Annotated in this window: 59 protein-coding genes (2 of these 59 cut by a window edge); 29 read left to right on the top strand and 30 right to left on the bottom strand. The window is 43.1% G+C overall.

Annotated elements, in window-relative coordinates; genetic code table 11:
* On the bottom strand, nt 1-205 hold the 5' portion of the coding sequence (locus AC19MV_RS07850; protein WP_498306814.1) for a hypothetical protein. 200 nt of this gene lie to the left of the window's left edge; the window shows 205 of its 405 coding nt (coding positions 1-205); it begins with the start codon at nt 203-205; the stop codon falls past the left edge of the window.
* Between the two features lie 358 nt (nt 206-563).
* Between AC19MV_RS07850 and AC19MV_RS07845 the strand changes: the two genes are divergently transcribed.
* Nucleotides 564-1,127, top strand: a complete 564-nt coding sequence (locus tag AC19MV_RS07845; RefSeq protein ID WP_432400606.1) for a NapC/NirT family cytochrome c — start codon at nt 564-566, stop codon at nt 1,125-1,127.
* A gap of 72 nt (nt 1,128-1,199) precedes the next feature.
* On the opposite strand, the gene AC19MV_RS07840 is transcribed toward AC19MV_RS07845, so the two are convergent.
* Entirely contained in the window at nt 1,200-1,496 is a 297-nt protein-coding gene (locus AC19MV_RS07840; RefSeq protein ID WP_498306812.1) for a hypothetical protein, read from the bottom strand.
* Nucleotides 1,497-1,498: 2 nt separating this feature from the next.
* A complete protein-coding gene (gene rsmD / locus AC19MV_RS07835) occupies nt 1,499-2,092 on the bottom strand; it encodes a 16S rRNA (guanine(966)-N(2))-methyltransferase RsmD (protein WP_498306810.1) in 594 nt (197 codons plus the stop codon).
* A 181-nt stretch (nt 2,093-2,273) separates the two neighbouring features.
* Between rsmD and ftsY the strand changes: the two genes are divergently transcribed.
* The 4 genes from ftsY to rpoH all read left to right on the top strand — a co-directional run bounded on the left by ftsY (nt 2,274) and on the right by rpoH (nt 6,796).
* Complete coding sequence (gene ftsY / locus AC19MV_RS07830; protein WP_498306808.1) at nt 2,274-4,061, top strand: signal recognition particle-docking protein FtsY; 1,788 nt, start codon at nt 2,274-2,276, stop codon at nt 4,059-4,061.
* A 3-nt stretch (nt 4,062-4,064) separates the two neighbouring features.
* Complete coding sequence (ftsE, locus tag AC19MV_RS07825) at nt 4,065-4,748, top strand: cell division ATP-binding protein FtsE (RefSeq protein ID WP_188957593.1); 684 nt, start codon at nt 4,065-4,067, stop codon at nt 4,746-4,748.
* Entirely contained in the window at nt 4,745-5,710 is a 966-nt protein-coding gene (ftsX, locus tag AC19MV_RS07820) for a permease-like cell division protein FtsX (RefSeq protein WP_432400598.1), read from the top strand. Before ftsE ends, ftsX begins: the two co-directional genes overlap by 4 nt.
* Before the next feature lie 228 nt (nt 5,711-5,938).
* The gene (rpoH, locus tag AC19MV_RS07815; RefSeq protein ID WP_432400596.1) at nt 5,939-6,796 is read left to right on the top strand and encodes an RNA polymerase sigma factor RpoH; all 858 of its coding nucleotides are present in this window, start codon (nt 5,939-5,941) and stop codon (nt 6,794-6,796) included.
* 92 nt (nt 6,797-6,888) lie between these two features.
* Here rpoH and menE read toward each other — a convergent pair whose 3' ends face one another.
* The 4 genes from menE to menD are packed head-to-tail and all read right to left on the bottom strand — an operon-like array spanning nt 6,889 to nt 11,934.
* On the bottom strand, nt 6,889-8,295 hold the full coding sequence (menE, locus tag AC19MV_RS07810; RefSeq protein WP_498306806.1) for an o-succinylbenzoate--CoA ligase: 1,407 nt from the start codon (nt 8,293-8,295) through the stop codon (nt 6,889-6,891).
* Nucleotides 8,295-9,395, bottom strand: a complete 1,101-nt coding sequence (gene menC / locus AC19MV_RS07805; protein ID WP_498306804.1) for an o-succinylbenzoate synthase — start codon at nt 9,393-9,395, stop codon at nt 8,295-8,297. The genes menE and menC overlap by 1 nt, the downstream gene beginning before the upstream one ends.
* A gap of 8 nt (nt 9,396-9,403) precedes the next feature.
* Nucleotides 9,404-10,195 carry a 2-succinyl-6-hydroxy-2,4-cyclohexadiene-1-carboxylate synthase gene (gene menH / locus AC19MV_RS07800; protein WP_498306802.1) on the bottom strand — a complete coding sequence of 264 codons (792 nt, stop codon included), beginning with the start codon at nt 10,193-10,195 and terminating at the stop codon, nt 9,404-9,406.
* Nucleotides 10,195-11,934: a 2-succinyl-5-enolpyruvyl-6-hydroxy-3-cyclohexene-1-carboxylic-acid synthase gene (gene menD / locus AC19MV_RS07795; protein ID WP_498306800.1), complete on the bottom strand. Its 1,740-nt coding sequence runs from the start codon at nt 11,932-11,934 to the stop codon at nt 10,195-10,197. The genes menH and menD overlap by 1 nt, the downstream gene beginning before the upstream one ends.
* Nucleotides 11,935-12,347: 413 nt before the next feature.
* Here menD and AC19MV_RS07790 point away from each other — a divergent pair, with 413 nt between their 5' ends.
* Complete coding sequence (locus AC19MV_RS07790) at nt 12,348-13,181, top strand: HDOD domain-containing protein (protein WP_498306798.1); 834 nt, start codon at nt 12,348-12,350, stop codon at nt 13,179-13,181.
* Nucleotides 13,182-13,238: 57 nt separating this feature from the next.
* On the opposite strand, the gene AC19MV_RS07785 is transcribed toward AC19MV_RS07790, so the two are convergent.
* Nucleotides 13,239-13,667 (bottom strand): Lrp/AsnC family transcriptional regulator, encoded by a 429-nt coding sequence (locus tag AC19MV_RS07785; RefSeq protein WP_498298128.1) that lies wholly within the window; start codon nt 13,665-13,667, stop codon nt 13,239-13,241.
* Nucleotides 13,668-13,837: 170 nt separating this feature from the next.
* On the opposite strand from AC19MV_RS07785, the gene yjeH reads away from it, so the two are divergent.
* The gene (gene yjeH, locus AC19MV_RS07780) at nt 13,838-15,112 is read left to right on the top strand and encodes an L-methionine/branched-chain amino acid transporter (protein ID WP_432400582.1); all 1,275 of its coding nucleotides are present in this window, start codon (nt 13,838-13,840) and stop codon (nt 15,110-15,112) included.
* Nucleotides 15,113-15,123: 11 nt separating this feature from the next.
* Here yjeH and AC19MV_RS07775 read toward each other — a convergent pair whose 3' ends face one another.
* Entirely contained in the window at nt 15,124-15,576 is a 453-nt protein-coding gene (locus AC19MV_RS07775; RefSeq protein ID WP_432400580.1) for a tellurite resistance TerB family protein, read from the bottom strand.
* Nucleotides 15,577-15,683: 107 nt separating this feature from the next.
* Nucleotides 15,684-16,235, bottom strand: a complete 552-nt coding sequence (locus AC19MV_RS07770; RefSeq protein WP_498306796.1) for a DUF2780 domain-containing protein — start codon at nt 16,233-16,235, stop codon at nt 15,684-15,686.
* 170 nt (nt 16,236-16,405) lie between these two features.
* Between AC19MV_RS07770 and AC19MV_RS07765 the strand changes: the two genes are divergently transcribed.
* Complete coding sequence (locus tag AC19MV_RS07765) at nt 16,406-17,122, top strand: hypothetical protein (RefSeq protein ID WP_160051977.1); 717 nt, start codon at nt 16,406-16,408, stop codon at nt 17,120-17,122.
* 24 nt (nt 17,123-17,146) lie between these two features.
* On the top strand, nt 17,147-18,601 hold the full coding sequence (locus AC19MV_RS07760; protein WP_498306794.1) for a DUF4145 domain-containing protein: 1,455 nt from the start codon (nt 17,147-17,149) through the stop codon (nt 18,599-18,601).
* A 253-nt stretch (nt 18,602-18,854) separates the two neighbouring features.
* Here the strand turns inward: AC19MV_RS07760 and AC19MV_RS07755 are convergent, their stop codons facing one another.
* The 3 genes from AC19MV_RS07755 to AC19MV_RS07745 all read right to left on the bottom strand — a co-directional run bounded on the left by AC19MV_RS07755 (nt 18,855) and on the right by AC19MV_RS07745 (nt 20,851).
* A complete protein-coding gene (locus AC19MV_RS07755; RefSeq protein WP_498298138.1) occupies nt 18,855-19,187 on the bottom strand; it encodes a hypothetical protein in 333 nt (110 codons plus the stop codon).
* 270 nt (nt 19,188-19,457) lie between these two features.
* Complete coding sequence (locus AC19MV_RS07750; protein ID WP_432400570.1) at nt 19,458-19,766, bottom strand: hypothetical protein; 309 nt, start codon at nt 19,764-19,766, stop codon at nt 19,458-19,460.
* A gap of 95 nt (nt 19,767-19,861) precedes the next feature.
* Complete coding sequence (locus AC19MV_RS07745) at nt 19,862-20,851, bottom strand: LysR family transcriptional regulator (RefSeq protein WP_498306792.1); 990 nt, start codon at nt 20,849-20,851, stop codon at nt 19,862-19,864.
* 125 nt (nt 20,852-20,976) lie between these two features.
* On the opposite strand from AC19MV_RS07745, the gene AC19MV_RS07740 reads away from it, so the two are divergent.
* Nucleotides 20,977-22,182, top strand: a complete 1,206-nt coding sequence (locus AC19MV_RS07740) for a multidrug effflux MFS transporter (protein WP_432400566.1) — start codon at nt 20,977-20,979, stop codon at nt 22,180-22,182.
* A gap of 100 nt (nt 22,183-22,282) precedes the next feature.
* Here the strand turns inward: AC19MV_RS07740 and AC19MV_RS07735 are convergent, their stop codons facing one another.
* Nucleotides 22,283-23,257, bottom strand: a complete 975-nt coding sequence (locus tag AC19MV_RS07735) for a hypothetical protein (protein ID WP_498306790.1) — start codon at nt 23,255-23,257, stop codon at nt 22,283-22,285.
* A gap of 123 nt (nt 23,258-23,380) precedes the next feature.
* On the opposite strand from AC19MV_RS07735, the gene AC19MV_RS07730 reads away from it, so the two are divergent.
* The 7 genes from AC19MV_RS07730 (at nt 23,381) to AC19MV_RS07700 (ending at nt 29,983) form a co-directional block, all read left to right on the top strand.
* Nucleotides 23,381-23,992, top strand: a complete 612-nt coding sequence (locus AC19MV_RS07730) for a tRNA-uridine aminocarboxypropyltransferase (RefSeq protein ID WP_498306789.1) — start codon at nt 23,381-23,383, stop codon at nt 23,990-23,992.
* A 19-nt stretch (nt 23,993-24,011) separates the two neighbouring features.
* Complete coding sequence (locus tag AC19MV_RS07725; protein WP_498306787.1) at nt 24,012-24,392, top strand: hypothetical protein; 381 nt, start codon at nt 24,012-24,014, stop codon at nt 24,390-24,392.
* Nucleotides 24,393-24,425: 33 nt separating this feature from the next.
* Nucleotides 24,426-25,064, top strand: a complete 639-nt coding sequence (locus AC19MV_RS07720; RefSeq protein ID WP_498306965.1) for a class I SAM-dependent methyltransferase — start codon at nt 24,426-24,428, stop codon at nt 25,062-25,064.
* A 152-nt stretch (nt 25,065-25,216) separates the two neighbouring features.
* Nucleotides 25,217-26,500 (top strand): amidohydrolase, encoded by a 1,284-nt coding sequence (locus tag AC19MV_RS07715; RefSeq protein WP_498306964.1) that lies wholly within the window; start codon nt 25,217-25,219, stop codon nt 26,498-26,500.
* Between the two features lie 43 nt (nt 26,501-26,543).
* A complete protein-coding gene (locus AC19MV_RS07710; RefSeq protein ID WP_432400552.1) occupies nt 26,544-27,872 on the top strand; it encodes a M16 family metallopeptidase in 1,329 nt (442 codons plus the stop codon).
* Entirely contained in the window at nt 27,869-29,317 is a 1,449-nt protein-coding gene (locus tag AC19MV_RS07705) for a M16 family metallopeptidase (RefSeq protein WP_498306785.1), read from the top strand. Before AC19MV_RS07710 ends, AC19MV_RS07705 begins: the two co-directional genes overlap by 4 nt.
* A 135-nt stretch (nt 29,318-29,452) precedes the next feature.
* Nucleotides 29,453-29,983, top strand: a complete 531-nt coding sequence (locus tag AC19MV_RS07700; protein ID WP_498306783.1) for a hypothetical protein — start codon at nt 29,453-29,455, stop codon at nt 29,981-29,983.
* 25 nt (nt 29,984-30,008) lie between these two features.
* Here the strand turns inward: AC19MV_RS07700 and AC19MV_RS07695 are convergent, their stop codons facing one another.
* From AC19MV_RS07695 to AC19MV_RS07665, 7 genes are all read right to left on the bottom strand, one after another.
* Entirely contained in the window at nt 30,009-30,344 is a 336-nt protein-coding gene (locus AC19MV_RS07695) for a DUF2956 domain-containing protein (protein ID WP_498306781.1), read from the bottom strand.
* A complete protein-coding gene (trmL, locus tag AC19MV_RS07690) occupies nt 30,344-30,808 on the bottom strand; it encodes a tRNA (uridine(34)/cytosine(34)/5-carboxymethylaminomethyluridine(34)-2'-O)-methyltransferase TrmL (RefSeq protein WP_498306779.1) in 465 nt (154 codons plus the stop codon). Before trmL ends, AC19MV_RS07695 begins: the two co-directional genes overlap by 1 nt.
* 258 nt (nt 30,809-31,066) lie before the next feature.
* Nucleotides 31,067-31,225, bottom strand: a complete 159-nt coding sequence (locus AC19MV_RS07685) for a YqaE/Pmp3 family membrane protein (protein WP_011635799.1) — start codon at nt 31,223-31,225, stop codon at nt 31,067-31,069.
* A gap of 270 nt (nt 31,226-31,495) precedes the next feature.
* Nucleotides 31,496-32,179 carry a hypothetical protein gene (locus AC19MV_RS07680; RefSeq protein WP_498306777.1) on the bottom strand — a complete coding sequence of 228 codons (684 nt, stop codon included), beginning with the start codon at nt 32,177-32,179 and terminating at the stop codon, nt 31,496-31,498.
* 339 nt (nt 32,180-32,518) lie between these two features.
* Nucleotides 32,519-33,898 carry an ATP-binding protein gene (locus tag AC19MV_RS07675; protein ID WP_498306775.1) on the bottom strand — a complete coding sequence of 460 codons (1,380 nt, stop codon included), beginning with the start codon at nt 33,896-33,898 and terminating at the stop codon, nt 32,519-32,521.
* Nucleotides 33,898-34,584: a response regulator gene (locus tag AC19MV_RS07670; protein ID WP_160051961.1), complete on the bottom strand. Its 687-nt coding sequence runs from the start codon at nt 34,582-34,584 to the stop codon at nt 33,898-33,900. The genes AC19MV_RS07675 and AC19MV_RS07670 overlap by 1 nt, the downstream gene beginning before the upstream one ends.
* A 107-nt stretch (nt 34,585-34,691) precedes the next feature.
* On the bottom strand, nt 34,692-36,122 hold the full coding sequence (locus AC19MV_RS07665) for a cytochrome C biosynthesis protein (protein WP_498306773.1): 1,431 nt from the start codon (nt 36,120-36,122) through the stop codon (nt 34,692-34,694).
* A gap of 276 nt (nt 36,123-36,398) precedes the next feature.
* On the opposite strand from AC19MV_RS07665, the gene AC19MV_RS07660 reads away from it, so the two are divergent.
* Nucleotides 36,399-36,890: a Spy/CpxP family protein refolding chaperone gene (locus tag AC19MV_RS07660; protein ID WP_432400536.1), complete on the top strand. Its 492-nt coding sequence runs from the start codon at nt 36,399-36,401 to the stop codon at nt 36,888-36,890.
* Nucleotides 36,891-37,079: 189 nt separating this feature from the next.
* Complete coding sequence (gene fieF / locus AC19MV_RS07655) at nt 37,080-37,949, top strand: cation efflux pump FieF (RefSeq protein ID WP_432400534.1); 870 nt, start codon at nt 37,080-37,082, stop codon at nt 37,947-37,949.
* Between the two features lie 62 nt (nt 37,950-38,011).
* On the opposite strand, the gene AC19MV_RS07650 is transcribed toward fieF, so the two are convergent.
* The 6 genes from AC19MV_RS07650 to typA all read right to left on the bottom strand — a co-directional run bounded on the left by AC19MV_RS07650 (nt 38,012) and on the right by typA (nt 44,961).
* Complete coding sequence (locus AC19MV_RS07650) at nt 38,012-39,241, bottom strand: sensor domain-containing diguanylate cyclase (protein ID WP_498306771.1); 1,230 nt, start codon at nt 39,239-39,241, stop codon at nt 38,012-38,014.
* A gap of 203 nt (nt 39,242-39,444) precedes the next feature.
* On the bottom strand, nt 39,445-40,857 hold the full coding sequence (gene glnG / locus AC19MV_RS07645; RefSeq protein ID WP_498306769.1) for a nitrogen regulation protein NR(I): 1,413 nt from the start codon (nt 40,855-40,857) through the stop codon (nt 39,445-39,447).
* Between the two features lie 36 nt (nt 40,858-40,893).
* On the bottom strand, nt 40,894-41,931 hold the full coding sequence (gene glnL, locus AC19MV_RS07640) for a nitrogen regulation protein NR(II) (RefSeq protein WP_498306768.1): 1,038 nt from the start codon (nt 41,929-41,931) through the stop codon (nt 40,894-40,896).
* Nucleotides 41,932-42,070: 139 nt separating this feature from the next.
* Nucleotides 42,071-42,595, bottom strand: a complete 525-nt coding sequence (locus tag AC19MV_RS07635; RefSeq protein ID WP_498306766.1) for a DUF4124 domain-containing protein — start codon at nt 42,593-42,595, stop codon at nt 42,071-42,073.
* A gap of 107 nt (nt 42,596-42,702) precedes the next feature.
* The gene (ppnP, locus tag AC19MV_RS07630; RefSeq protein ID WP_188957524.1) at nt 42,703-43,014 is read right to left on the bottom strand and encodes a pyrimidine/purine nucleoside phosphorylase; all 312 of its coding nucleotides are present in this window, start codon (nt 43,012-43,014) and stop codon (nt 42,703-42,705) included.
* Nucleotides 43,015-43,149: 135 nt separating this feature from the next.
* Nucleotides 43,150-44,961 carry a translational GTPase TypA gene (typA, locus tag AC19MV_RS07625; protein ID WP_432400524.1) on the bottom strand — a complete coding sequence of 604 codons (1,812 nt, stop codon included), beginning with the start codon at nt 44,959-44,961 and terminating at the stop codon, nt 43,150-43,152.
* A 487-nt stretch (nt 44,962-45,448) separates the two neighbouring features.
* Here typA and glnA point away from each other — a divergent pair, with 487 nt between their 5' ends.
* From glnA to AC19MV_RS07605, 4 genes are all read left to right on the top strand, one after another.
* On the top strand, nt 45,449-46,858 hold the full coding sequence (gene glnA / locus AC19MV_RS07620; RefSeq protein ID WP_498306764.1) for a glutamate--ammonia ligase: 1,410 nt from the start codon (nt 45,449-45,451) through the stop codon (nt 46,856-46,858).
* 190 nt (nt 46,859-47,048) lie between these two features.
* Complete coding sequence (locus tag AC19MV_RS07615) at nt 47,049-48,632, top strand: PDC sensor domain-containing protein (RefSeq protein WP_498306762.1); 1,584 nt, start codon at nt 47,049-47,051, stop codon at nt 48,630-48,632.
* Nucleotides 48,633-48,721: 89 nt separating this feature from the next.
* The gene (locus AC19MV_RS07610) at nt 48,722-49,267 is read left to right on the top strand and encodes a type II secretion system protein (RefSeq protein WP_498306760.1); all 546 of its coding nucleotides are present in this window, start codon (nt 48,722-48,724) and stop codon (nt 49,265-49,267) included.
* 206 nt (nt 49,268-49,473) lie between these two features.
* The gene (locus tag AC19MV_RS07605; protein ID WP_432400516.1) at nt 49,474-49,944 is read left to right on the top strand and encodes an Lrp/AsnC family transcriptional regulator; all 471 of its coding nucleotides are present in this window, start codon (nt 49,474-49,476) and stop codon (nt 49,942-49,944) included.
* Between the two features lie 95 nt (nt 49,945-50,039).
* Here the strand turns inward: AC19MV_RS07605 and AC19MV_RS07600 are convergent, their stop codons facing one another.
* On the bottom strand, nt 50,040-50,687 hold the full coding sequence (locus tag AC19MV_RS07600) for a DUF2959 domain-containing protein (RefSeq protein WP_432400514.1): 648 nt from the start codon (nt 50,685-50,687) through the stop codon (nt 50,040-50,042).
* Between the two features lie 64 nt (nt 50,688-50,751).
* On the bottom strand, nt 50,752-50,976 hold the full coding sequence (locus AC19MV_RS07595) for a hypothetical protein (protein WP_011635820.1): 225 nt from the start codon (nt 50,974-50,976) through the stop codon (nt 50,752-50,754).
* Nucleotides 50,977-51,081: 105 nt separating this feature from the next.
* Between AC19MV_RS07595 and AC19MV_RS07590 the strand changes: the two genes are divergently transcribed.
* The 6 genes from AC19MV_RS07590 to AC19MV_RS07565 all read left to right on the top strand — a co-directional run bounded on the left by AC19MV_RS07590 (nt 51,082) and on the right by AC19MV_RS07565 (nt 56,285).
* Entirely contained in the window at nt 51,082-52,086 is a 1,005-nt protein-coding gene (locus AC19MV_RS07590; protein WP_498306758.1) for a virulence factor BrkB family protein, read from the top strand.
* A 114-nt stretch (nt 52,087-52,200) separates the two neighbouring features.
* Entirely contained in the window at nt 52,201-52,638 is a 438-nt protein-coding gene (dtd, locus tag AC19MV_RS07585; protein ID WP_432400510.1) for a D-aminoacyl-tRNA deacylase, read from the top strand.
* A 34-nt stretch (nt 52,639-52,672) separates the two neighbouring features.
* Entirely contained in the window at nt 52,673-53,155 is a 483-nt protein-coding gene (locus AC19MV_RS07580; RefSeq protein WP_498306756.1) for a thioesterase domain-containing protein, read from the top strand.
* 135 nt (nt 53,156-53,290) lie between these two features.
* Nucleotides 53,291-53,884 carry an FMN-dependent NADH-azoreductase gene (locus AC19MV_RS07575; RefSeq protein ID WP_498306754.1) on the top strand — a complete coding sequence of 198 codons (594 nt, stop codon included), beginning with the start codon at nt 53,291-53,293 and terminating at the stop codon, nt 53,882-53,884.
* A gap of 278 nt (nt 53,885-54,162) precedes the next feature.
* Nucleotides 54,163-54,774: an SCO family protein gene (locus AC19MV_RS07570; protein ID WP_498306753.1), complete on the top strand. Its 612-nt coding sequence runs from the start codon at nt 54,163-54,165 to the stop codon at nt 54,772-54,774.
* 8 nt (nt 54,775-54,782) lie between these two features.
* Nucleotides 54,783-56,285 carry a methyl-accepting chemotaxis protein gene (locus tag AC19MV_RS07565; RefSeq protein ID WP_498298195.1) on the top strand — a complete coding sequence of 501 codons (1,503 nt, stop codon included), beginning with the start codon at nt 54,783-54,785 and terminating at the stop codon, nt 56,283-56,285.
* A 105-nt stretch (nt 56,286-56,390) separates the two neighbouring features.
* Here the strand turns inward: AC19MV_RS07565 and AC19MV_RS07560 are convergent, their stop codons facing one another.
* A protein-coding gene (locus tag AC19MV_RS07560) for a hypothetical protein (RefSeq protein ID WP_498306751.1) crosses the window boundary here: on the bottom strand, nt 56,391-57,035 show its 3' portion. It continues 126 nt past the right edge of the window; the window shows 645 of its 771 coding nt (coding positions 127-771); its start codon lies beyond the right edge, outside the window; it ends in the stop codon at nt 56,391-56,393.

The raw sequence follows: 57,035 nt of genomic DNA, 5'->3' as shown, positions 1-57,035 counted from the left end.
TGGCAATGTTTGTTTCATCTTGCATCATGCTGTGGCAATCACTGCCACTTTTCATGTCGTTTGGCATCACTTTCGTGATCATCTGTTCATTCATCTTCATATCGCTGGGCATAATCATGGTATAGCCATTAGCTAACACACCTTGTCCGATTAAAGACAACAAAGTGCAAATAGCAATCAGGTAATGGCGAATAGATTTACGCATGACATCCTAAAAGTGAACCAACATGTAAGCTTTATCGATCAATCATAGTGAAGACTAATCACAATACTTAAGACCCGTAACAATATAATCGCATACGGAGTAGCAAACAATGCGCCAGTACACATTTTTAACCTTAATTAAATCAATAAGACCGCTAAAAACACTAAACCATTTCAGCATTCGGAACGTTTTTAAGCTGTTCAGTGACAATGAGTAGCGATCTATCTCTCATTTTAGATATTTTCTGATAAGGAATCATAAAAACAGCGACTAGAATCAATTTTATAATGTTAAAAAATCCTAAACTAGATAAACAAATATTAGAAATGTAGTTTTAGCAAATTATGGAGATTGAACAATGAACTGGCGTGCACTATTTAAACCAAGCGCGAAGTACTCAATTATTGCACTTATTGTGGTTGGTGTAATTGTGGGTGTCGTAGGCTATTTCGCAACACAACAGACATTACATGCAACAAGTAGCGATGCTTTTTGTATGACGTGTCACCGAGATCACTCGTTAAGAGATGAAGTTATGGCGTCAGCTCACGGTGGCGGTAAAGCCGGTGTGACTGTGCAATGTCAAGACTGTCACTTACCGCATGGTCCAGTTGATTACTTGATTAAGAAAATCATCGTGTCAAAAGACATTATTGGCTTAATGACTATCGATGGCTTTATGACGCAAGAATGGTTAGACGAAAACCGTAAAGAACAAGCCGACTTAGCGTTAGAATATTTCCGTAGTAATGATTCTGCTAATTGTCAGCACTGCCATACACGTATTTATGAAGACCAGCCAGAAACGATGAAGAAAATGGCTGTTAGAATGCACAGCAATAACTTCAAGAAAGCACCTGAAGACAGAAAAACCTGTGTAGATTGCCACAAAGGTGTTGCTCACCCTTACCCTAAAAAGTAATAGCGTATCGACTTTAAAAAAGCCTCGTTAAATTAACGAGGCTTTTTTGTATCAGGTACAAAGTGAATCGCGCTAAACGGTTACCGATTGAGGCTTAAGGTGACCTAAGGCAAATATGCCCCACAGTAAAATGGCTGCGTATTTTAGGGTGGGTTGATGTTTACTCCTAGGGCTTAGGCATACGGCTAAAAGTAATAACAGGTGTATCACCGCAGACAATGTAGCGATAAGAGTCAGTATGGCTATGACATCTTGGCTAAACACAAAAAATCCATAGGTGAATAAGGCCCACATCGACAATGTGGCGGTTTTACCGATTAATATCAGATCATTTCGCACCGTATTGTTTAATGTCAGATTGCTGAGCATAACTACTGCGCCGATGTGTCAGTTGTTTGATATTGATAAAGTCGGTAAGTCACCTGGCCAGCCTGCTTCTCTTTAAGTGGAATCCATGAGGCGGGTACGGGTAACGTTGCAATTTCGGACTCGGTTTCAACGTAAATAAAGGCATTGTTGTTGAGCCATTGGTGAGCCATTAATAGATCAATGGCTTTGGCTGCGAGTTCTTTACGAAATGGTGGGTCAATAAAAACCAGGTCAACACCGTTTTTAGTGCCTTTAGCCAGCACTTGTAAGCTGTCACCATTGATGACTTCGGCATTTTGGCATTGTAGAGTAGTAAGGTTTTGTTTTAATTGATTGGCGGCATCTCGCTGCAACTCAATCATGGTGGCAAATTCTGCGTAACGCGACAGAGCCTCCAGCGATAATGCACCGCTGCCAGCAAAACAGTCGAGCACTCGAGCGCCGCGAATATCGTTGGCTATCCAGTTAAATAAGGTCTCGCGAACCCGATCGGTTGTTGGACGTAAACCTTCAAGATCATGGATCGGAAGCTTACGTGAGCGCCATTGACCTGAAATAATTCGCACCTGACCGCTACTGGTGTTTTTTTTAGCCATCTCACCCTCGTGATTTTGCCTGAACAAAGAAAAAAGAAAGTGGTAGACTATGCCACAATCTGAACCGTCGTTATTTTATATCAAACTCGTGATTAAATGTGAGTATTCATCATTTTACTGCACAGAGATGCAACAAACGGCTTCAACCGAATTTTTAAACCTATAAATACTGGTAGCAAACATGGCAAAGAAAGGTTTTTTTTCCTGGTTTCGTAAAGATAAGCCCGCCCCTGAAGTTGAAGAACAGCAACAACCTGATGCAGAAATTTCGCATGATGTTGCCACTGACGCAGCAGAACAAACTCAACAAGCTGAGCAACAAAAGCAAGCAGCAGAATCTGCCCAGGTAGAAGCGGCTCGTATCGAGGCTTTAGAACTTGAAAAACAGCAGCTTGAACAACAACGTGTTGATAATGAACGTGCTGAGCAAGCACGCCTTGAAGCTGAGCGAATAACTGCTGAAACTAAAGCATTAGCCGCCGAGAAACTCGCTGCGGAGCAATTAGCCGCACAGCAAGCCGAACAAGAAGCTGCCCGTTTAGCAGCTGAACGCCTAGAACAACAACGCATTGAGAATGAGCGTGCAGAACAAGCACGACTTGACGTTGAGCGTATGGCCGCCGAAGCAGAGGCATTAGCTGCCGAAAAGCTTGCCGCGGAGCAATTAGCCGCACAGCAAGCCGAACAAGAAGCTGCTCGTATAGAAGCTGAACGCCTAGAACAATTGCGCATTGAGAATGAACTTGCTCAGCAAACACATCTCGAAGCTGAGCGTCTTGCGGCTGAAACAGAAGCATTGGCGGCCGAAAAACTTGCAGCTGAGCAATTGGCCGCTCAAACATTAGCAGCACAAGAACTCGTTGCACAAGAGTTGGCCGAGCAGCAAGCGACTGAAAAAGCACGCCTAGAGCAAGAGCGTCTTGATTCAGAGGCTATCGCAGCAGAAGCTTTGGCCGCTGAAAAGTTGGCACTCGAACAAGCGCCTATTGAATCCATTGAGCTCGAACGTCAAGACGAGCCACAAGAAAAACCTAAAAAAGAAGGCATGTTCGCCCGCTTAAAGCGCGGCTTAATGCGTACCAGCGAAAATATCGGTTCTGGTTTTATTGGCTTATTCAGTGGTAAAAAAATCGATGATGAGTTGTTTGAAGAGCTAGAAGAGCAATTATTGATTGCCGATGTGGGTGTTGAAACAACCACTAAATTGATTAAAAGCTTAACGGAACATGCGTCGCGCAAGCAGCTTAAAAATGCAGAAGCGTTATACGACTTAATGCGTGAAGAAATGCAAAAAATGCTAGAGCCGGTCGCGATTCCATTAGTCCCTGATAACGCCAATGGTCCATTTGTTATTTTGATGGTCGGCGTTAATGGCGTGGGTAAAACCACCACTATCGGTAAATTAGCAAAACAGTATCAAAATCAAGGTAAATCTGTCATGTTAGCGGCAGGTGATACCTTCCGTGCTGCGGCGGTTGAACAGCTTCAGGTATGGGGCCAGCGCAACAATATCCCTGTGATCGCTCAGCATACTGGCGCCGATAGTGCATCGGTATTATTTGATGCATTACAAGCGGCCAAAGCGCGTAAAGTTGACGTATTAATTGCCGATACCGCCGGGCGTTTGCAAAACAAAAGTCACTTAATGGAAGAGCTGAAAAAAGTGGTTCGAGTGATGAAAAAACTTGACCCAGATACTCCGCATGAAGTGATGCTTACCCTCGATGCGAGCACAGGCCAAAATGCTATTAGTCAGGCGCAGTTATTCCAAGAAGCCGTAGGGGTTACGGGGTTAACGATCAGTAAGCTTGATGGCACAGCTAAAGGTGGGGTGATATTCGCCATTGCCGACAAATTTAATATCCCTATTCGCCACATTGGCGTAGGCGAACAAATTGACGATTTACGTACGTTTAACGCCAACGACTTTATTGAAGCGTTATTCAGTCAGGAAAAAACGGACCAATAATTTATGATCCAATTTGAGCAGGTCAGTAAAATTTATCCAGGCGGTCAAAAAGCGCTGATGGATGTCAATTTTCATCTTAGACAAGGTGAAATGGCTTTTTTAACCGGCCATTCAGGTGCGGGTAAAAGTACCTTGCTCAAATTGATCACGGTTATCGAACGTGCAACTGCAGGTAAAGTATCGATTAATGGTCACAACATTGCCAATGTTGGCCCTAAGCATGTGCCTTATTTGCGTCGCAATATCGGAATGATTTTCCAAAACCATCATCTACTGATGGATAAGAGCGTGTTTGACAATATTGCTCTGCCTTTGGTTATCGAAGGTTTTTCTCATGGTGAAATTCGTAAGCGTGTTGCGGGTGCCCTCGATATGGTGGGTCTATACGGCAAAGAGCGTCACTTACCGATTATGTTATCGGGTGGTGAGCAGCAACGCGTCGGTATCGCTCGAGCGATTGTTAACAAGCCTCCATTACTGCTAGCCGATGAGCCCACCGGTAACTTAGATCCTAAATTGTCGATGGACATCTTGCGCCTGTTTGAGACCTTTAACGACTCAGGCACAAGCGTATTAATTGCCACCCATGACCTTGGCCTTATTGCACGCATGAAATACCGCACATTTACCTTGCGCCAAGGCAGAATGCTCGGCGGCGAAAGCAGTGATAGGGAGGCGATGCGATGAGCAAGAAACCCAATATTACGCAAAGTAAATTACCGTTAAGCGGCCGCATAGTGATGTTCTTTATTCGACATGTGCAACAAGGCATGTCGAGTATGGGAGAGCTGTGGCGCAGCCCGGTATCATCGATTATGACCATGGCCGTGCTCGGCGTGAGCTTAAGCTTGCCCGCAGCATTACAGGTGCTGGTTAAAAATGCCGAAAATATTACTCAGTCGTGGAACAGTGCGGCTGAAATATCACTATTTATTAATAAAGGCCGCAGTGAGCAATCGATTCAAAGTTTATTATCGCGGATTAAAGCGTTTAGAGAAGTCGAAACCGTGAGCTATATCAGTCGAGATCAAGCGCTTGAAGAGTTTCAGCGCTTATCTGGATTTGGTGAGGCACTGTCGTACCTTGACGAAAACCCGCTGCCCGCCGTGGTGACAGTGACTCCATCGGTTAAGTATTCAAGCCCAACCGGTGCGCGTGAGTTATTGGCAAAATTGGAGCGTGAGCCTGAAGTTAACTTTGGTCGGCTCGACATTGAGTGGCTAGAACGCTTGCAAGCACTGCTTAAATTACTTGAGAAAACCGTGCTGGCCATCGCCGCGTTATTAGTATTAGCTGTCGTGTTGGTGATTGGTAACACTATTCGATTAGCCATTATGAACCGACGTACTGAAATTGAAGTGATGAAGCTGGTGGGTGCAACCGAAGCATTTATTCAAAGGCCTTTTTTGTATACTGGCATTTGGTATGGGGTGATAGGCGGTATTTTAGCCTGGCTTATCATTAACATATTAGTGTGGTATCTCGACAGTGCATTAGCGGAATTACTGGGTTTGTATGGTAGCCAGTTGACTATTCAATCGTTGACCTTTGCTGAGTTGATCAAGCTTGTTTTGTTAGCGTCATTTTTAGGTTGGCTAGGCTCGTATTTATCGGTACGACAGCACTTGCGTAATATTGAGCCTTCATAATTAAAGGCATATAATAGTGTTAACAAGACTATTAATGAACGATTGTTCACTTGCATTGTGATTGGCCAGCGGTGAAAATATTAATTGAGCTGAAGCTGATTTGACATATGATGTCATTTAGTTGATAGTTCATCAGCTAAATCGAGTGTAGAAATAGATGAACCGTTGGGTTTCATAAAGCGTATTTAGTTAACTGAAGTAAATTTTTTGAATGTAGTAGGAGAGCGAATGACTTATCAAACGCAATCAATGGCACTGACTGTCCCTAGAGGCAGTAGTAGTTTAGAAGCGTATATCCAGTCTGTGACCAGCATTAATATGTTGGACGCGGATACCGAGTACGATATTGCCAAGCGTTTACAAGAAACAGGCGATCTACAGGCTGCAAAGCAATTAATTATGTCGCACCTTCGTTTCGTGGTTCACGTTGCTAAAGGTTACTCAGGTTATGGTTTACCTCAGGCTGACCTCATTCAAGAAGGCAACATTGGTTTGATGAAAGCGGTAAAACGCTTTGATCCAGACGTTGGTGTTCGTTTAGTCTCATTTGCAGTGCATTGGATTAAAGCCGAAATTCATGAATACGTGCTTAAAAACTGGCGTATCGTAAAAGTTGCGACCACTAAAGCTCAGCGTAAGCTGTTCTTTAATATTCGTAAATCTAAAAAGCGTTTAGGTTGGTTCAGCGACGCTGAAGTCACTATGGTGGCAGAAAATCTGGGTGTGTCGAAAGCTGATGTGACTGAAATGGAGTCACGCATGGCCGCGCAAGATCCTGCGTTTGATCTTGCCAACGACAGCGATGATGATAACCATGATTTTGCTCCCGCATTGTATTTAGAAGACCATTCTTCAGATTTAGCCGAACAGGTTGAAAACGACAATTGGGAAGCTGACTCGCAAGCGCGTTTATTATCAGCAATCAAAACCTTAGATGACCGCAGCCAACATATTCTTCGCGCCCGTTGGTTAGATGATAATAAAACCACGCTACAAGAACTTGCTTCAGCTTATCAAGTGTCAGCAGAACGTATCAGGCAGTTAGAAAAAAATGCCATGAACAAGCTTAAAGCGTGTATGGAATAAGCTTTATTCCCTACACTTTTTAAACTAAAAAAACCTGCCGCGGCAGGTTTTTTTGTTTTTAGCATTTAAGTTATTTAAGCGTTAATGTCTCTTCACACCACCGACTGTTGAATGGCAGCAATAATCAATTTTCTGGGCGCTTTAATGCCGCTCGATATGACCTGTTTAGGCCAGCCAAAATACTGTCTTGGACGCATAAAGCGCGCTACCTTTTGCTCTATTAACTCACTCAGTTGTGCATTGACTTGCTCTGTATCGTATTCATCGACATAGTCGATAATCGCTGCAGGTAAGTAGCCAAAAATGGGGTCTGGCATAGCAAATACAATCGCTTGAGCCACGTTAGGGTGTGTCATTAACACCGCTTCAAGTTGTTCTGGATGAACATTTTCACCGCCACAAATAAACATATTGTCTACTCTTCCTGAAATCATCAACTGGCCTTTATCATTAAGCTGACCTTTATCTTGAGTACAAAACCAACCTTGGTCGTCAACTGGCAGTGAAATACCTTGGGGGGTTAAATACCCTAAAAATAAGCATTCTCCTTTAACCCAAATTATCCCGTCGACTAGCTTTAGCTGCCGTGCAGGTAAGGGGCGGCCATGATGGCCAGCGAGATTGGCTTTTGCCGTGGTGATTTGCGAGCTCATCTCTGTCATGCCATAACTGGTGTAAGCTTTGATATTGTGCGCGTTGAGGGTGCTAATGAGTTGCGGTTCTATCATGCCACCGCCTAATAATAAGGCTTTTACATGGGTTAAAGCGTGGGGCTGCTGCGCTAATATTTGTAATGCCTGAGTTGGCACTAACGACACATGGGTAATATCGCTTTGTTGCAGTTGTTCGGCTAATGACATAGCCGAGTTACGAAGTGCTATGCAGGCACCGGCTAGGGTGCATCGATGCAATATCGCTAAGCCGCCAATATGAAACAATGGTAAAGACAATAACCAGCTATCATTCATTTTTAGTGGAATATAGCTAGCCGAGCCTTGTGCGCTTGCGATGTGGTTGAGCAAGCAATGTATGGCCGCTTTGGGGGTGCCGCTAGAGCCCGATGTCAGGATGATATTAGAGGCAATGTGAGGTGATATTTTAACGGTAGTTGGCGATGGATTGGTTTGTATACACAGTGATACGTTTAACCAATGGGCGACCTCAATGTCTATTTGTCTACTGGGGCTGTCTGTCCATAGCCATTGTATTTGATAAGTATCAATTAGCTGAGTAATTTGCTGGTTAGATAACCGAGGTGATAAAGGTAAAAATACCCAGCCAGCATCAATACAAGCCCAGTACAGGCAAATCATCTCTAAATTGTTTTGTGACAAGCACGCCACAATGTCGCAACGCCCAATATGTTGTGCCTGTAATGATTGCGTTAAATTACTCACCATTGCGCTTAAGGTGGCATAAGTATAAGTGTCATGGCCATCTTCAATTGCGATGGCATTTGGTGTCTTTAGCGCGGTTTGATGTAGTGGCGATATCATCATTATGAATCAACTTCCTCGTTTGATTCACCAGCATGATGGATTAGCTGTAAAGCGTTAATATTAAGCTTCTGCACTATTGCTGGTGCAAGTAATAATGACTGACTAAATGCGTTTAAGGTGTCTAACCCGGGTGTTTCGTTGGGTGTTAACGCCTGGCTTACGAGGTGTAAGTCATTAATGCCAATATCGGACTCTAAGCTCGAACTTATAATGCAGCGCACGCCATAACTATGGGCGGTGTCTATCATGTTTTGTAATTTAGCGAGTGAGCCGAGTAACATAGGTTTGATAATAAGCGCGCCAATACCAGGTTGTTTTTTTATCGCATTAACAACATCAAACGTGGATGAGTTAAGCGATTCATCCAGGGCGTAGCTAACGCCAAGGTGCCGAAAAACATGTGGGTTGTCAGCTGGATTGATGCAGGGCTCTTCAATGTATTCTATTTTATCTTTGGGCAAACAAGCTAAAAAGTCGATGGCTTGTTCGAGGCTAAAACCGCGATTACCATCTAAGCGCAAACTGACCTGTGGCGCGATCTCTAACACTCGATAAATAAAGGCTATTTCATCCTCCATCGTCGTTTGTGCCACTTTGACTTTAACGCTATTTACGGTGCCATTTTGCAGCAGTTTGGCTTGCAGTTGTTGTTCAGTCATACCGGCATAAACCAGCGGAACCGTGGCCGATTGAGTGTGTGGGTTGTCAATTCTACAAGGCAGTTGTTGCGTTATTTTAGCATGCAATAAACTCAGTCCAAACGCGCAACACGGCAATAATGCATTATCTACTAACGCCATTATGGCATTGGCAGATTGGCCAATCAGTTGATTTGCGCATTGCGATAAATACGACATCACATCATCGAGTGACTCTTGGCTAAAGCCTTCAATGGGCAAGCCTTCAGTATCAATTCCCGACAGCGGTGCTATTTCAACCCAGGCTTGTTGTGTGTGGTGCTCATTGGTCAAGTTTACGACTAACACCACACCTTTACGGTGATCAATGCGTTGCTTCGCCACAGGTAAGGTTGGGTTGAGTGCAATATGATATCGATATAATGAAGCACTGCTAATGGTTGGCGCGTCGACAGCTTGCATAGCAACTCCTAAGCAGAGGTGATGGGATTAAGTAAAGCCAATAAAGTGTCACTGAATAACCTTGGATGTAGGCTATGAATATTGTGTCCGGCCGCCGCTAAAGGCTGCAGTGTTAATTTGGCGTTACGGTACTGAGCTTGCCAGTCTTTAGCCACTTGCGCAAACTTACTGTCGTCTTCACCATAAAGGTAAAAACAGGGGCAAGAGAGTTGGTTTAGCACCGCTCTACAGTCTTGCTGCAGGCTGAGAGAAGTGGCGAGATAGCAATTATTAAGGCGTTGCGGATTATTGTTACTGCGTAGTGCAATTAATTGCTGTTTGTGTATTTTACTCAGGTCATTAAATACAGTTTGTTGATACCACAGTGCCAAAAAGGCGGTTATCGTTAACTGCTGTAACTTTTTGGCCCACAGCAAATCGCTTTTAGCTCGAGCGTCGCGCTGTATATCGTCTATTAACCCTGGGTGAGCCGACTCTAAGGTTAAACTGAGTAGTGCGTTAGGAAAGTCTTGAGCAATATGTAAGGCAATTCTGCCGCCTAATGAGTAGCCCAATAAGTGGAACTGGTTTATTCCAAGTTCACTGACTTTGGCGACAATATGCGCAGCTACTTGACTAAACCCTGGAGATGCTAATGCCAATGTATTTGCACCATGGCCGGGTAAATCGATGCAAATACAATGAAAGTGTTGGCTTAAACTTGGCATTAAAGTAGACCAGTCGTCTTTACTGCCCAAAAAGCCATGCAACATGACTAATGCGGGTAAGCTCGGGTGGCCAAAACGACGGATGATGAGCATTAGTGCTGTTTCACCCATTGGTTAATTTGTGCAATTTGATCGCTGGCTTGATTGGGCGCCACATTAACTTCAATCACTGATGCACAGTTAAATTCAAAGGCCTCTTGATACGCTTGCTTAAACGATTCAATGTCGTCTACCTGGCGATATGCTAAGCCAAACATTGCCGCACCATAACCAAACTCTAAACCATGGCTTAAGCGATAAAAATCATTACGTAAGCTTTCATCGGGTACTGGCAATAAGTTAAAAATATTGCCGCCATCATTATTAATAATCACTAGCACAAAGGCGCGGGTCATTTGTTTTAGCAATGCCATCGAGTTGAAGTCATGCAAGCAAGATAAGTCACCAATGAGTAAGGTAGTGGGGGCTTTTTTGTCTGCTGCGACACCGCATGCAGTGGCAATTAGGCCGTCAATGCCAGATGCGCCACGGTTGGTGTAAATTGCGGGGGTATTGGTGGCTATTGGGGCATACATATCATAAAGGCGAATGGGTAAGCTATTGCCAATAAATAAGATGTGTTCATCAGTTTGATTCGCTGCAACGGTACGTATGACTTGTGCTTCGCCAAAACTCGTATTATCAATTTGCTGCTTAAGTACCGACTCTAACGATTCATTATAGGGTAATAGTTGCAGTGCCCAATTCGCGTCTGAAGATCGTGGCCAGGGTAATTGACACACCGCTTGCACACTGGCTTGCCATATGTGTTTATTTTGATGTGTTGGGTCTAAGCGATCGCAATGATTTAATATTTGCCAGTAGCTGTGCCAGGCCTGTTGAGCCAAATATTGAATAAGACGTTTGGAGACAAAACGTCCACCAAAAACTAATACCCGCTCAGCTTGTTCAAGCAGTTTGCTGGCTTTAGCATTAAGCAATAATTGGTCTGTATGACCAATGACCCCCGGGTGTTGGCGTAATTGTGATTGTGCGTCGACTAATAACGGCCAGCCGAGTTTTTGTGCTAATGCCACAATCAAGTGTGGATTATCAGCCGGTGACAATGTCCCGACTACAATTACCCCTTTACCATGCACAAAGCGCATTAGGGTGTCTGTAGAGGGTAATTCAGCACTGTTTAATCCAGCATACCGAGTCAGCGGTTTGTTATTGTCAAACCATGTATTGAGTGGCGCAAGATAAGTGCTGGTAGTCACACTGGCGGTTTTTTTTACATGGGCTAATGTGACCAGTTCAGCAGGGTATAACGGTTCTCGATACATACAGTTGATGTGCACCGGTTGGTGTTGGTTAGTGACTGCATGGTCAATGGCACTTAATAGTGCATTAGCCGGATAGCCAATATCTGGTGTCGGTAAATTTAATTGCTTGGCATAGCCGGCAAAAATAGCCGGTTGGATAATGGCTTGATTGGCACCGCAATCAATTAATTCACTTGGGCGATCACCTGACAATACAATTAATGGCACATGAGTAAGCCATGCCTCAACAATCGCCGGATATAAGTTTGCTACCGCAGTACCCGAGGTGGTGATAATGGCAACAGGGGCGTTACTGGCTTTAGCAAGGCCAAGCGCCATAAAGCCTAACCCTCGTTCATCAAAATGAATGTGGCGAGTGATTTGAGTTTGGCTAGCAGCAGCTAATGTCAATGGCGTTGAACGAGAACCCGGCGCCATGCACACATGTTTAACGCCTAAACGCGCAAGTTCCTCGAGGATCAATTGTCCCCATAATAAATTCATATCTGCGCTAGTCTGTTGTTGCATATTGGCTCATGTAGAAGATAAATAACGAATATTAGTGTAACGCCAAGTGTGCTTGATATCTAAGGTTTAACGCAGACTTTTTAAAGCCGACGCATAAATAACCTCAACTCGGAATAATAAACGCCTTTCAAGCAGTCCTTTGCCCTGCTAACTGCGTGGAATCGACTTGCAATAGGCTAGCTATTGATGTGTCAATTCGCCTTGTTAGCATAACAAATGACAAGCTTGAAAGAGAGAGGGGTTAACGTGCTGTTTTAAATAATATAAGTTCATTCCTTATCCCAAGTTCAGGTTAAATAATAAAGTGCCAATAGCAATAATCATTCACTGTATTAGCAATTGTTTTATTTATGTTGTGCTAAAGTTGTAAAAGTGATTTATATACGTATCCGTTAATGTAAGGACCTAAACATATGCCGTCAGCAGCACTATTAAAAAGAGTCGATGAATTACCGCGTTTACCCAAAGCCGTCAGCGAGTTACTTGATGCCGTTAATAATGAAGATACCTCTATAAAAAGTATTTCTGCAAAAGTCGCGCAAGACCCGTTAATTAGCGCAAGAGTATTGCGCCTCGCAAACTCGGCTCATTTTGGTCGCAGCCGTGAAGTCGGTTCTATTGAAGATGCCGTGGTCCGTTTGGGAATGCAAACGTTACGAACCTTAGTGATAGCATCGGCTGTTGTTGGCGCGATTCCAAATGCAGAAGGTATCGATTTAGCTGAGTTTTGGGGCGAGACTTTTGAGATTGCACTGTATTCTCAAGAAATAGCTAAAGTCTGTGGTGTGGTGCCAGATGAAGCATTTACCTGTGCCATTTTACATAAAATTGGTGATTTATTAATTGCCGTCGTTGAGCCTGTTGTGGCTGCACAAATTCGAGCCGCTGTGGCAGAAGGTGCAGATAAACAGCAGCTTGAGAACAGTTTACTCGGGTTCGACTCTCCATCTGTTGGTGCGTTATTGGCAACAAACTGGAAATTTGCTCCGTCGTTAGTGCAGGGGATTGAATTTCAACGTGCGCCGCTTAAGGCCAAACCGGCTTCAAAACTGGCCGCAGTGATTTATTTGTCTCATGAAGTTTTTGCTTACTGGGATGATGAACGTGATGATGAGTCATTTACTGCATGGTTAGCAGGTAAGGCGAATAATGAAGCCGGTATCATTAAAATGGACATGTCTGGCTTGGGCGACAAATTGATGATGTTAAGAGGCAAAGGATTAGAAATCGGTAACCAACTGGCGTAACTAATCGCTATTTTTAGCAATTAGCGCCACCATAAGCTCTGTTTTTACAGAGCTTTTTTATGCCTGGTTATTAATCCATTCGCTTAACACGACATGAGTTTTAATTTTAACAATATCGGCTTGGGCATCAATAAACTCTCGGATTTCATGCAGACGTTGCATCGAGTTAGCATGCACATAAACCAGTAAGTCCATGTCGCCAGTGATCCCCTGGCAAGTAATGACTTCAGGAATAGTGGTAAAAATATGGATCACTTCCGCGCAACGTGCACAGCGGTGCTGAATTTCAAAGTAAGCAGACACACCTTGCTTTTGAGATTCGCTGAGTAACACCTGATACCCACGAATAACACCACTTTGTTCTAATTTTTTAATTCGCTCCGTCACAGCACTGCGTGACAAATTCACTTGTTCGGCAATAAACGAAATACTCTGTCGAGCATTGAGGCGTAATGCGCTTATAATCGCTTTATCAAATTTATCCAATGCAGTATTCCTGAGTTGTCATTAATATCTGTTCTCCGTCATATTGGCGGCGTAAGAAGTTAATTCCGTCATTTTGTCGGTTTTAACAAGCGGCTTGCGCTGATGAACCCGCAGAATGTTGAGCCGATGGCACTTATAATAATGCAATATATCACAGCAAGAATAACATTATGAATCAAATAACAGGAACGATAGGTCGCTGGCAAGGTGCTGGGTTAATGGCCACCACATTGCTGGGTACAGGGGTATTTATTTTACCGCAAATGACCATTGCGGTAGCAGACTCAGGGGCATTGCTTGCCTGGCTAATACTCACGTTAGCCATTATTCCCGTTGCGCTAGTATTTGGTTTATTGGCCAGCCGCTTTCCTCATGCCGCAGGGCCTGCCTATTTTGTTGAAAAAGCATTTGGCCGCACAGCTGGACGAACCATAGGATTACTCTTTTTATTGGTGATCCCCATAGGTGCTCCAGCAGCCATTTTAATGACCTTTCAGTTTATGAATGCCTTAATACCACTTCACGGTGGCTGGCAGCTGGTAGCAGAGTTAATTGTGGTGTTAATGCTATTAGGCTTGAATATTCGCGGCATTCAAGTGTCGGCTAAACTGCAATTTGCGCTTACTTTAGCCATAGTGACGGTGGTGGCGTTATTGTTTGGCGCCAGTGGACTTAACTCTGAGCAGCTTGAGTCGTTTAACCAAACCAGTCATCCGCAAATGAGTACGGTTATGATTGCCATGGGTATCGGTTTTTGGAGCTTTTTAGGTATTGAGGCTATGACTCATTTAGCGAGTGATTTTCGTCGGCCAGATAAAGACATGCTCCCAGCGATTTTAATGGGTACGGTCCTTGTTGGAGTGATTTACCTCGCCTGCACGTTTTTACTGTTAATGGTGCCAACAGATAAAACAGGCCTTGCCATGATAAGTGCGTTTGATTATTTGCTCAGTGACAGTTTTTTACAGGGTTATGGTGCACAAGCTATTGGTATATTAGGTATTGCCAGTGGTTTAGCGACCGTGAACGTATATTCAGCAAGCGCTGCTCGTTTATTGTGGAGCTTTAGTAAAGAAGGTATTTTGCCCCGATACTTTGTGAAGTTAAACCAACATGGTGTGCCGTTTAGGGCTTTATTTGGCATCCTCGGCAGCATGGCGGTGGTGATTGTACTGACGTTTTATTCAGGCCAAGATTTAGAAAAGCTGATTGCGTGGAGTAACGGCGTTTTTGTGGTGATTTATTTACTGGCGATGTTATCTGCCGCTAAATTACTCAGTAAACGCTATTGGCCTTTAGTGGCAGCAGGTTGCGTGTTTTGTATTGGGATTGGCATCGCACTAGCAGACAATATGATTTATGTGTTGGTGTTGGTCATGGTGATTGCCCCTTTTATGTGGTGGCAAAAGAATCACTTACAACGCAAGCAATTACCTGCTAGTTAACCTAGATTTACTCAGGTAGATTGTTGAATAGCAATATTACGCATTTGAATTAATTCGCTGTGCTTGAGATATAACAAATCAGCAGTACGGCGAATGATTTGATCTTCGAACTGAGATAATTCACCATCGGCATAGGCTAAGCGCCACATAGACAATAATAAATGCTGTTTATCTTCAATGCTAAATTGCGCATTAATTTCAGACGTAAATTCAAATAGCGAAATGGCATCGTGACGGGCTTGTTTGGCCTCATCGGTTAAGGCTTTGGCTTGTTCGGAGTTAATGCCTAAAGTATTGATGAGCATCTCTGGCAGTAAAGCCGCTTCAGCATCAGCCAGTTTCTCATCAGCATAAACCACTTCTAAAAGTAACGTCGCAGCGGCTAAATTGAGGTGCTGGGCCTTTTCTTCAGGGCTACTTTCTTGAGTGTGCGATTGAATAAACTGTTTTAGTTTGGCGATCATATTGGCTCCACAACTGAGGTTTTATCAATTTTATGCTAGCAAAAATGATAATCCCAAGCGAATGGCTTGGGATTAATTAATGTTAACCAAATTTAAAAGGTACTCATTTAAAGTAATGAGCCCAAGCCTTTCGTTAACAAACCTACCGTGCCTTCACTACCGCTTTGCTCTAAATAGTTTTTAGCAATATCAACCATAGGGACGATGTACTCTTTTGAAATGCCTAGCTTTTCAAATGCATCGTATACCATGGCAGTGCCTTGCAATGATGAACCTAAATCGCCAGCTTTAGATAATAAACCCGACATACCGCTGTCTGATGACATTGACGGTACAGCAGCCAGTAAACCGTCGGCATTAGGAATGCTACTAGTCAATTGGCTAAAATCGTTACCGCCTAAGTTGGTTTGCGCCAAGCTCAACAATGAACCTAATCCACCTTCAGCCTGGGTTTGGCTTAAACCAAGCTGAGACATCACACTACCCACTAATTCAGTGGATTGTGCCGTCGTCGCTGTTTCTGCTGCAGCCGTTGCTGTAGCTGGAGTTTCGACAACTTTTTTAGCGGCTTCAGATGCTTTGTCTAACCAACCCGCAGATGCAGGTGATGAGAATGCTAAGACAGTAAATAGTACCGGTAATGCGGATGCTAATTTCATAATGCGTGTCCTGTTTAATGATATAAATGGTCAAACTAGGGCGCTATTTTACCCTGATTTGACTAAATGCGACAGGAGATTGCTTTTTTAGCGATTTCAATTGTGCAAATTGAGGCTTTTTTGGGTATCCTAAGCGCCATATTTATTGTTAATCGATTATTGGAATTTACATGTCATTGTTTGCTATTTTGACTGAAGCATTAAACTTTTTTCGAAACCATATCCGTCAGCTGGCAGCACTGACTTTGCCGCTGCTATTAATTCAAGTTGCTATCCAGCTTTGGCTTGGTAATGAAATGTTAACGGCCGACCCAGAAAATCCACAATTTGGCGCATCACATGCAGCGGTTATGATGGTGCTATTGTTAGTATTTTCAGTACTGATTGCCGCCTTAACATTATTTTTAGAGCTGCGCTCACAAGGCCATGAGTTATCGCCTGGACAAATATTAAAAGCCAGTTTACCGTTTGTACCACCGCTGTTACTTGCGGGCGTATTTTCTGGTTTAGCGATTTTAGCGCCTGTAATGATTTTTGCCGCGTTTGGTCCATTATGGTTAATTGGTTTGGTGGTGAGTTTGTATTTGTTTGCCCGTCTAGCCTATGTCAACTTTATGGTCGTGGTTGAGCGTTTAACGCCACTTGAAGCAATTAAAAAGAGCTTTAGCTTTAGCGCAGGTTCAGTAGCATTTAAAACCATTGCCGTATTAATGCTATATGTTCCATTATCGTTATTTGCTGGCGTGTTTACCCAAATGGCAACACAAGTAGGATTTCCACTACAGTTAGTCGTCGAAACCTTATTTGCGTTTTTAGGCTTATTTGTCAATATTGCCTTATTTAGATTGTATATGGTGAATCGCCAACCAATCGATTTGGAAAAGTAACTGAATTAATACAAGGAGAGACCATTGTTAAATGATAGCGCGTTTATTGATGGTTTCTCTGAAAACTTAACTGAAGATTATCGGCTAGCCAAAAGTTATGTCCGCGATATTCCCACCCAAGCGCTGGTGTATATTCGCAGTTTTACCCATAAGCTCACCCGTCAATTAGCTACGCCTCATGGGCTCACATTCACCAGTCCTAATTTATACGACCGTATTGAGCAATTACACCAAGCCAGACTGATTGATCCGCCAGCCGTGCGGGCATTACATCGTTTACGTAGCGACGGTAATCGCGGTGCGCATCCCGAAAAATACCACTTAACCCAAACGCAACTGGTCTCGATTGCAGAAAAATCGATTGAGCATATTTTGCATTTAGTGACCAAACTCTATCCTGTCGTGCATCACCACGTTGCCCCCACTTATACCTTTGAGCCTTTTGATTCGTTTGCGGGGCGAGATCTGTGCTATCGCGCAGTGATGAAGAATGATGCTGAAGCACAGTATTTAGTGGGCATGTCATTAAAAGCCAAAGGCTTAATGCTACAAGAACAAGAGCAAGCATTAGCACAAGCCGCGACAGATGAGTCAACACAAAACAAGCAGCCTACCAAGGGTGAAAACAACACCGCGGCAGAGGCATTTGCTCAAGCAGGTTATTGGTTTGCTTTGTCTTCGCTTCAACATAAAGCGGCAGTATTTGAGCATGGCGTGAGTTTATTGCACGGCTATACCGGTGAGGAAAATAAGAATAAGGGTGAGCAGTTAATCGCTCAGGCCGCAGACAATGGCATTATTGAAGCGCAAGCATTACAAGGCTTTTTCTACCTTGTGGGTAGCCATCAATTTAGCATTGATTTACCTCAAGCAGAGCGCTTGTTAACCCTTGCTGCTAATGCCGAAAATACAGAGGCAATGTCAAATCTTGGGGTGTTGTATTATCAAACAAAGCAGTTTGAAAATGCTTTTTTGTGGATTAATAAAGCAGCGCAAGCAGGTTACCCCAATGCCCAGTATCATTTGGCGCTAATGTTAGCTGAAGGCCTGGGTTGTTCATCGGACTTAGCAGCCAGCGAGCAGTGGATGGCAGAGGCTGCTGAGCAAGGCCAAATTGATGCTATGTTGCATTGTGGTAGTCATATTTTACATGACGACAATGCCAGCCAAACACAAAGGGTTAAGGCTGAAGGCTATCTGCACCAGGCGGTAAAATATGGTCACAATGTGAGTGCCATGATAGAGCTCAGTGTTGCATTAGCCGACGGTATTTTGGGACGTATTGATGTGGTGCAAGCCGCGTATTTACTTACCTTAGCCAAGACTCACGGCAATGACGAACACCTAGAGGTTATTGAACCATTATGGCAATCGTTGGCGATGCAAATCGACAGTGTTATTGAGCTTAATCCGAGTGAAGATGAAATGATTGCTTTGCAACAAGCGAAGTTGTTACTGGAGCCACTTTCAACGAGTTAAAAGGGAGTTTTGTGATCATGAAAAGCACCGACCCTCGTGAAAGCGTTTTGTTGGTTGTATCGATAGCCGCTGTCACGGTTTTTTAGCCCCGTAAAAACCATGGCTCTGCAGCCGTATCCGCTCAAAAAGCAAAGCCTCTGACTATGTAATAACCTTTCACTTCAGTACTTCGTTAATATTGCCGACACCTCTGGTGTTACCCACTTTTCGATAACCCAACGCTTAAGCAAACAATCCGAAAACTTTTGCGGGGTTAATCCGCTTGGTGTTCGAATGTTCTACCTGTCGTTGAGGCCTGGCTTGTTCCTGAGCGCTTAAACATATCAGCATAAGGCGCCGCGGGTTCGCGTTGTACATGGGCGTAATCTTGGTATGCGCGGTCTTGTTCAGCTTGCTGACGACGCAGCATTTTTTTACCTAAAAATCGCAAAGTTATAAAACTGATTAACCCAAACAGTAATAAAAATGGCAATAATGTCAGGGCGACTAAGGTCATAGCAAAAACCATCAGTAATGCCAGAATAGGGTTCATACTCGTCACGTGATGTTTAAAATTAGCGCTGTTAAATGTTTGGTTAACGTTCATGTTGGCTCCTAAATGCGGCTTATCCTGTTGTCGAACAGAGAGTGTTATTGATACTCACTCATTGAACTATTCAGCTGAGAAATCGCGCCTAAATATGTATGATTGTTGAGCATGTAGTGTGCAACGGCTAGACATAATATGTCACGTTAAACTGAGTTAATGTTTAGATATTACTCACTCTTTAGGGCCACAATGACTTGATAAAACGGGAAGGGTAAGGTGCTCTGCCTAATGTGAAACAATTAACACCTAGTGCTCAACGCTTAGCGTCTATTGATTAATCGTTCTGTGATGTTGACTCGGCTTGACTGAATATTCCTTCTCAATATTGGGATGTTGCTGGTACCTGTCCTGGTGCCGAACTTTTGAGGGAAACATGTTTGAGGTGGGGCTTTGTTTGCCTAAATATTTGCGACTTAGCAGTGTCATGCCAATAAAACCCACGATTAAAAACAACAGCAATAATGGCAATAAAATCAGGCTGCCAACAATGATCAGCATTAAACTAAATAAGGCGGTGAGCGGGCGCATTTGGCGCAAGCGTTGACGAATATGCCATAAGTTAATTGAGCTGAACATTGTGGTTCCTTTACCGTAAATAAATTGTCGCTGAAGCGTGAGTAATATTTTGAGTTATGTAAGCCGCAAAAGTTCACCGCGTCAAAGCGTTTTTGTTAGTTTGGCATAACCGTTTGGGTGATGTGGTTGTTGGCAATGGCGTTATCGACACTGTTAAAAATAAGCTCACGAAACCATTGATGTCCAGGCTCCTGGTTATTACGCTCGTGCCATAAAAACACATACGCCATCGGCATAAAATCAAATGGCAACGGGACCGACTCTAATGAATAGAGTTTTTGTGCATGGATGGCAAAGCTCGAGGGAAGAGTAAAAATAAGATCGGTATGTGCACATACACTAGCAGCGCCGTAAAAGTCAGGCACGGTTGTTGATAAGTGTCGATGTAAACCTAAATTAGCTAAATGATAATCAAGCGCCCACCAATCGTTTCCTTCACACCTAACTTGCACATGAGACATGGCTAAGTATTGAGCTTGATCCCAGTTACCCGATTCAATGACCTTTAAAATAGGATGGTTTTTGCGTACTAAACACACCTGATGGTCGTTAAACAGTGTTTGATATTCAATGCCTTCTGGAACATGCTCTATTTTGAAATCGCTTTGTGGATGAATATCTCGGCCCGCAATCCCAAAATCGATTTGCCCTTGCTGTAAATCTTGCATAGACTTTTCTGTCCACACATATGAGTCTAATTTTACAGACGGCGCTTGTTGTAACAATGGCCCGATAAAATATGGGATTAATGTTTCATAGGCACTTTCAACCATTGAAAACGTAAAATGACGCTGGCTACTTGCTGGGTGAAATGTAGGTGGTTGAGTTAACTGATATAAGTTTTGTAGCACAGGCAAGAGTTTTTGCCTTAGCGCTAACGCATGTGCGGTCGGCTTTAATCCATGAGCAGTGCGTTGGAATAATGGGTCATCTAATGCTTCGCGTAGACGATTTAAGCTTTTGCTCACAGCAGACTGGCTCAGGTGTAAGCGATGAGCCGCACGAGTGACACTTTGCTCTTCAAGTAACACTTGTAAAATAACCAGTAAATTAAGGTCAACACGCGCTAAATTATCTAAATTCATCAGATATTCTCAAATGGAAATTCACTTTGGATTTTATATCATTTCTGTTCATACCACCATTTGACATATCATAGCGCTCCATTAAGGGTGACCTTTCGCTTTTTTAGATTAAGAGAAATAATATTATGCATCGTAACCTACTGCCATTATTGATGTTTATGGTGCTGTTAAGCCCATTAGCTATCGATATTTATCTTCCATCAATGCCAACAATGGCGCTTGAATATGGGGTGTCGAACAGTGAGGTTCAGTCTACTTTAGTATTGTTTTTATTTGCTATGGGTGTTGGCCAGATATTGATTGGTCCATTAGCCGACCGTTTTGGTCGTAGACCCGTCGCCTTGTTTGGTATTGTGCTTTACGGTATTAGCAGTTTATTGGGCGCATACGCGGTTGAATTTGAACTGTTACAAGTGGCACGAGTGTTTCAAGGTTTAGCTGCATGTTCTACCTCTATTGTGGTGTTTAGTGCCGTGCGTGATTGTTATGACCGCAAGCAAAGTGTGTCGATATACAGCTACTTAAATGGCGCTATTTGCGTGGTACCTGCGTTAGCGCCCACTTTAGGTGGTTTGCTAGCATTACAGTTTGGCTGGCGCTCTACTTTTATCTTTATGGCTATTTATGCGGTAATCGTATTGTTTATTGTCGGTTTTCGTTTTCCGGAAACGCGTCCACTTAACACCGACAGTACCGGTCCGCTTTACCGTTGGGGGCGCTATAAGCCGGTAATTGGCGACCCGCATTTTATGTTTTATGCTTCATGTTGCATGATCGCGATGGCCTCTATTTTATGTTACGTGTCTTACTCGCCTGTGTGGTTAATTGGTCACTTAGGTATTTCAGAGTTAATGTTCAGTGGCCTATTTGGCTTAAATGCCCTGGTTAACGTAGTGGCTTGTTTTGCAGCGCCAGTATTGATTAAACGCATTGGCAACCGCCCTGGTGTCGTAGTGGCATTGTCGCTAATGGTGTTAGCGGCTGTGGTTGAAGTGGTATTACAATTAGTGGGGCCAGAGCAAGGCATTGCTGCTGCTATTGCCTTTATGGCACCGATGATGTTGCTATGTGTTGGTTTTGCCCTATTGCTTGGACCTGCTACTAGTATGGCGTTATCGGCTTTTGGTGAACGCGCGGGGACTGCAACAGCAATGTTAGGCTGTATTCAAATGAGCGGCGCATCGATTTTAACCGCACTTATCCAGTTAACAGACATACCTGCACCTTATGCCATTGCGATTGTGATGGGTGGATTTTGCAGTGTGTTGCTCGCCATGATGGCAATGAACCGTTTAAGCCATCTGCACCAAGAGCAACTACAACACGATTAATTAAATAACCCGAGCTCAGGTTAAATATTAGTAATATCACCTTTAACCCGCAGAATGCTAACCACATTCTGCGGGTATTTTTTTCTCAATACGAGGTTGCTTAGAAGCGCGCGTTAACGCCTACACTAAAGTTAGTTTGTGAGTCGTTCTCATATTCGCCATCGAAATTTGAATGGCTAAGTGAGAATTTAGCTGAGAATATATCGGCAAAACGCCATGTATAGCGTGTGTTTATGCTAGTAGATGTGTCTGTTTGGTCAATACTGCCTACATCGTCATAATTGGTACTACTGAAATAATAATGAGTATCAGTATTACCTTGCTCAATAACAGCACCGACAGACCATGAATTATTAATATACCAATCAGCATTAATGGCAACATTATATCTGTCGTAAGTAATGTTCTGCTCAGAATTGCTGTTTGTTACTTGCCCTTGGTCATTAGTGTTGGAGTTTGAAAAACGATCACTATATTGCTCATCGCTGTAAGCCAATGTACCTGTAAGCATCACTCCAACGGTTGATTGCAGTGGAATAAAGTGCTCATAAGTTAAACGGAAAGCATCAAAGTCATTACTGTAATATCCTTCAGAGTTATAGCTTGCAGATGTAAAGCTTGCTGCTTTAGATTCAGACATAGTGCTGTAACCTAGGGTTAAAGCTGAATGGTCTGTGAAAAAATACCCTAGATTGACAGCGTATATGGTGAAGCTATCAAGAGTGGTAGAGTATTCATCTTCCTCAAAGTCTACCTGACTCACTTCTGCATTGATAAACCAATTAGAGTCAAAAACATATTGGCCAGAAAGTTCATATATATCATCGAAATCAGAAGTAGAATAACGTACTGCAACCTTTGACCCTTGGTGAAAAAAGTCAGCGAGCGCATAGGGCTTGTCTGCTTGTTCAACTGCTTCAAAATAATAGCGATAATTAGCGTTCACTAGACCATCCGATTCACCTGATGAGTCTAAGAAACCTATTTCAGCCTCGTGGTGATAGGCATTATCTTGAGCTGCATAAACCGAACTTGTAGAAAGCGTGAGCATTAAGGCAATAGACCCAGTAGTCATTGTTATTGCCTTAGTTGTAGTCATAACTCTTGTCATAATAGTGGTTCTTCCTTGAGGTGGTATCATCAGAGTGCGATATACTGGATTGCACTTTACAAAATTGCAACATAAATAAGATTAAATATGAGCAGAAGTTATTGTATTAATTGCCAATACCCACAGTCAGCTTGCATTTGTCATGCAGTAACACCGACAACAACAGTTACTGACATTATTATTATGCAGCATCCATCTGAGGTGGATCATGCTAAAAATACCGTCAGGTTGCTCAAACTTGCATTGCCACAAACTCAGATTTATGTCGGTGAAACCGCAGATGATTTTGCTGAGTTGCAAGGGTATTTAGCCGCGCAAACTCGGCCTGTGTTTATTGTGTACCCAAATGATCACAGCAAAGCGGCGAGTGAGGTTGAAGCCGATGATAAAGCGATTATTGTGTTAATTGATGGCACATGGCGCAAAGCGTACCGTATGTTGCAGCTTAACCCCTGGTTACTTAACTATCCGTCACTGCACCTTGAGTGTGAAGATGAGTCGCAATATGTGATCCGCAAAGCCAAACGCAGCGACAGTTTATCCACCCTCGAGGCTGCGGCTTATACCCTAGCAAGTCTGGAGCCTGGCGCCGATATCACGCCAATATTTGCAGTGTTTAACGCAATGGTGCACCATAAGTTAACCGCTATGCCAGCGGCAGTTCGTCAGCGCTATAATAGCGATAAACTTAAGGGATAGGACTCAAAGGATAGTACTTATGAATATTCGCCTTATTGGAACGATTTTGTTAATGTGCGCCGCCAGCGCCTTCACGATACATGCTTACGCTACTGACAAGCCGCATAAAAAAATGACCTTGGCAGAAAAGGGTGAACAAGCGCGCATTGAATCAGCTGAGCTTGAACAAACCCAATTGCAAAAAGCCCGTGATGCCGCCAATGCCACCGCTGAACGCGAACAAAAAGTGTTAGCAAAGCAGGAAGCAAATGACTGGGAAGCGCAGCAGCTCGAAAAAGCGCAAACGCAATCAGAGCAACGTTTAACCCGCGAGCAAAAGTACTTACAGCAAGCGCAAGAGGCTGCGGCGCAAACTCGTAAAATCCCAAAAGAAACCAGCGACCCAGCGCAGTCTGAGTAGTTACCCTATTTGTCTTGTTTTGGAGTGTTGTCTTTGTCGTCCTGCCCATTGTGTCATCAACAAACCTTTGCTTTTCATCAAGATAAAAATCGTCACTATGTACGCTGCCAACACTGTCATTTAGTGTCGGTACCTGCGCAGTTTTATTTAGATGAAACAGCAGAAAAAGCCCAATATGACTTACACGATAATGACTTTGCCGATGCCGGTTACCAACGGTTTTTGTCGCGTACACTCACGCCACTACTTGCTCGCACCGGGCTTAATGCCAAAGGCTTAGATTTTGGCTGCGGCGAAGGCGCCGTGCTCAGTCAAATGGCTGCAGCCCAAGGTGTTAGTGTCGTTAATTATGATTTGTTTTATCACCCTGATACTCAGGTGCTTAATCAGCAATATGATTTTGTGTGTTTAACCGAGGTGATAGAACACATTGCCGATGCTCATCAGTTAATAGAACGCTTAAGCCAGCTGCTGTTACCCGGCGGCATTTTAGCTATTATGACTAAGCGGGTGCTTGGCTTAGAGGCTTTTATTAATTGGCACTATAAAAGTGACCCAACCCATATTAATTTTTACTCAGTCGAGACCTTTGAATGGCTGGCACTGCAACGGGGGTGGCAACTTGAAATCATCGACAATGACGTCGTATTTTTACAGCTACCATCCATATAAATGGCATGTTGCTTAAGTATGTTAATAAATAGATACAATTGCATTTAGGGTAAATCGGTAAAACAGTTAACAAATGAGGCGTTTCAGGGTAGTTTTGTTGCTCAAATAACAATAAAAATGGACCTTACATGCGCCTGACCACCCTCGCTTTCATGCTTGCCAGTGTATTTGCTAGCAGTGCTTACAGCTCATCTACCTTGGCCAGTGTGCCTAATGCTGCAGAATTAACCGCTCAAGTCGAAAGCAAGGTGATTGCATGGCGCCGCGATCTTCATCAACATCCTGAATTATCTAATCGTGAGTTTCGCACCAGTAAAGTGATTGAGAAACACCTCAAATCACTCGGGCTTGAGGTGCAAACGGGTATTGCGCACACCGGTGTAGTGGCGATACTGAAAGGCGGTAAACCTGGGCCATTAATTGGTTTACGTGCCGACATGGACGCACTGCCCGTTACCGAAGTGGTTGATTTACCTTTTGCTTCTAAAGCCACTGACACTTATCGCGGCCAAAAAGTCGGTGTAATGCATGCCTGTGGTCACGATACGCATGTCGCGATGTTAATGGGGGTGGCTGAAAACTTAGTTAAGGTTAAAGACAGCTTGGTCGGAGATGTGATGTTTATTTTCCAACCGGCCGAAGAGGGCGCGCCAGAAGGTGAGCAAGGCGGCGCTGAGTTAATGCTAAAAGAAGGCTTATTTGCTAAGCGCAAACCGGATCAAGTGTTTGGTATGCACGTTACTTCAAGCATGCCTACTGGAGTTATTGGTTTACGCTCTGGCCCTGCAATGGCCAGTGAAGATTCATTTAGTATTAAAGTGACGGGTAGGCAAACTCATGGCTCGCGTCCTTGGAGTGGTGTTGATCCAATCGTGGCGTCAGCACAAATTATTAATAGTGTTCAAACCATTATTAGTCGTCAGGTCGATATTACTAAAGCACCTGCAGTTGTCAGCTTTGGCGCCATTAACGGCGGCATTCGCTCAAACATTATTCCTGATGAAGTAGAGCTTATTGGTACGATTCGCACCTTCGATCAGGATATGCGCGCCGACATTAAAATTAAGCTGGCTGAAATTGCCACTAATGCTGCCAAAACCCTTGGCGCTACCGCAGTGACGGAGATCCAATCAGGTTATCCAGTCACCGTAAATAACCCTGAGTTGGTCAGTAAAATGCGCCCAGTGATAGCCTCTGTCGTGGGCGACAATATGCTGATTGAACCGGGATTAATAACCGGTGCAGAAGACTTTTCTTACTATGCGTTAGAAACCCCAGGGATGTTCTTCTTTTTAGGTGTCACACCAACAGACAAAGATATCAGCCAGGTAGCCAGTAATCACTCACCTGCATTTTATGTTGATGAAAGCGCGCTAAAAGTAGGCGTGCAAACCATGACCCAGGTTGCCTTAACCGCACTGGGCGCTGCACAATAAACCCATTTTGATTCACCATGGACAAAAGCTCAAGGAGCAAGATATGACCCGTAAACTCATCGCTTTGTTGATGACATTAGGCGTGCTAAGCACGCCAACCGTGTCGGCAACACAGGCTGAAGACATCAATAGTTTTACCTTAGACAATGGTATGAAAATCATGGTGCTTGAGGACAACTCAATCCCCAATGCCAACATGTACATTTTTTGGAAAGTCGGTTCGCGCAACGAAGTCCCGGGCATTACCGGTATTTCGCACTTTTTTGAACACATGATGTTTAACGGTTCAAAAAAGTTTGGCCCTAAAATGTTCGACCGCACCATGGAAGCTGCTGGTGGCGCTAATAATGCTTATACCAGTGAAGACTTAACCGTGTATACCGATTGGTTCCCAGCCAGTGGTATCGAAACGATTTTTGATCTTGAAGCCGATCGTATCGCCAACTTAGACATTAACCCTGAAATGGTCGAAAGTGAGCGTGGCGTTGTGCAATCTGAGCGCACCACAGGGCTTGAAAACTCTAACTGGCGCACCATTCAAGAAGCCCTAAAAAGCGTGGCATTTTCAGCGCATCCTTATAGCTGGTCGGTTATTGGTTATGAGTCAGACATTGCCGCATGGACCCTTGAAGATTTACAGCAATACCATAAAACCTATTACGCACCAAACAATGCGTTAGTGGTGATTACTGGTGATGTAAAGCTTGCCCAGGTAAAAGCTTTGGCTGACCAATACTTTGCGCCTATTCCTGCTCAGGCACCGCCAAAAGCCGTGCGCACGGTAGAACCTGAACAAAAAGGTGAGCGCCGTGTGTTTGTTAAAAAAGAATCGGTAAGTACGCCAAACATTATGTTGGCTTACCATGTGCCAGCCACAAGCCATGCAGACTACTATGCATTGGACTTATTAGCCTCAATGTTAAGCGAGGGCAACAGCTCACGTTTTTACCAATCGTTAGTCGATAAGCAATTAGCCGTAGCCGCTGACACTTATATGCCAATGTCATTTGACCCAAATCTATTTTATATCTTGGGCGTGGCCAACGCGGGTGTGGATGCCGACACGTTAGAACATGCCCTTATTGAGCAAATTGATTTAATTGCCAGCCAGGGCGTAACTCAACAAGAGCTGGAAAAAGTCAAAAATATCAAGTTAATGGACTTTTATCAGACCATGGAAACCATTAACGGTAAAGCCAACACCTTGGGCACCTATGAGCTGTATTTTGGTGATTACACCAAACTGTTTAATGCCCCAGAAGCCTATAACAAAGTGACTCCTGCTGATATTCAGCGCGTAGCACAAACCTATTTAATTAAAGCAAATCGTACAGTCGGTGTGCTCGCTGCGACTGAGGAGTCAGACAAATGAAAACCAGCACTCATTCAAAAATGACCTTGTCGTTATCGGCCATCGCCTTAGCGTGCAGCTTAAGCCTAGCCGGCTGCGCAGCAACACAAAATACTACTGCAGACCCAGTCGCGACAACCCCAAGTTTTGTGATGCCAAGCTATCAAAAAATCACCTTAGATAATGGTTTAACCGTTAATTTAATGGTGCAAAAAGAAGTGCCATTAGTCACCCTTGATGCAGTAATTAAAGCCGGTGCGGTTAATGACACCACCTCAGGTTTGGCTTACTTAACCTCGCAAAGCTTAATGCTAGGCGCTGGAGGTCAATCTAAAGCAGATATTGAACAGCAACTGGACTTTATTGGCGCGAGCGTGAATACCAATGCCGATGCAGAAGGTACTTACATACGTGCTAACATGATGACCAAAGACATCGACAGTGTCTTAGCCATTTTTAGTCATGTGATCCGTCAACCAGACTTTGATACCGCAGAGTTTGATAAGCTTAAACAACGTGAAATTGTCGGCTTATCGCAACAAAAAGAAAGCCCACGGGCAGTGATTAGCCGCTACTTTAGCAAGCTGGTTTTTGGTCAACACCCCTATGCTAACCCAGCGTCTGGCAATAGTGACTCTATCGCTACCATTAACGCCAATGAACTACGAGCATTTCACAAAGGTTACTATCAACCCAATAACATGACTATTAACGTGGTTGGAGATTTTGATGTTACTGAGATGACCGCCAAGCTCAATAAAGCCTTTGGTGATTGGCAGGTCACCGAAACCGTGATGCAACCTGATCTAAGCCAAGACTTGCCGAAGCTAACAAAGCCAAGAGTGTTGTTAGTCGACAAGCCTGATGCCATTGAAACCACGTTTTTAATTGGTGGTGTTGGCATTCGTTACGACAATCCTGATTATGTGGGTTTAACCGTGGTGAACACCATTTTAGGTGGCCGTTTTACCTCATGGTTAAATGATGAGTTACGTGTCAATGCTGGACTAACCTACGGTGCACGTTCTGGTTTTAGCCCTTATTCACAGTCTGGGTTATTCCAAATTAGTACCTTTACTAAGTCGTCGACTACGAAAGAAGCCATCGATTTAGCTTTGCTGACGTATTCGCGTTTGTGGGAAAAGGGTATCGATCAAACGACGCTAGACTCAGCAAAAGCATATGTTAAAGGGCAGTTCCCACCTAAATACGAAACCAGTGGCCAACTTGCTGGGTTACTGTCTGACATGTATCTATATGGCATGAACGATGACTTTATTAACCAATTCCAAGCTAAAGTGGATGGTTTAACATTGGCTGAAACTCAACGCTTAGTGACACAATACTTTCCGCAGCAAAATTTGCAGTTTGTATTAATTGGTAATGCTGCTGAGATCGCCGATATTGCCGCACAATACGGTGAAGTCACACAGGTGAATATTACCGATACCGGTTTTGGTCAGTAGCAATTATTGCACTTTATTATTGACCTCAATGTGAGGTAATCAATAAACATCAAATGGCTCACTGGTTTTTGCAAGTGAGCCATTTTATTTTGAGGTTAGGTTAGACTAAAATTACAACTCATTCGTTGAGGAATTATGATGAAAAGCCGCTTATTGTTATTGCTCGCCGTTATGAGTATTACGCTGCCCTTGAGTGCGATTGCTGACAAGGTTGCACTGGCAGAGTTATGCCCGCTGCTGGTGGGTGAGTGGCAAGGCACCGCAGCAAATCCTGCATTAGACCCAATGGCAGTAACGACCTCGATAATGTGCTCGGCAGATCAGCGCAATTTATATATCAGTGTGAGCCGTGGTAGCCGCTTTTCAAACAGCGAAACATGGTGGTTTAGGCAGCAACAAGAGACCGTTTTATTAGTTTATGGCAATGGCGTGACGGAAGATGTCACCCAGCAACTGACCTTATATCAACAAGCGGATAGCTTTTCATTTTTAGGCGAAGGTGAGATTAATCAGCGCCCTGCATTAGTGCAATTGCAATTCGACCCCATTAAGGCGAATATCCAACAACCTCAAGGCGGTTGGCAATGGCAACAAAGCGCTCATTATCTGGATGATGACAGCGAACAATATCAAGTGGTTAGAGCACTAAGTTTGCTTAAGCCTTAATGGTCTTGTACCGATTTCGGCTGGTTTATAGCATCAAAAAGTAAGCTGCGAATCCCGCCCAACTTAGCAGTAACAGCCCCAGTAACACCCAAGCCAGAGACGTCATTTGTGAGTATGACTCATTGTCGAATGAATCAGCGTCATCACTTTCATGATCGGTATTCTTGGCTTTTAAACGTTGTTTACGCGCTTTATCTCGGTCGCGAGATTTGGCTTTTTCGCGTTTTTTATACTCAGCGATACCCTTTTCAATTCCGGCAGCAATCAGCTTAGTTTGCTCTTTGCTTTGCCCTGGCTTTTGAGTCGCTTTTGCCATGGAAAGCGCATCGTTTTGAGTTTCTGGCGACGGTGTTTGTTTCATTATTCTGCGCCTGCAAAACCAAGTTGTCGCCACGCTTCGTAGCTAATAATCGCGACAGAGTTAGACAGGTTTAAGCTACGGCTACTCGCCGTCATTGGGATGCGTAAACGTTGCTCTAGTGGCGTGGCGTTAATAATGTCCATTGGCAAGCCGCGAGTTTCAGGGCCAAACAGTAATACATCATCTTCTTGAAACGCGATTTGGGTGTGCGGACGACTGCCTTTGGTGGTACATACCATGATGCGCTTTCCCGGTATAGCCGCTAAAAAGCTCGCATAGTCTTTGTGACGTGTTACTCGAGTCAAATCGGCATAGTCTAACCCGGCTCGACGGAGTTTTTTCTCTTCTAAATCAAATCCCAAAGGTTCAATTAAATGCAGCTGTGCACCATTGTTTGCGCATAAGCGAATAATGTTTCCGGTGTTTGGGGCGATTTCTGGTTCGTAGAGTGCGATATGAAACATAGTAACCTTAAGGCTTTGCGAGGCTTAAAAACAAGATTAAATTATACCTCAGCAGAAGGGTAGCGTCATCCACGTAAGATCATCGTGACCTTATCGTGAGGTAATAAACATGGGTAGGGCGATAGCGGCGTTGTCGCGATAATATTCTAGGTTGTCAGTAAGCTAGTGAGGTAAAAATTACGCCTCACAAGTAACATTTGCCGATTGATTGCAGCGCAACTAAAGCCTCGTTGCTGCGCTGCAATATCATAAATCTTACTAGCGCTTAGCAATAACCCACACGGCATGCACAATACCAGGTATGTAACCCAACAAAGTTAAAATTATATTTAAAAGCAGGGTTTTACTGAGTCCTACCTGTAAAAAAACACCCAGAGGTGGCAATAAAATCGCGATTAAAATTCGTAATAAATCCATAATGATCTCCTTTTTTTGCTGTGATGTGAGAAGTTGCAATCCCTAACGTTAATAGTCTACGAGCAACTTGCTTACGCTTACTTGTTTACAGCTTACGCTTAATGCAAAGCAATTATCAGACCAATATTTGACTGATGGCATTTAGCGTCTATTAAGGTTAAGGCAAGTCGACGGCACGCTGGCTAAGTCATGTTAGTAAGAGATACCTCGACCTGAGCATTTTTTATCATCGAGAGTGTAGGGTATTTAGATTGATTAACAGGCTAAGATCTAAAAAGACTTAATTTGATACTTTTGGTCAGTTAAGTGCGACTTGATCGCGGTTGCACTCTTACATTGGGTGTTTAGCCATACTGACATTGGGAACTGGTAAAATACCATGGCAGAGTCTTGCAGTAACATGGCGGGGAAATTGAGTTTATTGGCGGCGAAATTAATCCCTTGTTGATCGCCATAAACATAATCGACTTTTTGTTCTAATAATAACGACAGTCCCTGTTCTATGGTGTCGACCAGTTGCAGCTTAGCCCCAGCATCAACAAAAGAGCGTACTTTTCTGTCATCTAGCGAGATGGGTAAATGTGCAATCACTTTGTCTTTAAGTTCGTTACCGATAAACACTTGCGGTTCAGCTAGCCGAAACAACATCAGCGGTATGGTTTTATCTGCCAATATCACCTGTAAATGCTGTGCGGAAGGCGTTTGTGGCGGCAAGAAGCTCAAGCACCAATTGTTACTCTTTAACTGTTGTTGCGCCGTGGTGCTATTTACAAATGTCACGTTGGTACTTAACGCGCTATATGTAAAAGCGCGCTGTAATAACACCACCGCTTCGCCTTGGTCGGCACTGTATTGAGTTAAATAAGGCGGGTACTCAAAGGCAATGACGTCAATGTCCTGAGCTTGGCTAGTAAAAATACAACAGCATAGAAAACCAAAGATTATTTTATACATGTGGCGCTAAGTAATGTAATGATACTGTTAAGCATAGCACCAGATTAATGATGTATTATACCATTTCCATTAATTATGTGACCAATCAGAGTCACTCAGATTGTTCAGTTTGAGGCGCATTGTTGAAATAATGGTTATTCCCTTCTAAGGCAATGCAACAAAGAAATGAACGGTCTGAGTGTCTCCTGCAAGGCGGGTTTCTGTGCCTTCTATGCTGCTTAATAGCATTTTGACGTAGAGCAACTATGTCTTCAATCCTATTACTTGCCTAGAAGGCACAGAATTCACGCTGAATGACCAGATAATTAGTGGAATTGGTATTAAACTAATTATTACAGGCTAAAGCGTGCTTAATTGGGTCGGTAAATCAATAGTCACCACTAATCCATGTAGTTGCTGATTGGTTGCAGCTATCTGGCCATTGTGGGCATAAATAGCCGCTTGAGTAATGGCCAAGCCCAATCCCCAGCCACCAGATTCACGATCGCGAGAGCTGTCTGGGCGGTAAAATGGCGTGAAAATCGCTTCTAATTCTTCTTCAGCCAACCCTGGACCATCATCTTTAACGACAATGCTCACCCGATGCTTAGTTTGCTTACTTTCGATATAGACATTTTTTTCGGCGTAGCGAATCGCATTGCGCAGCAAGTTTTCAATGGCGCGCGATAAGGTTTTCGGTAAATGTTCAAAGCAAATCGATTCATCGATATTGATGTGTAATTGCTTGCCTTGTTGTTCGGCCTCAAACTCAGCGTCATCTAACACCTGGCTTAATGTTTCGGTTAGCTCAGCTGTGAGGCGTTTTTCGGTGGCATTAAGCCTTACGCGTGACAATGTGAGTAGTTCGCTAATAAGGGCTTCTTGTTGAAGCGCCTCGTATTCAATCCGGTCCAGCTCGGTGCTGTGTTGGCCTTTTTTACGTGCAAGTGCGAGTGACAATTGTAGCCTTGTTAAAGGGGTACGCAGTTCATGGGATATGTCGCCCATTAAGCGTTGTTGGTTGTTTACCATGGTTTCAATGGCGTCGGCCATGCCATTAAAGGCAACCGCGAGTTGGCCCATTTCGTCTCGACGGTTAGCAGTTGCTGCGTCAACGCGATTGGCTAAGTCGCCTCGGGCAAGTGCGTTGGCGCTCAATTTTAATGAACGTAATGGTTTGCCTAAATACCATGCCAGTAGGCCACACAAAAATCCTGATAATAATATGGCTAATCCTGCTGTGAGTAATTTGTTGTCGGCAAAAAAGAAAAACCATGGACGGGGGTGGTTGTCTGGTAAACGGCCAAATAACTGATAGTTTTTGCCGTTAACGTCGAAGATATAAGGGCCAAAAATCAGCTCGTCTCTAAATTGATGGCTTATGGGTTGGTTAGCTTCTTCAGCCATTAATTGAAAACGTCTAAAGCCGCGCGAGACTCGTTTGCTGTTTAATACTTTGCCTTCGTCGTCGGTTAAATATAAGCGGATTGGGCCACCGTTTTGGTCACTACCTCGGTGCAAGCGTTGCAGGTTATTGCTTTCAAGTAATTGCGGTTGCTGTTGAATACGTGTCGCAACCTTGTTTAGCACCCGTTCAAGGCTGGGCGGGAGTGGTGAGCGGTCATGATTTTGCTGTAGCAATGGCAATAACGATACCAGTGCAATAATCAATGAGCTGCACAGCCAAAAGCCCAGCAGTAACTTAAAAAAGAGTCGATTAAACGGGTTGTTTTTTAACATTACGGTATCCAGATATAGCCTTTGCCACGTAGGGTCTTAACCCGTGGACGACCGTCTTGGCGCTCAGGAAGTTTTTTTCGTAAATTAGACAAATGCATATCTAAGCTGCGATCAAATGGCATTAACTTTTTGCCGAGCACGTTTTCACTTAATGATTCTTTGGTTACCAGCTCGCCACTTTTTTCAAGTAAATGAAACAGCAATAAAAACTCTGTGCCTGTTAAGATAATCAATTGCTCATTGCAATAGGTTTCTTGGCGGGTAGGGTCAAGGCGTAAATCACCAAACTGCAACATATCGTTGTTTTGCGCATCTTGCTGTGTGGTTTGTGCTCGGCGTAATATGGCGCGTATACGTGCCACTAATTCGCGGTCGTTAAACGGTTTCGGTAAGTAGTCATCAGCCCCAATTTCTAGCCCCACGACACGGTCGATTTCGTCGCCGCGTGCAGTTAGCATGAGTACCGGTGTTTGCTTGCGTTGGCGTAAAGCACGCAATACTTCAAAACCATTGAGTTTTGGCAGCATGACGTCAAGCAGAATGAGGTCAAAGTCTTGTTGTTGCGCTAGCGACAACCCTTGTTCACCATCATAGGCTTGGGTCAGTGCAAAGCCTTCAAGCTCTAGCAACTGGCTGAGCAGGTCGGATAAACCAATGTCATCGTCTATCAATAAAATGCGATTCATAACTGTCCTCTAGCACAAGTAAAATCGGTACAACATACCGATTTTCAATCAATTACAGATTATCTCATACTAGGGACAATTTACATTAACATTGCATAGTTTTACATTTACCCGTTTTGTTTTTTAACATAACGGGTAATTTTGACTACGATAAACGTGACGACAATAGCCCCTAATATTAAGCCAACTGAAAATACGGCATTTTGTAATGCGGCAGGGTTGAGTACTAACATGCCTCCTAAGCCTAGCATCATAATACCAGACATGAGTTTAAGAACTTCACCTTCTTTTTCAGTAAGTTTGCGCTTGCCTAATGTCATCGAGAACACAATGACGATGGCGGCGAGCGGAATGACATAGACAATATTGTAGGCAATCAAATACATGTAGCGCTGCACTGAATCAAGGTCTGACAATGATAATACTGAGGTGTAAATCATTGGAAATCCGGCGGTACAGAGTAATTCGTAAGCGTTGGCGAGAATCGCCAAAATAGTCGAGCCTAAAATCATGGTAGGCAGCGAACTTGCTTTAGACAACTTACCCATACGTTTTATTAATGAGCCACGATTTTCAACTGACATCGATAAACTCACATCACCTCGTCCATAGAAGTAATCTTTAATATTAACCACGGCAGCTACCAGTGCCAGCAACCCAGCGCAGGTAATAATAATGCCACCATCTCCGCCGCCCAGTAGTTGGAATAAATTCAACCATGCGCTCATAAAGATAAAGTAGATAAATCCTGAGAAGAAAACAAAGATCCCGCCAACCAATAACATGCGTTTACGGCTGCCAGCATTGACCATAATACTCAATAAAAACAGTAATACGAAAAACGCACAGGGATTAAAGGCATCAACACCGGCTAATACTACAGTTAAAACGGGTAACGACAGTTCTTCCGGATGTACTTCGCCAATTAAGGGGATGTCAACGGGTTGAACGCTGGGTTTTGCTGGTGAGTCAATTTTGCTCGTGCTGTCAAAAGACATACCGCAACTGCCTTCAGCTTGAGGGTCGTCATTGGTGTCGGCGCAGGTTTCAAACAGTGGCGCATCATTAGTTGACGCAGCACCTAAGAAATCGTCTAATTTGCTGCCAATATCAGCTTGGCCACCTTGGCGTTGATAGCAGTCTATCAGTCGCTCTAAAATATAGCGTCCGGTGACGTCATGGCTGTTGTAACCCACAACAGCTTCACCACAAATGGCAAAGTAGGGCACTGATTTAGGTTCAACGCCGGTGCGCTGGCCCATTTGCATTAATTTATCGACATTGCCAGGCTCGCTGATCGCGTAGTCGTGTAACTCTATCCATTGAAAACGCTCACCTAATGCATCAATAAACGGATGTGCTTCTTTACAATGCGGACAGGTTTTAGACCAAAAGAAATGCAGTTTGACCACCGGTTGCTGGTTTTGCTGGCTATACCAAATGGCGTCATCTGTTGTGGTAGATGTATTGGCTATTGAGCTCGGTGCTAACAGAAAAATACTAAGAAGAAAAAGTAGTTGGCCAATCAATCGGTTCATAATTAATTCCATTCAAACGCTAATAATATGATTTTATGCCCTTATCCGTTTGCTGTAACAAGCAAGTCCACATTCCGTTAACTGGCTCTCATTTCAGCGATTTTTATGACCGAATATGCCAAGTTGATCATGAATGATTAGAGTTAACGTGTTATGAAAATGCTCTTTACATAGGTTTACTCATCATTAACCCTAATTGACATTGCATTCGCTAAACTGAGTATCAAATCTGCTAAGGCAGAAAACAAACATTTATGTAGACCAAGGAACTTAACAATGAAAACATCATCAATTATCAAGACTAGTTTAGTTGCCTTCGTGGCAAGTTCAGCATTATTAGCCGGACAGTTGTACGCTGCCGACACAACAGATACGACTGTGAAAACGGAGCAAATGAGCAAAAAAGGCGACAGACATCATGGCCCTAAAGATGGCATGCATAAAATGTTGCGTAAGCTGGATTTAACTGACGCACAAAAAGATCAAGTTAAAGCAGTTGTTGAAAAGTACAAAGCGGATCGTCCTGAGCGTCCAACAAAAGAGCAACGCACTGCTCACCGTGCAGAAATGTTAGCCCTTATTACAGGAGCCAGTTTCGATGAAGCTAAAGCGACTGAAATGGCTGAAGCACAACAGCAAAAGCATTTACAACGAATGTTGACGCAGTTAAAAATGCAAAATGAAATTTATCAATTATTGACTCCAGAACAACAGCAAACGTTTCAAGAAAAGTTTGCTAAAGGTAAAGGTCATAAAGCCCGTCGTTAATTAACTCTAATTAAGCGATTATTGGAAGCCGTTACCTTGTGGTAACGGCTTTTTTGTTCATGCAAGTTTGCTAATGGTCACAGTTTGATAAAAGGGATGGCTTGGTTTAGTAAACTTTGTCCTAATATAGTATTGAACTTGCTATAGTTACCCCAGATAAACTTAGCCAATAGAATCGACAACTACCTTATGTCCTCATCCTCTGAATATGACTTTTGGGTCAAACTTGCTAGCCGCGCGTCGGTAGCGACCGCACTGTGTCTTATTGTGATTAAGTTATTGGCGTGGTTATATTCTGGCTCGGCCAGTATGCTGGGGTCATTAACCGACTCATTTGCAGATGCGTTAGCCTCAATCGTCAACTTTATTGCTATCCGTTATGCCATTGTGCCCGCAGATAAAGATCATCGATATGGTCACGGCAAAGCTGAACCGTTAGCATCACTGGCTCAAGCGGCATTTATTCTAGGTTCAGCATCACTATTGTTGCTTTATGGCGGCGAAAAATTAATTAATCCAGTGCCGATAACTAGCCCTGGCGTCGGTATTGTAGTGTCAATCATTGCGATTGTGATGACGCTAGGATTGGTGATGTTGCAACAACGTGCACTTGAAAAAACCAAGAGTACGGTGGTAGAAGCTGATTCACTACATTATAAATCTGACTTGCTACTGAATGGTGCCGTGTTACTGGCTTTAGTGTTAGCAATGTACGGTTGGTGGTGGGCAGATGGTTTGTTTGCGGTGTTAATCGCGGTGTTTATCGGCCAGCAAGCGCTCGATTTAGGCTATCGTTCTATACAAAGTTTGCTCGACCGTGAGTTAGATAACGACACGCGTGAGCAAATTAAAACACTGGCAAAACAAGATCCACGAGTGAAAGGTATTCATGATTTACGCACTCGCCAAGCCGGTAAAACCACTTTTATTCAATTGCACATGGAACTACCGGGTGAGTTGTCGCTTGAAGAGGCTCACGATATCGCCGATAAGGCTGGCTTAGTGATTAAAGCGGCTTTTGATGATGCTGAAGTGATTATTCACCAGGACCCTGTGTAAGCAGGTGCTTTCTTTAGGTGCAACCGTGCCTATTTGATAATAGGCACGGTAGGTTTAACGTATTACACCATCACAAGTTGGTTGGTTATTTGCGAACGAGCCAGCTCTAATGCAGAATCCGCTCGTAAAATTAACTCATCTAGGGTGTCATTTTCTTGCAATTTCGACACGCCAACACACGCACTAAAACGAAGGTGTTTACCCGTTTTTGGGTCTACTAAATCAGTGCTATCAATACTGTGACGAATGCTTTCGGCTACATTTCTGGCAATACTATTGTTACTTGCTCGAATAATGGCAATAAACTCATCACCACTCCAACGGCCCAGTAAGTCTGCATCGGCTAACCTGCTTTGGCATTGTTGAGCAAAATGGATTAATGCCTTATCACCGGTTTCATGGCCAAACAAATGATTGATTTGCTTTAACTCATCTAACGCCATTAATACGCAATAGAAGTGATGATGTGGCAAGGTGTTATCGAGCAATAATGCTTTACCTGCTAATGTTATCCCGCGACGATTAAGGGCCTTAGTGAGATAGTCTACATGAATTTGTTGCTCAAACTTTTCTTTGAGTAAATACGCCTCAGTGATGTCGGTCATGGTGACTTGAATAGCCGGTTGACCATTCCAGTCTATGATTGTTTCCATTAGTTTTACCCATACAGGTTTACCACTGTAGAGGAGGCATTTTATTTCCACGGTAGACGATTGAATTTTGTGATTGAATAGGTTGTTAAGTGCTTCTTCACGTTGGGCACGATAGGCTGGGTCGACAAAATCTAACATTGACGGTAACGCCATAATACTCTGTGGATTAGGGTATCCAAGAATAGTGGCTAATGCCTGATTACAAAAAAGTGGACTAAATTGGTGGTGTATTAACACGCCTTGACCCGAACCATTGAGCAAGGCACGGTAACGATATTCACTTTGTTGTAATGATTGTTGCAGCTGAAGTGATTGCGTTAAGTTAACAATAGTAACCTGCAGTGCAGGGCGCCCTTGCCATTCAACAATATGCTCAATGGCAAGCACATTCATGACTTCGCCAAGGCGATTGCGGTTAATGTAACTTCGAACTTGTGGTTTTTCGATGCCACTCATTAGTGCGTAATAAGTGTGCGCGGCAATGTCTTGCGACTCAGGGTCGATTAACTCCAAAATACTCTTTAATGCGAGAATTTCTTGCGCGTTTTCATATCCGAAAATTTTCGCATAGGTATCATCCGCATGTCTCGGAATAAAGTCTTGGTGAATGACTACACCATATTGAGCATCAAAATCCAAAATCTATCCTTGCACTTGGGACAAGCCACTATCGCTTTATTGGTTGGTCATTCTAGCACTGGAAATATGATTTGCATGTACCGCTTATGGAATAAGATAAAATAATTTATTAATGTGAGTGCATAGTCACATAGAGACCAAGATAAACTATAATGTCATGTAATATAAGGGGTTAATAATTATATCTTATTAACCATACCTTATCAGTCCATCGATAACTCTTTGAGTTTACGTGTTAACGTATTACGTCCCCAGCCTAAACGCTTAGCCGCTTCTTGCTTATGGCCTTGGGTGTGACGTAATGCGGTTTCCAGCAAAATACGTTCAAACTCTGGTTGCACTTCAGTTAATAAATCACTTTCACCTGCCGCGAGCTTTTCGTCTATCCAATCTGTTAATGCCGTTTGCCAATCACTTGCACCAGCATGTTTTTGTTGGTTTGAAACTGGGTCTTTGAGTAACTCAGGAGGTAAATCTTGTGGCAAAATCTCTTGACCAGACGCCATCACAGTTAACCAGCGACACGTATTCTCCAGCTGACGAACGTTACCTGGCCATGGCAGGTTTGCCAGTTTGACGGCTGTTTCTTTCGTTAGAATTTTAGGCTCAACACCTATCTCTTTTGCTGCGGTCGATAAAAAGTGAGTCGCAAGTTGCGCGATATCTTCACGGCGTTGTGACAACGGAGGTAAATGTACGCGGATCACGTTTAAGCGGTGAAACAGATCTTCACGAAACGTGCCTTTTTGCACTAACACTTCTAAATTTTGGTGGGTCGCGGCAATAATACGCACATCAACTTGTACCGCTTGATGACCACCAACGCGGTAAAACTGGCCGTCAGCGAGTACGCGTAATAAACGCGTTTGCACATCTAATGGCATATCGCCGATTTCATCTAAGAATAGTGTACCACCATTGGCTTGTTCAAAGCGTCCTTGGCGCACATTAGACGCACCAGTAAATGCGCCTTTTTCATGGCCAAATAACTCCGATTCGATTAAATCTTTAGGGATAGCCGCCATGTTTAACGCAATAAATGATTTATCTTTACGTGGGCTGTGTTTGTGCAATGCGCCAGCGACTAATTCTTTACCTGTACCCGACTGGCCATTAATGAGCACGCTAATAGATGAGCGAGACAAACGCCCAATTGCCCGAAACACCTCTTGCATAGCCGGTGCTTCACCAATGATTTCTGGGGTTTTGACTGCGGTATCTACTGCTGCAACAGGCGTTTGTTCTGTGGCGTGAGTTAGTGCGCGCTCAACTAAGCTAATGGCTTCATCGATATCAAAGGGTTTAGGCAGATATTCAAACGCCCCCGCTTGATAGGCACTCACTGCACTGTCTAAATCTGAATGCGCTGTCATGATGATGACGGGAATATGCGGATAGTGCAGCTGTAAGCGGTCTAGTAAGGTTAATCCGTCGGTGCCTGGCATACGTATGTCTGACACAATCACTTGTGGCTGTGATGATTCTAATGCTTGCCACAGTGATTCGGCAGCGGCAAAGCTTGCGGTAGATAACGAAGCACCTTTGAGTGCTTTTTCTAATACCCAACGGATAGAGCTGTCGTCGTCGAGGATCCAAACTTGTTCGCTTATGTTCATGTTAAAACCTCATTCTGCCAATAAAGGGCATGCTAATTATTGTAATGGCAGGTTAATAATAAATTCGGTGTGTCCAGGTGCTGACACGCAATCAATACGGCCGCCATGTAAACGGGCAATGTTATGGGCAATCGATAGCCCTAGGCCTGAGCCTTCATCACGACCGGTGACCATAGGATAAAAAAGGGTGTCCACTAAGTCGGGTGGAATGCCTGGACCGTTATCAATAATCGACAGTGCTAAGACTAATTTATAGCGTTGAGTACCAATGGTGACCTGATGTTGAGTGCGAGTTTTTATTAAAATTTCACCGCCACAGGGCTCCAATGCTTGAATGGCATTTTGTACAATATTGAGCACAGCTTGCTGCATTTGATCTGGATCCATTTGTAAGTCTGGGATCGACGGATCGTAATCTCGCTTGATTTTAATATTGTCTGGCATTGCCATTTGCACGAGTTTTAATACTTTTTGCACCACTTGGTGAATGCTGTGTGCTGAGTGTTGAGTTGGGCGTTGCGGCCCTAAAAGTCGGTCGACCAAATTGCGCAGCCTATCGGCTTGTTCAATGATTAAACTGGTGAACTCTTTTAAATCTGGAGAGGTTAATTCTCGAGAGAGTAACTGCGCTGCACCCCGCAGACCACCTAATGGATTTTTAATCTCATGAGCTAAATTACGCACTAAAAACTGTGCAGCCTGCTGCTGTGCGTCCATATTTAATTGCTGATGAATTCGGCGTTGCTGATCAACTTGGCGGAGTTCTAAAACGCTCAGATTTGTGTCATTTTCAATTGGCATTAAGGTGATATCAATTGTGTGATGCTGCCCGTCAAGAGTGATTAGTGCTGCGGTATTTACGGTTAGGCCTTGGCCTGCTGCAATGGCATCACGAAGTAGTTGTGGCTCTACTCCCATTAATTGATAAAGCTCAGGTAAAGTTTGCTCAAGTAGTTTGTGATTGCCTATCCCAAGTAATTGCGCCGCCGCAGCGTTGGCATAGCACGGTTTTAGCTCGGTGTTGATAACCAGCACTGCCGTAACTAAATGATTGAGTAGGTTATTGGTGTCCATTCGCCGTCCTAATATGGGGTTGCACTAACATGGTGCACCACTTTGGTGCAGGCTGCAACCTATTCCACACAAACAGCAATCAAGACTAAAAACCTAAATATAAGTTTTAACTTAATGAATATTATAGTTTTTATCTTTGCTATCTAGACTTTTTAACCGGTCCAAATACTGATGCCTGATGTAGAAATACCTTTCTTGGAGAGCTAGATGCAAGTACTTTGCCGCTTTGTGTTACCACATTCACAACAATGTTATGTTCGCCTCTAAAAATGCCACTGAGTTGGAATGTTGCTGAAGTTTGTGGCTCCGTTGCGACGACGCCATCAACTAATAATATCATTTTGGCGCCTTTTGGCAGTTTTGGTGCAACACTGACGCTAACACTAAAATCGCCATTATTATCGCGAATGGTGGCTTCTTCTTGAGGTGAGGTTATCGTGACTGTATAACTAACTTGTGTGGCATCTTTAGGTGTGACGCTGGCTTGAGGTGGGGTATTGATAGTCATACTATTTTGGGTATTTTGATTAAGATCAACCGCTTCTGCGTTAGCTTTGGGCTCGTCAGAATAATGTACTTTCCCGTTCTCATCTACCCAGCGATACACGGTCGCGAGGCTGCTGGCGCTAATGATAAGCAAGCCAATAAGTAAGATAATACGCATGCTGAACTCCTTAAAAATCAATATTTTCATAGAGTAGACGCTTTTTATTAAAAAATCAGCTTAATCTGTCTTGATTAAGCTGATCTGACAATACGCTAGATTTACCACTAGATATAGTGACAGCAGTATTCTGATATTTGACTCGTGCGTAAGCTAAAGCTCACATTTGGTGCAAGTTCAAATTGGCTACCCGCGCTGAATGCTTTCCAGTCTGTTTCGCCGGGCAATAACACCTCGAATTCACCAGAAGTCACTTGCATGATTTCACCTTCAGCAGTAGAAAACTCATATTCACCCGGAAGTACCACACCCAAAGTTTGTCTGCTGCCATCAGTAAACAACACGCTTCTGCTAGTGACCTTGCCATTAAAATACACGTTGGCCTGTTTTGCCACACTGACATGTTGCAACATACTCATATCGACTCCTAATTAATGTTAAATATTGTCGATGAGTATTACAGATTTTTAATTAAACTTCCTAGTTAAATGTTTTCATGCAGACATAAAAAAGCCCAGATAATTATCTGGGCTAAGTATTTTTACTGAATAGAATTAGCTGCGGTTATTACGCTTACGTTCGTTTTCAGTTAAGAATCTCTTACGAACACGAATGTTCTTAGGCGTTACTTCTACTAACTCGTCATCATCGATGAACTCAAGCGCTTGCTCAAGAGTCAGGTTGATTGGTGGAGTCAGTACTTGAGCTTCGTCAGTACCAGATGCACGCATGTTGGTTAGCTGCTTGCCTTTAAGACAGTTAACTGTCAAATCGTTAGCACGAGCATGGATACCCACTACTTGACCTTCGTATACTTCGGCCGCGTGGCCAATAAACAGACGACCACGGTCTTGTAAACCGAATAGTGCGAACGTTAATGACTTACCTGTAGCATTTGAAATCAATACACCGTTAGCACGTTGACCGATGTCACCGCCTTTATGTGGACCGTAGTGATCAAATGAGTGATAAATCAAACCAGTACCTGAAGTAGCAGTTAAGAACTCAGTTTGGAAACCAATTAAGCCACGGCTTGGGATAATGAAGTCGATACGGACACGACCTTTACCGTCAAGTTGCATGTCTTTCATTTCAGCTTTACGTGTACCTAATTTTTCAATTACGGTACCTTGATGATCTTCTTCAACGTCAACTGTTACGGTTTCATATGGTTCACATAGCTCACCATCGATTGTTTTTAGAATAACTTCTGGACGAGATACGGCTAATTCATAACCTTCACGACGCATGTTTTCAATTAAAATCGATAAGTGTAATTCACCACGGCCTGATACGCGGAAACGATCTGGGCTGTCTGTTTCTTCAACACGTAATGCTACGTTGTGAACTAATTCAGTTTGTAAACGCTCAAGAATGTTACGTGAAGTTACATACTTACCTTCTTTACCCGCGAACGGAGAAGTGTTTACTTGGAATGTCATCGTTAGTGTTGGTTCATCAACCGTTAACGGTGGCATTGCCTCTACTGCATTCACTGCACAAATTGTGTCAGAAATCTTAAGCTCGCCTAAACCTGTAATAGCAACGATGTCGCCCGCGTTAGCGATTTCAACTTCAGTGCGGTCTAGACCCATGTAACCTAATACCTGGCCCATTTTACCGTTACGTTTCTTACCGTCAGCACCAATAATGGTCACTTGTTGGTTAGTCTTAACGCTACCACGAGTAATACGGCCAATACCGATAACACCCACGTATGAGTTATAATCGATTTGAGAAATTTGCATTTGGAATGGCGCTTCTGCATCTGCGTCTGGGAAAGACACTTTCTCAACGATGGTTTGGAATAGCGGCGTCATGTCAGTGCTAGTTTCTTCTGGATCTAAAGTCGCGAAACCATTTAACGCAGAAGCATAAACAATAGGGAAATCTAACTGTTCGTCAGTAGCACCTAAGTTAACGAATAAATCGAATACTTGGTCAATAACCCAATCTGGACGAGCACTTGGACGGTCAATTTTGTTAATAACAACAATTGGCTTAAGGCCTTGAGCGAACGCTTTTTTGGTTACAAAGCGAGTTTGTGGCATTGGGCCATCAACTGCATCAACCAATAGTAATACTGAATCAACCATAGATAGAACACGTTCTACTTCACCACCGAAATCAGCGTGGCCAGGAGTGTCTACGATATTGATGCGGTAGTCGTTCCACTGGATGGCAGTATTCTTTGCCAGAATGGTGATCCCACGTTCTTTTTCAAGATCGTTAGAATCCATAACCCGCTCAGTAGCTTCTCCACGAGATGCAAGGGTTCCTGACTGCGCCAACATTTTATCAACCAGGGTTGTTTTGCCATGGTCAACGTGGGCAATAATGGCGATGTTACGTAAATTCTCTAACACGGATAAACCTCTAAACCAGCAAACAAAAAAAGGGGGCTTTATAGCGACTGAATAATCATAGACACCATAAAAAAGCGTGCCATTCTACTTCAGCACGGCTTTTGTAGATAGGATTATTTTTGAACACATCAATTTTTTCAGCTTGCTCGAGCTCAAAAAACACGTTAAAACCTTTATTTAAGTCATAGTAACAAGCTTGTCATACACAAATGTGACATTGGCTAAAACTTTATCAATTTGCATATGCACCACAATGGACTTTTGCACCACATTGAAACATAGTGGTGCACAAGATTGGTGCGAAGCGTTTGTTTTGTTGATCTTTGATATTTTCAAAATTAACAAAATCAAAAGGTTAACTAATTGGCATGATTATCGCTTTAATGGCAGTAATCGTAAAAATGAAAATTCGTTTTCCAGATGCACCATCTGGCGAATACCAAGATTATATTAAGGGACAACCCTTTACCCTACCGGAGGCTTAAGAATGTCAGTTGAATCAGTTTTAAAGCAACTTGAAGAGTTAGAAGTTAAGTTTGTTGATTTGCGCTTTACCGACACTAAAGGTAAAGAACAGCATGTTTCTATTCCATCTCATCAAGTAAATGAAGATTTTTTTGAAGACGGCAAAATGTTTGATGGTTCTTCAATCACAGGTTGGAAAGGCATCAATGAATCAGACATGGTATTAATGCCTGATCCAACTACATTCGTTTTAGACCCATTTACCGAAGAAACAACAGCCCTTATTCGCTGTGATATTTTAGAGCCAGGCACTATGACTGGTTATGACCGTGACCCACGTTCAATTGCTAAAAAGGCAGAAGCATACCTTGTGTCTACTGGTATCGCTGACACCGTATTGATTGGTCCAGAACCAGAATTCTTCTTATTCGACGACGTGCGTTTTGGCACTGATATGTCAGGTTGTTTCGTTAAAATCGACGCAAAAGAAGCGGCTTGGAACTCAGGCACTAGCTATGCAGATGGCAACACAGGTCACCGTCCAATGGTTAAAGGGGGTTACTTCCCAGTCGCGCCTGTCGATTCATCACAAGACTTACGTTCAGCAATGTGTTTAGTGCTTGAAGAAATGGGTCAAGTTGTTGAAGCGCATCACCATGAAGTGGCTACAGCGGGTCAAAACGAAATCGCTACACGTTTTAACACCTTGACTAAAAAAGCAGATGAAATCCAAATTCTAAAATACGTTGTTCATAACATGGCTCACGCTTATGGAAAGACAGCGACATTTATGCCAAAACCAATCGTTGGCGACAACGGTAGTGGTATGCATGTTCACCAATCTTTAGCTAAAGACGGTGTTAACTTATTCGCGGGTGACAAGTACGCTGGCTTAAGCGAAATGGCATTGTTCTATATTGGTGGTATTATCAAGCACGCTCGTGCATTGAACGCATTCACCAACCCAAGCACTAACTCTTATAAGCGTTTAGTGCCGCATTTTGAAGCGCCAGTTATGTTAGCTTACTCAGCACGTAACCGTAGTGCATCAATTCGTATTCCAGTGGTACCAAGCCCTAAAGGCCGTCGTATCGAAGCGCGTTTCCCTGATCCACATGCAAACCCATACTTAGGTTTTGCGGCACTATTAATGGCTGGTCTTGACGGTATTCAAAACAAGATCCACCCAGGTGAAGCAATGGATAAAGACTTGTATGACTTACCTGCTGAAGAAGCAGCTGAGATCCCACAAGTAGCAACGTCTTTAGAAAATGCTCTTGAGAATCTACAAGCGGATCATGAGTTCTTAACTAAAGGTGGCGTATTCAGTGAAGACTTCATCCAATCTTATATCGCAATTAAGAAAGGTGAAGCTGAGCGTGTTGCACGTACTACTCACCCATTAGAGTTTGAGATGTACTACAGCCTATAATGAGTCGGTTTTTATAAACGACTCAGTATTGCAAAATACTCAACCCCGATAAGCAATTATCGGGGTTTTTTGTTATACAGTATGTTGCAAATGTAAACAGATGTGTCTAAGGTGTTGCGTTCGTATTTTTCCGCACGGCAATATTTCCCCTGCCATTGTATTGCTCAAAAGTTCTGCATATGAGAATTAGATGAAATTATCATTTAGGTATTTGTTATTAATTGCGATGACCTTGGTGTCTTTGATACCTATTTGTGTATTAGCGTTGTGGACCAGCCATAATGCGCTCGATAATGAATATCGAACGGTTCATGACAAACATTTATTGTTAGCAAAAAACTTATCACAAGCACTAGACCGCTATAGTGTCGACGCGTTATCAATATTTAATCGCGCCACTGATTCTGTTATTAAACAGCAAATTTCCTCCGAATTTATTTCACTTTTTAAAGACATTGATGTTGAGTCTGTTGGTGAATATAACGCTCAAGGCCAGCTCGTCAACGTGTTATTTGGTCCCGCACAATCACAGCCTTTATCGTTAATCGAGGGTGATAATATTTTTGATCTTTCTCAATTATCTAGCGCAACGTTTACTGACGTGCATAAATTCGGTGTCACGAATCCAACCTTGTATATGATCCGTAAAGATAACCAGCAACGTATCTGGTTGGCGGTAATGAATCCTGCATTTATTGGTTTATTGCAGTCTGCGGTTAAATTTGGCAAAAAAGGCCATGCTGCTATTGTCGATCGCCAAGGTAATGTGTTGGCTCACCCGAATAAAGAGTGGCAAGCAAACAGTAAAAGTTTGTCTAAAGTCAGCATTGTGAAACAAATGATGGCCGGTAATACTGGTGTGATGGAGTTTTATTCTCCGGCTGTTAAGCAGGATATGATAGCGGCTTATACTATTGTGCCTACAACGGGGTGGGGAGTAATGATCCCGCAACCATTGGATGAATTGTATGCTCGCGCAGAGTCTGAAATTAATACCATTTTATGGGTTGCCTCCCTATCGTTTTTTGCTTGTTTACTACTAAGCTGGTGGATGACCGGATTGATCACGCGACCAATTGCCGCACTCACTAAAGAGGTGTGCAACTTAGCGCAGCAACAAACTCAAGTAAGCCCTATGGCGAAACAGCGTATTGAAACCACTGAGTTTGTTACCTTGTTTGACAGCTTTCATTATATGTCGAAGCAAGTTATTAGTAGTCAGGCAGAGTTAGCGCAACGCGTAAAAGATAGAACCGCTGATTTAGCCCAGGCTCAAGCCGAAGCATTGCATTTAGCTAATCATGACCAGGTAACCGGGCTCGCTAATCGTATGTCGATTAGAAATACTATCCAGCAACGTATTGATGCAAAACAACCATTTTCCCTTTTATTTATCGATTTAGATGGGTTTAAAATGATTAATGATACTTATGGCCATGGCATCGGTGACAGTCTGTTGATCAGTATTGGGCAAACGGTTGCGGTCAGTCTTGAGTTTGGTGATATTTTAGCTCGCTATGGTGGCGATGAGTTTGTGTTACTTTTACAGCACGATAACCAGTGTGATATTGTTAACCGCAAGGCTAAACGTGTATTAGAATTAATTAAGCAGCCTTATAAAATAGACGGTCACCAGTTAAACGTTAGCGCCTGTATTGGTATTGCTCAATACGATGGTGTCGATACCGATACAGACAGTCTTATTCATCGTGCAGACGTTGCCATGTATCAAGCTAAGCATGCAGGTAAAGACCAAGTCATGCATGCGTGTTAATCATCGCACCCATGTAAAAATAACGATAGAATTAATGATAAAGTCAGTTATGCACTTAACGTATTTAGATTAAGGATTGTGATTACAAAATGAGTCGACTCGCAACAATCTCTCGTCGTGCGCAAACCAAACCCAATGGCTTTACTCTAATCGAGTTAGTGGTGGTAATCATTATTTTGGGTGTTTTAGCGGTTGTTGCAGCCCCTAAATTTATTAGTTTAAAAAGTGATGCTTATGCCAGTGCAATGCAAGGTGTTGCCGCCGCCATTAGTAGCGGTAAAACCATGGTGTATTCAGCATGTGTTATTAGTACCAGTTGCGATGAAACGGCTGCTGCCGGAACGGGGAATGGTCTAGGTAATAGTATTACGGTACAAGGGCAATCGATTACGTTAGCTTACGGGTATCCGCGTCATACTTCAGCAGGCATTGCAAGAATGATTAACATTGTCGACAACAATGACGGTGGTGAATTTAACATCACACCAATCGATAAAAATAGCATTAATGATCGTGATGGCTTACGTATTCGTCCTAATGCCGATTATGACCTAAAAAAATGTGAGATTCGTTATTCACAGCCGTTAGCTGCGGGTGAGCAACCTCTGGTTGAAGTGGATATTGACGACTGTTAATACTGAGAATCACTCACATTTAAAAGAATGCCATGAAGATCACTTCATGGCATTTTTGTTGGTAGCAAGAATGTCGAAGGTATAATTGGGTTTAGTGACGTGATATTTTTGAGCTCAAGTACGATTTGTAGAGGATTTCACTCAAAAATATGATATTTATATAATTAATCACTCATTTGATTCTGACTAAAAAAGCGATCTGTTTAATGGATAAGAAAGACCTAAAGCTATTAGAAATATTACAGCGTCATGGCCGAATGGCGGTTTCTGAATTAGCCGACAAAGTAAATATGTCAGATACGCCTTGTTTGCGTCGAGTCAAAAAGCTTGAGCTTGATAAAGTCATTGTAGGCTATGGTGCCCAGGTAGATCCTGCAAAAGTGGGCCTAAGTGTCGTGGTGTACGCATCAGTGCGCTTGAGTGAGCATTCAGATGAGTCAACAGCATTATTTGAGAGTACGGTAGCGCAATTGCCTGCGGTAATGGAATGCTCGGTAGTGACGGGATCGCACGATTATTTATTAAAGATAGTCGCCAAAGACTTAGTGACCTACGAGCAGTTCATTAAAAAGTCTTTAGGTAACTTAAAGTACGTGTCTAATATTGAAACAACAGTAGTGTTAAAACAAATATTTAGTCATAACGTACTGCCAGTCGACGCATCGCCGATAGAGTAGTCAGTTATTGATTATATTGGCTATGCTCGGCGTGCTTACATAGCCAATACTCAAAATACCTAATACCTAATACCTAATGATGCTAGAGAGAGCGACTAACCTTGCTCCATTGACGCAATAAACTTGTTCGACTCTTCTATCGACTTGTTCATTTCATTAATTAAGCTTGAGATGTCAGTTTGTAAGCTAGCAAATTCACCTTTAATCGCGCCAATTGCTTGAGCATTTAAGTTATGCTTTAGATAGAGCATATTGTCTTTCATGGCGGTTAAAATCGGTGGCATTTTAGCTTCTGCACGGCGCATGCCTCTCACTAATGAAGTATAAGCGCGCTTGGTTTCGTTCAGTTTGTTGGTGCTATTGCGGCGTAAGCTGGCTTTGCTTATCTCGGTGATTTCATCTTGCCATTCTTCAAATAATGCATCGGCGACATCTTCCACTTTACCAATACGATTTGTGACTTCATCCGCCGCAGTTTGTGCCGACTCATATTCATCTTTGGCTTTGTTGTAGGCATCTTCTAAATCGCCGCCATCAAAAGCCAGTAAAGCTTGCATTTCTTCGAGTGCTGAACTGAATTGCTCTTGTGCTTCTTCTTGTGACTCTTTGGCATTTTGAACACGATCAACCATAATGTCGCGCTTGTGATAGCCGACTTTTTCCATGGCACCGTAATAGGCGCTTTGACAACCGCTCAACAGTAAACTGCTACTTAATAGTGCCAGTGATATCCATTTTTTCATCAATGTGTCTCTTTTTATTGTTTGAGTTGAACGTAACCTTAAAGAGGTTAACGATCAGATTTGATTAACTGCCTGATTTAAATTTTGCAGCGTCGATAATGCTCCATAAATGGAACAGGCCACCAATAATGGCGGGAATGACTAATACGAAAAAGAAGTAGCATACCGCCGTAATACAGAAAAATAACAATGCCGCTAAAATGCGTCCTTGTAAAAGTTGCCCTAGGCCTGGGAAAAATAAACTTGCTACTGCTGCGAGGACATTACCCGCCGAACCTTGCTGAGACATCAATTTGCTCCATTCTTTTAGCACTAATATGTTATAACATTGTACGAAGTTAGTGGCTTAATACAAATGTTATCTCTACTAACGGACTATGAAATAAGGATTATTATGCCCAAGAAGTTTGATTTTAGACCATTCGTCGAGTTTTTCACTGGTATTGGCCAGTTCTTACTGCACCTAAAACAACGCCTCGCCGACGACCAAATTAATATCCGTGCGGGCCATTTGGCCTATGTCACCTTGTTGTCGTTAGTGCCGATGGTGGCCGTGACGATGTCGATGCTATCGGCTTTTCCGGTATTCCAGGGTATTAGAGGTAAGATTGAAGGGTTTATTTATAACAACTTTATTCCTGCCGCCGGCGACACGGTACAAGTGTATATCAACGAGTTTGTCGCAAACGCTTCTAAGGGGACCTTTGTTGGTATTATCGCATTAGTGTTTGTCGCCATTATGTTGATATCGGCCATCGACAAAGCGTTGAATAACATTTGGCGAATTAGCGAAAAACGATCATATGTGGTGTCATTTTCAATGTATTGGATGGTGCTCACTTTGGGCCCTGTACTTATTGGTGCAAGCTTAGTGGCGACGTCTTATGTGGTGTCACTAGAAGTAGTGACTGGCACAGAGCTTTCAGGCATTGTGCCGTGGATTGTAGAGCGGATCCCATTGTTGTTTTCTGTGGCCTCTATTTTATTGCTGTATATGGTGGTGCCTAACCAAAAGGTGCGTTTTTTACATGCACTACTCGGAGCTATTGTGGCGGCGGTACTCTTTGAAGCCGGTAAAAAAGGTTTTGCATTTTATGTGACGCAATTCCCTAGTTACGAAGCGATTTACGGTGCGTTAGCGGTTATCCCTATTTTATTTGTGTGGGTATATCTATCGTGGATGATCGTATTACTGGGTGCTGAAATTACCGCCGCCTTACCTGAATATTTAGACAGCTTAGCGTTGATTGCAGAAGAGATGAAAGCAGAGATCTTTACCGAAGGTGAAGCCTCGAGCGAAGATGAGAATGCCCAAAAGATGAATGTGCATGATCCCGTGATGACATTAAATCAGTCACAGGCCAAAGCAGTCGCTGATTCAACGGTGGATAAGTCTTAATTCTTTTTGATGATAGATAATTAGCCGGGCTATTTTGCGTGATATTTGTATCGCGCGACATGGGATATTCCATGGCATTATGTTTTACCTCTTATTTAAGGTTATTAGGATTTTATGATTGCATTAATTCAACGCGTCAAGCGTGCGTCTGTTACGGTTGATGACGAAGTGATCGGTAAAATTGATCAAGGGTTACTGGTATTACTGGGTGTTGAGCGCGAAGATGATGCTGAAAAAATGGCAAAGCTGGCAACTAAGGTCATGAAGTATCGCGTGTTTAGCGATGATGACGGCAAAATGAACCTTAATGTGTCGCAAGTGGGCGGTCAGCTACTCGTGGTATCGCAATTTACTTTGGCAGCAGACACTGGGCGAGGCTTAAGGCCAAGTTTTTCGTGTGCAGCCACCCCAGAGCAAGCTAAGCAATTGTATCTCGATTTTGTGGATTTTTGCCGCCAACAAGGCATTGAAACTCAAACGGGTCAATTTGGTGCCGACATGCAAGTTGAATTACTCAATGACGGCCCAGTGACCTTTAATTTGCAGGTTTAACTTTTAAATAAGGCATAGACGATAAGGAGTGGTAATGTCACAAGACAATGTAATGCCAATCGGTAGTGGTTTTAGCGAACTGTTATCTCAATTACAAAATACATGGCATAGCACCATTCCTTTAAGCCAGTTTATGCAGGTTCAGCCGCTTCGTTTTAGTGGCACTGAATTACAGGTCACCGCGCCATTAACCCCGAATATTAATCTGCATAACACTATGTTTGCTGGCAGCATTTATACGCTAATGACCCTAACAGGCTGGGGCATGGTGTGGTTGCAACAACAACGTTTAACGCTACAAGGGGACATTGTATTAGCTGATGCCAACGTAAAGTACATCAAACCTATTACGGCCGACCCCATTGCGAAAGTGATTTGGCCGAATACTGATATGTCTGGTTTAGCTGATGGCAAGCGGATTAAGGTCACATTAGAAGTCGGACTATATTGTAACGAACAGCTGTGTGCTGCTTTTACGGGTCATTATGTGTCTTTACCTAAAGTGATACCTGAGTAAACCTTTCTAATTAATCGAACCTTATTGCTACATTTATCCGCTTTTTTTCTTTTTTATCGTTCAATATACTGATGTCATTGGTCGATTATGTAGAGACCTCACTGAATAAACTTAAACTAGTAGGCGGAATAAACGATGACAAAAGTACTCATGTTAAAATCGAGCATTTTAGGCGAATACTCTCAATCTTCAGCACTTGTTGACTATGCAACTCAGCAGTGGAGTGCACAAGGTGCTGAGATAACAACTCGTGACCTAGGTAGCAACCCAGTGCCGATGTTAGATGGCGAGATTGCTGCAGCTTTACGTGGCGGCGACAATTTATCTGAGCGCCAACAAGCAGCTTTGATATTGTCGGACGAATTAGTCGCGGAGATCAAAGCCCATGACACGATTGTGATAGCCGCACCAATGTATAACTTTAGTATTCCGACAACCTTAAAAAGTTGGATCGATTTTATCGCGCGCGCGGGTGTGACATTTGCCTATACCGACAAAGGCCCTGTAGGATTAATTGAGGGTAAGCGTGCGATTATTGTCACTACGCGTGGCGGCGCACATAAAGGCGGAAGTACAGATCACGTGGTGCCTTATTTAACTACCGTACTTGGCTTTATTGGTATTACTCATGTTGAAACCGTATACGCCGAAGCATTGAACATGGGCCCTGATGCGGCCGAAGCGGGTATTAGCCAGGCTAAACAGACTATCGACGCGATTACCTTGTAATTCAATTATCTTGATCTATGCATAACGCCCAAATCTAAACGATTTGGGCGTTTTTATTGGCGAACCTACCCACTTTTTTGTATTACTCTCTCTTGTGTTGATCCAAGTTGTTATCTGCAACGTATTGAGCGTTGAGATATATTGCTGGAAATATATCAATCTCAACTCACTGCCTAATCAAAATATTTCTATCTTGCTGACCCATTGTATTTGAGTCAATCCAGCTATCATTATATTGTTGAGTTAGTGGGTCCTTTGACACAAAAAGGCGTTAACCTATGCAGTTAAAAAAAGTGGTTATTGCGTCGGTTTTAATTTGTATTTGCTTAGGAATGATCCCTATACTTATGGTGTTAAGCCAATGGTATCAAGACAGTGAATCTTACGGCATTAATATTAACGACCACCAGCAATTACGCTTTACTTGGCAAGATGTTGAACAGCAATCGCATCAATTTCCTGCGTCCGCGGGTAAATATACCTACTTATTCTTAGGCTTTTTATCGTGCTCTGAAATTTGTCCGATACGGGTCCAACAAATGATTCAATTGGAGCAACACATACAGCAGGATGCTTTGTTTACTGGGGCTGAGGTGCAATTTATGTTTGTAACGATTGATCCTGACAACGATACCCCCGAAGTGCGTAAAAGTTTAATTGATGATCGATCGCCTCGCTTTGTGAGCGCGTCATTATCTGATGAGCAGTTACAGCGATTAGATAGGCGATTGTCTGAAAATATCAATCATGAACTCACCAGCATAAACCATGTTGGTAAACTGTTTTTAGTGTCCCCGGATGGACAACTTGCAAGAATATACACGGCTAAGCAGCTTTCAACACCCAAAATGCTGCATGAGCTTAAGCACATTATTTCATCTGAAATGTAGGCCTGTTTATGAATGATAACCAAACAACAACGCTGTTAAAGAAGCATGATTCATATATTTACCAAATATTAATGCTACAAGGGCCACTGCTGTTTATGAGTGGCTTTTTTGGCGCGAAAATGCTGACATTTAGCACTATCGCTGCGATTGCGATTTTAGTCTTAGTGCAGTTAAGTTACAGCTTATTAAAAGGCACTGAGTTATTTGCCATTGTGGGGGCGGTGATTATGATGACCGTTTCTGGGTTGTTGATTCAAAGCCAGATGGGCATGCTTGAGATGCACTTCCATATTTTTGCTTCTATGGGTGTATTTTTGATTTATTTACGCTGGCAACCCTTGCTGGCGGCATTATTAACCGTTGCGGTACATCATGTTGGCTTGACCTATATCCAACTGCAAGGTGTCAGTTTATTTGATACGCCAGTGATGATTTTTGCCGGTGAATGTAATTGGACCATTGTGTTGATCCATGCATTATTTGCTGCGGTAGAGACCTTTATTTTAATCCGTATCGGCTTGTTTATGCGCACAGATGCCGTGGCTAACCAGCGTATTGCTGGCGCGATTGAAACCATTTCAGCCAATAAAGATTTGTCCGTTCGGTTGCCATCAGCAGACACGCCAGCGGAAATGTCGTTTAATTTAATGCTCGAAGAGTTGTCGCAGTTATTTCATGATTATCGTGATATTGCCACGAAAATGGCCAATACCTCTGATAATTTAATGAATTTAAGTGATAAGACTCAGCGTTCAGTGGAGCAACAAACTCATCAAGCTCATGTCATAGCCGATGCTACGCAAGTGGTAATAGACCATTTTCAGCAAATGGCTCACGATAGCCAGTTATCTGCAGAGCAAGCTAAAGATGCTGCCAGTTCAAGCATTAGCGATCGCCAAAGTGCGCTTAGCATCATGAAAGACATGCAACTGCTTGAAACCAATACTACAGAAGTGACAGAGTCTTTAACCGAACTGACCAAAGATGTAGCGGCCATTACCTCGTTGCTGCAAGCTATTCGCAGCATTTCAGATCAAACTAATTTACTAGCGCTGAACGCGGCAATTGAGGCCGCTAGAGCCGGTGAGAGTGGCCGTGGCTTTGCGGTGGTTGCCGATGAAGTTCGTACACTCGCGCAACGAACGAGCCAATCTACAGATGGTATTGAAAAAGTGTTGAGTCGTCTAAACGTGAGTATGTTAAAAACAGTTGAGTCGATGGACCAAGGTAGAAAGCGCACTTCAGAAAACGTGCAGCATACTAATAATATTGCTAAGGGACTCGATTTGCGTTCCGCGCAAATTGGCCAAGTTTCTACCTTAAGCAACAATGTTGCCAATGGCACTCAAGAACAGGCCAATAAACTCAACCAAATTGGTGCAGAGATTTTAGATAATGCCAAAGCAGTGGTGGTGTTATCTGAGCAAGTGCAGAAGCTTGCGGTTGGTGCTGTTGAAATGAAACGTATTACCGAAGATTATCAAACTAAGGCCGCTGCCTATAAAGTGTAGCGTGTAGAGTAGATAGGCTTTGAAATAAAACAGATGTCAGCATGACTGCTCACATCTGTTTTTATTTTATCTTAGATAGAAACATCTAAATATTGGCATAAGCGCTTAAAAATAGGTTTTTAAGTACTTTTTGGCGTAGCTGCGCAGTTTTTTATTGTCTGCGTTGTTAGCTAGCGCTTCAATGACCGGTTTAAACTTATCGTTACCTGAGCTGGCTAAGGCTTTGGCTAACCAGGCATAAGTATCAATGGCTAAGCGGCTGTCGTCCAGCAAGCGCGGCTGAGCTAATTGTTCACTAAGTTGAGTTAACATCACCTCGCTATTTTCTCGTTCATACATGATCCGCTTAGCGGCAATGCGGATTAATATCAGGTCATCACTGGCTAAAGCGTTGCTGTATGCATTTAAACGAGGCGTTAAATCGACATGCGTTTGCGCGTGCAGAATGGGATTCCAAATGACGTATTGGCTAATATTAGTAATACCTTCATTGGCATATTTACGTAATTTTTTATGGTAATCACCTTCGGCAATTTGGCTTAACGTAGCACGATATTTTTCGTTGCCAGAATAGCCTAAACCTTTAGCAAGCCAGGATGAATAATCGATAGCTTTTTTGTCAGTCGCGCTGGTTAAACTCTGTTTAAGCGACGCTTCTATCGCATCATATACGGCGACATCTTGCGGCCCTGAAATAATTAAGGTTTCAATGGCGTGTATTTGTTGAGCGTGATTGTCACCTTGAAATAT

The organism is Shewanella sp. MF05913 (genome assembly GCF_059758095.1).
The sequence above is the reverse complement of the archived record's forward strand: the minus strand, read 5'-3'. Positions and strand labels throughout refer to the sequence as shown.

Bases quoted from the DNA above. Each gene is read 5' to 3' on its own strand.
- dtd (WP_432400510.1), top strand. From the start codon at position 52,201: ATGATTGCATTAATTCAACGCGTCAAGCGTGCGTCTGTTACGGTTGAT.
- AC19MV_RS07565 (WP_498298195.1), top strand. From the start codon at position 54,783: ATGAATGATAACCAAACAACAACGCTGTTAAAGAAGCATGATTCATAT.
- AC19MV_RS07755 (WP_498298138.1), bottom strand. From the start codon at position 19,187: ATGAACGTTAACCAAACATTTAACAGCGCTAATTTTAAACATCACGTG.
- AC19MV_RS07790 (WP_498306798.1), top strand. From the start codon at position 12,348: ATGCCGTCAGCAGCACTATTAAAAAGAGTCGATGAATTACCGCGTTTA.
- AC19MV_RS07765 (WP_160051977.1), top strand. From the start codon at position 16,406: ATGTCATTGTTTGCTATTTTGACTGAAGCATTAAACTTTTTTCGAAAC.
- AC19MV_RS07575 (WP_498306754.1), top strand. From the start codon at position 53,291: ATGACAAAAGTACTCATGTTAAAATCGAGCATTTTAGGCGAATACTCT.
- glnA (WP_498306764.1), top strand. From the start codon at position 45,449: ATGTCAGTTGAATCAGTTTTAAAGCAACTTGAAGAGTTAGAAGTTAAG.
- AC19MV_RS07605 (WP_432400516.1), top strand. From the start codon at position 49,474: ATGGATAAGAAAGACCTAAAGCTATTAGAAATATTACAGCGTCATGGC.
- AC19MV_RS07670 (WP_160051961.1), bottom strand. From the start codon at position 34,584: ATGAATCGCATTTTATTGATAGACGATGACATTGGTTTATCCGACCTG.
- AC19MV_RS07590 (WP_498306758.1), top strand. From the start codon at position 51,082: ATGCCCAAGAAGTTTGATTTTAGACCATTCGTCGAGTTTTTCACTGGT.
- AC19MV_RS07595 (WP_011635820.1), bottom strand. From the start codon at position 50,976: ATGTCTCAGCAAGGTTCGGCGGGTAATGTCCTCGCAGCAGTAGCAAGT.
- AC19MV_RS07580 (WP_498306756.1), top strand. From the start codon at position 52,673: ATGTCACAAGACAATGTAATGCCAATCGGTAGTGGTTTTAGCGAACTG.
- AC19MV_RS07705 (WP_498306785.1), top strand. From the start codon at position 27,869: ATGAAAACCAGCACTCATTCAAAAATGACCTTGTCGTTATCGGCCATC.
- AC19MV_RS07680 (WP_498306777.1), bottom strand. From the start codon at position 32,179: ATGTATAAAATAATCTTTGGTTTTCTATGCTGTTGTATTTTTACTAGC.
- glnG (WP_498306769.1), bottom strand. From the start codon at position 40,857: ATGAACATAAGCGAACAAGTTTGGATCCTCGACGACGACAGCTCTATC.
- AC19MV_RS07570 (WP_498306753.1), top strand. From the start codon at position 54,163: ATGCAGTTAAAAAAAGTGGTTATTGCGTCGGTTTTAATTTGTATTTGC.
- AC19MV_RS07770 (WP_498306796.1), bottom strand. From the start codon at position 16,235: ATGAAATTAGCATCCGCATTACCGGTACTATTTACTGTCTTAGCATTC.
- AC19MV_RS07750 (WP_432400570.1), bottom strand. From the start codon at position 19,766: ATGTTCAGCTCAATTAACTTATGGCATATTCGTCAACGCTTGCGCCAA.
- AC19MV_RS07740 (WP_432400566.1), top strand. From the start codon at position 20,977: ATGCATCGTAACCTACTGCCATTATTGATGTTTATGGTGCTGTTAAGC.
- AC19MV_RS07685 (WP_011635799.1), bottom strand. From the start codon at position 31,225: ATGGATTTATTACGAATTTTAATCGCGATTTTATTGCCACCTCTGGGT.
- menH (WP_498306802.1), bottom strand. From the start codon at position 10,195: ATGCTCATCATCCGTCGTTTTGGCCACCCGAGCTTACCCGCATTAGTC.
- AC19MV_RS07715 (WP_498306964.1), top strand. From the start codon at position 25,217: ATGCTTGCCAGTGTATTTGCTAGCAGTGCTTACAGCTCATCTACCTTG.
- AC19MV_RS07675 (WP_498306775.1), bottom strand. From the start codon at position 33,898: ATGTTAAAAAACAACCCGTTTAATCGACTCTTTTTTAAGTTACTGCTG.
- AC19MV_RS07635 (WP_498306766.1), bottom strand. From the start codon at position 42,595: ATGCGTATTATCTTACTTATTGGCTTGCTTATCATTAGCGCCAGCAGC.
- ftsE (WP_188957593.1), top strand. From the start codon at position 4,065: ATGATCCAATTTGAGCAGGTCAGTAAAATTTATCCAGGCGGTCAAAAA.
- AC19MV_RS07615 (WP_498306762.1), top strand. From the start codon at position 47,049: ATGAAATTATCATTTAGGTATTTGTTATTAATTGCGATGACCTTGGTG.
- AC19MV_RS07840 (WP_498306812.1), bottom strand. From the start codon at position 1,496: ATGCTCAGCAATCTGACATTAAACAATACGGTGCGAAATGATCTGATA.
- AC19MV_RS07665 (WP_498306773.1), bottom strand. From the start codon at position 36,122: ATGAACCGATTGATTGGCCAACTACTTTTTCTTCTTAGTATTTTTCTG.
- AC19MV_RS07695 (WP_498306781.1), bottom strand. From the start codon at position 30,344: ATGAAACAAACACCGTCGCCAGAAACTCAAAACGATGCGCTTTCCATG.
- rsmD (WP_498306810.1), bottom strand. From the start codon at position 2,092: ATGGCTAAAAAAAACACCAGTAGCGGTCAGGTGCGAATTATTTCAGGT.
- glnL (WP_498306768.1), bottom strand. From the start codon at position 41,931: ATGGACACCAATAACCTACTCAATCATTTAGTTACGGCAGTGCTGGTT.
- ftsY (WP_498306808.1), top strand. From the start codon at position 2,274: ATGGCAAAGAAAGGTTTTTTTTCCTGGTTTCGTAAAGATAAGCCCGCC.
- AC19MV_RS07700 (WP_498306783.1), top strand. From the start codon at position 29,453: ATGATGAAAAGCCGCTTATTGTTATTGCTCGCCGTTATGAGTATTACG.
- menC (WP_498306804.1), bottom strand. From the start codon at position 9,395: ATGCAAGCTGTCGACGCGCCAACCATTAGCAGTGCTTCATTATATCGA.
- AC19MV_RS07775 (WP_432400580.1), bottom strand. From the start codon at position 15,576: ATGATCGCCAAACTAAAACAGTTTATTCAATCGCACACTCAAGAAAGT.
- AC19MV_RS07730 (WP_498306789.1), top strand. From the start codon at position 23,381: ATGAGCAGAAGTTATTGTATTAATTGCCAATACCCACAGTCAGCTTGC.
- menE (WP_498306806.1), bottom strand. From the start codon at position 8,295: ATGATGATATCGCCACTACATCAAACCGCGCTAAAGACACCAAATGCC.
- fieF (WP_432400534.1), top strand. From the start codon at position 37,080: ATGTCCTCATCCTCTGAATATGACTTTTGGGTCAAACTTGCTAGCCGC.
- menD (WP_498306800.1), bottom strand. From the start codon at position 11,934: ATGCAACAACAGACTAGCGCAGATATGAATTTATTATGGGGACAATTG.
- trmL (WP_498306779.1), bottom strand. From the start codon at position 30,808: ATGTTTCATATCGCACTCTACGAACCAGAAATCGCCCCAAACACCGGA.
- AC19MV_RS07600 (WP_432400514.1), bottom strand. From the start codon at position 50,687: ATGAAAAAATGGATATCACTGGCACTATTAAGTAGCAGTTTACTGTTG.
- AC19MV_RS07710 (WP_432400552.1), top strand. From the start codon at position 26,544: ATGACCCGTAAACTCATCGCTTTGTTGATGACATTAGGCGTGCTAAGC.
- ftsX (WP_432400598.1), top strand. From the start codon at position 4,745: ATGAGCAAGAAACCCAATATTACGCAAAGTAAATTACCGTTAAGCGGC.
- ppnP (WP_188957524.1), bottom strand. From the start codon at position 43,014: ATGAGTATGTTGCAACATGTCAGTGTGGCAAAACAGGCCAACGTGTAT.
- AC19MV_RS07735 (WP_498306790.1), bottom strand. From the start codon at position 23,257: ATGACTACTGGGTCTATTGCCTTAATGCTCACGCTTTCTACAAGTTCG.
- yjeH (WP_432400582.1), top strand. From the start codon at position 13,838: ATGAATCAAATAACAGGAACGATAGGTCGCTGGCAAGGTGCTGGGTTA.
- AC19MV_RS07660 (WP_432400536.1), top strand. From the start codon at position 36,399: ATGAAAACATCATCAATTATCAAGACTAGTTTAGTTGCCTTCGTGGCA.
- AC19MV_RS07745 (WP_498306792.1), bottom strand. From the start codon at position 20,851: ATGAATTTAGATAATTTAGCGCGTGTTGACCTTAATTTACTGGTTATT.
- AC19MV_RS07725 (WP_498306787.1), top strand. From the start codon at position 24,012: ATGAATATTCGCCTTATTGGAACGATTTTGTTAATGTGCGCCGCCAGC.
- rpoH (WP_432400596.1), top strand. From the start codon at position 5,939: ATGACTTATCAAACGCAATCAATGGCACTGACTGTCCCTAGAGGCAGT.
- AC19MV_RS07610 (WP_498306760.1), top strand. From the start codon at position 48,722: ATGAGTCGACTCGCAACAATCTCTCGTCGTGCGCAAACCAAACCCAAT.
- AC19MV_RS07845 (WP_432400606.1), top strand. From the start codon at position 564: ATGAACTGGCGTGCACTATTTAAACCAAGCGCGAAGTACTCAATTATT.